Source organism: Sporosarcina quadrami (assembly GCF_014836615.1).
In the GTDB taxonomy this organism is placed as follows: domain Bacteria; phylum Bacillota; class Bacilli; order Bacillales_A; family Planococcaceae; genus Sporosarcina; species Sporosarcina quadrami.
Genome location: NZ_JACSQN010000012.1, coordinates 57,672 through 115,342, shown reverse-complemented (window position 1 = coordinate 115,342; position 57,671 = coordinate 57,672). Strand labels below are relative to the sequence as shown.

The 57,671-nt window shown below is 41.1% G+C and carries 60 protein-coding genes and 1 riboswitch (2 of these 61 cut by a window edge); of the genes, 23 read left to right on the top strand and 37 right to left on the bottom strand.

Annotated features, from left to right (window positions below; genetic code table 11):
- The 3 genes from H9649_RS13620 to pruA form a co-directional block, all read right to left on the bottom strand.
- Nucleotides 1-794 carry the 5' portion of a Glu/Leu/Phe/Val family dehydrogenase gene (locus tag H9649_RS13620; RefSeq protein ID WP_191695444.1) on the bottom strand. The gene continues 451 nt to the left of window position 1, outside the view, so the window shows 794 of its 1,245 coding nt (coding positions 1-794); it begins with the start codon at nt 792-794; its stop codon lies beyond the left edge, outside the window.
- 84 nt (nt 795-878) lie between these two features.
- Nucleotides 879-2,072 (bottom strand): ornithine--oxo-acid transaminase, encoded by a 1,194-nt coding sequence (locus H9649_RS13615; RefSeq protein ID WP_191695443.1) that lies wholly within the window; start codon nt 2,070-2,072, stop codon nt 879-881.
- 94 nt (nt 2,073-2,166) lie between these two features.
- The gene (gene pruA, locus H9649_RS13610) at nt 2,167-3,711 is read right to left on the bottom strand and encodes an L-glutamate gamma-semialdehyde dehydrogenase (RefSeq protein ID WP_191695442.1); all 1,545 of its coding nucleotides are present in this window, start codon (nt 3,709-3,711) and stop codon (nt 2,167-2,169) included.
- Between the two features lie 140 nt (nt 3,712-3,851).
- On the opposite strand from pruA, the gene H9649_RS13605 reads away from it, so the two are divergent.
- Nucleotides 3,852-5,168 (top strand): sigma 54-interacting transcriptional regulator, encoded by a 1,317-nt coding sequence (locus H9649_RS13605; RefSeq protein ID WP_191695441.1) that lies wholly within the window; start codon nt 3,852-3,854, stop codon nt 5,166-5,168.
- A gap of 25 nt (nt 5,169-5,193) precedes the next feature.
- On the opposite strand, the gene yugI is transcribed toward H9649_RS13605, so the two are convergent.
- The 4 genes from yugI to H9649_RS13585 all read right to left on the bottom strand — a co-directional run bounded on the left by yugI (nt 5,194) and on the right by H9649_RS13585 (nt 8,896).
- Nucleotides 5,194-5,568, bottom strand: coding sequence for a S1 domain-containing post-transcriptional regulator GSP13 (yugI, locus tag H9649_RS13600; RefSeq protein WP_191695440.1), 375 nt, complete (start codon nt 5,566-5,568; stop codon nt 5,194-5,196).
- 207 nt (nt 5,569-5,775) lie between these two features.
- On the bottom strand, nt 5,776-7,989 hold the full coding sequence (locus H9649_RS13595) for a hypothetical protein (protein ID WP_191695439.1): 2,214 nt from the start codon (nt 7,987-7,989) through the stop codon (nt 5,776-5,778).
- Nucleotides 7,979-8,533: an RNA polymerase sigma factor gene (locus H9649_RS13590; protein ID WP_191695438.1), complete on the bottom strand. Its 555-nt coding sequence runs from the start codon at nt 8,531-8,533 to the stop codon at nt 7,979-7,981. The genes H9649_RS13595 and H9649_RS13590 overlap by 11 nt, the downstream gene beginning before the upstream one ends.
- 111 nt (nt 8,534-8,644) lie before the next feature.
- Nucleotides 8,645-8,896, bottom strand: coding sequence for a DUF1871 family protein (locus tag H9649_RS13585; protein WP_225229896.1), 252 nt, complete (start codon nt 8,894-8,896; stop codon nt 8,645-8,647).
- Nucleotides 8,897-8,989: 93 nt separating this feature from the next.
- On the opposite strand from H9649_RS13585, the gene H9649_RS13580 reads away from it, so the two are divergent.
- The gene (locus tag H9649_RS13580) at nt 8,990-10,174 is read left to right on the top strand and encodes a MalY/PatB family protein (RefSeq protein ID WP_191695436.1); all 1,185 of its coding nucleotides are present in this window, start codon (nt 8,990-8,992) and stop codon (nt 10,172-10,174) included.
- A gap of 92 nt (nt 10,175-10,266) precedes the next feature.
- Here the strand turns inward: H9649_RS13580 and H9649_RS13575 are convergent, their stop codons facing one another.
- Together H9649_RS13575 and H9649_RS13570 are read right to left on the bottom strand one after the other, a co-directional pair.
- The gene (locus tag H9649_RS13575; RefSeq protein ID WP_191695435.1) at nt 10,267-10,488 is read right to left on the bottom strand and encodes a hypothetical protein; all 222 of its coding nucleotides are present in this window, start codon (nt 10,486-10,488) and stop codon (nt 10,267-10,269) included.
- A gap of 25 nt (nt 10,489-10,513) precedes the next feature.
- Nucleotides 10,514-11,254, bottom strand: a complete 741-nt coding sequence (locus tag H9649_RS13570; protein WP_318241694.1) for a peptidylprolyl isomerase — start codon at nt 11,252-11,254, stop codon at nt 10,514-10,516.
- 194 nt (nt 11,255-11,448) lie between these two features.
- Here H9649_RS13570 and H9649_RS13565 point away from each other — a divergent pair, with 194 nt between their 5' ends.
- Together H9649_RS13565 and H9649_RS13560 are read left to right on the top strand one after the other, a co-directional pair.
- Complete coding sequence (locus H9649_RS13565) at nt 11,449-12,681, top strand: MFS transporter (RefSeq protein WP_191695434.1); 1,233 nt, start codon at nt 11,449-11,451, stop codon at nt 12,679-12,681.
- 60 nt (nt 12,682-12,741) lie between these two features.
- A complete protein-coding gene (locus tag H9649_RS13560; RefSeq protein ID WP_225229889.1) occupies nt 12,742-14,595 on the top strand; it encodes a transglycosylase domain-containing protein in 1,854 nt (617 codons plus the stop codon).
- A 20-nt stretch (nt 14,596-14,615) separates the two neighbouring features.
- On the opposite strand, the gene H9649_RS13555 is transcribed toward H9649_RS13560, so the two are convergent.
- Nucleotides 14,616-15,176 carry a DUF5366 family protein gene (locus H9649_RS13555; RefSeq protein ID WP_191695433.1) on the bottom strand — a complete coding sequence of 187 codons (561 nt, stop codon included), beginning with the start codon at nt 15,174-15,176 and terminating at the stop codon, nt 14,616-14,618.
- Nucleotides 15,177-15,338: 162 nt separating this feature from the next.
- On the opposite strand from H9649_RS13555, the gene H9649_RS13550 reads away from it, so the two are divergent.
- Genes H9649_RS13550 through mnhG form a run of 7 tightly spaced genes read left to right on the top strand, consistent with a single transcriptional unit; the run spans nt 15,339 to nt 21,104 of the window.
- The gene (locus H9649_RS13550) at nt 15,339-17,747 is read left to right on the top strand and encodes a Na+/H+ antiporter subunit A (RefSeq protein ID WP_318241693.1); all 2,409 of its coding nucleotides are present in this window, start codon (nt 15,339-15,341) and stop codon (nt 17,745-17,747) included.
- Complete coding sequence (locus H9649_RS13545) at nt 17,734-18,156, top strand: Na(+)/H(+) antiporter subunit B (RefSeq protein WP_191695432.1); 423 nt, start codon at nt 17,734-17,736, stop codon at nt 18,154-18,156. The genes H9649_RS13550 and H9649_RS13545 overlap by 14 nt, the downstream gene beginning before the upstream one ends.
- Nucleotides 18,156-18,497, top strand: a complete 342-nt coding sequence (locus tag H9649_RS13540; RefSeq protein ID WP_191695431.1) for a Na(+)/H(+) antiporter subunit C — start codon at nt 18,156-18,158, stop codon at nt 18,495-18,497. The genes H9649_RS13545 and H9649_RS13540 overlap by 1 nt, the downstream gene beginning before the upstream one ends.
- Nucleotides 18,490-19,971 carry a Na+/H+ antiporter subunit D gene (locus H9649_RS13535; protein WP_191695430.1) on the top strand — a complete coding sequence of 494 codons (1,482 nt, stop codon included), beginning with the start codon at nt 18,490-18,492 and terminating at the stop codon, nt 19,969-19,971. Before H9649_RS13540 ends, H9649_RS13535 begins: the two co-directional genes overlap by 8 nt.
- A 14-nt stretch (nt 19,972-19,985) precedes the next feature.
- Nucleotides 19,986-20,465 (top strand): Na+/H+ antiporter subunit E, encoded by a 480-nt coding sequence (locus H9649_RS13530; RefSeq protein ID WP_191695429.1) that lies wholly within the window; start codon nt 19,986-19,988, stop codon nt 20,463-20,465.
- On the top strand, nt 20,462-20,743 hold the full coding sequence (locus H9649_RS13525) for a Na(+)/H(+) antiporter subunit F1 (RefSeq protein WP_191695428.1): 282 nt from the start codon (nt 20,462-20,464) through the stop codon (nt 20,741-20,743). The genes H9649_RS13530 and H9649_RS13525 overlap by 4 nt, the downstream gene beginning before the upstream one ends.
- Nucleotides 20,727-21,104 (top strand): monovalent cation/H(+) antiporter subunit G, encoded by a 378-nt coding sequence (gene mnhG / locus H9649_RS13520; protein WP_191695427.1) that lies wholly within the window; start codon nt 20,727-20,729, stop codon nt 21,102-21,104. The genes H9649_RS13525 and mnhG overlap by 17 nt, the downstream gene beginning before the upstream one ends.
- 44 nt (nt 21,105-21,148) lie before the next feature.
- Here the strand turns inward: mnhG and H9649_RS13515 are convergent, their stop codons facing one another.
- Both H9649_RS13515 and H9649_RS13510 read right to left on the bottom strand, forming a co-directional pair.
- Complete coding sequence (locus tag H9649_RS13515; RefSeq protein WP_191695426.1) at nt 21,149-21,406, bottom strand: hypothetical protein; 258 nt, start codon at nt 21,404-21,406, stop codon at nt 21,149-21,151.
- Between the two features lie 808 nt (nt 21,407-22,214).
- Nucleotides 22,215-23,717 (bottom strand): leucyl aminopeptidase, encoded by a 1,503-nt coding sequence (locus tag H9649_RS13510; RefSeq protein ID WP_191695425.1) that lies wholly within the window; start codon nt 23,715-23,717, stop codon nt 22,215-22,217.
- Nucleotides 23,718-23,872: 155 nt separating this feature from the next.
- Here H9649_RS13510 and H9649_RS13505 point away from each other — a divergent pair, with 155 nt between their 5' ends.
- Nucleotides 23,873-24,352, top strand: a complete 480-nt coding sequence (locus H9649_RS13505; protein WP_191695424.1) for a divergent PAP2 family protein — start codon at nt 23,873-23,875, stop codon at nt 24,350-24,352.
- Nucleotides 24,353-24,394: 42 nt separating this feature from the next.
- On the opposite strand, the gene H9649_RS13500 is transcribed toward H9649_RS13505, so the two are convergent.
- The 3 genes from H9649_RS13500 to H9649_RS13490 all read right to left on the bottom strand — a co-directional run bounded on the left by H9649_RS13500 (nt 24,395) and on the right by H9649_RS13490 (nt 26,775).
- Complete coding sequence (locus H9649_RS13500) at nt 24,395-24,721, bottom strand: YuiB family protein (protein ID WP_191695423.1); 327 nt, start codon at nt 24,719-24,721, stop codon at nt 24,395-24,397.
- 226 nt (nt 24,722-24,947) lie between these two features.
- The gene (locus tag H9649_RS13495) at nt 24,948-26,165 is read right to left on the bottom strand and encodes an NAD(P)/FAD-dependent oxidoreductase (RefSeq protein ID WP_191695422.1); all 1,218 of its coding nucleotides are present in this window, start codon (nt 26,163-26,165) and stop codon (nt 24,948-24,950) included.
- A gap of 244 nt (nt 26,166-26,409) precedes the next feature.
- Nucleotides 26,410-26,775 carry a HesB/IscA family protein gene (locus H9649_RS13490; protein ID WP_191695421.1) on the bottom strand — a complete coding sequence of 122 codons (366 nt, stop codon included), beginning with the start codon at nt 26,773-26,775 and terminating at the stop codon, nt 26,410-26,412.
- A gap of 123 nt (nt 26,776-26,898) precedes the next feature.
- Here H9649_RS13490 and H9649_RS13485 point away from each other — a divergent pair, with 123 nt between their 5' ends.
- Nucleotides 26,899-27,600 (top strand): DUF2225 domain-containing protein, encoded by a 702-nt coding sequence (locus tag H9649_RS13485; protein WP_191695420.1) that lies wholly within the window; start codon nt 26,899-26,901, stop codon nt 27,598-27,600.
- Nucleotides 27,601-27,623: 23 nt separating this feature from the next.
- Here the strand turns inward: H9649_RS13485 and H9649_RS13480 are convergent, their stop codons facing one another.
- Nucleotides 27,624-27,860: a NifU family protein gene (locus tag H9649_RS13480; RefSeq protein ID WP_191695419.1), complete on the bottom strand. Its 237-nt coding sequence runs from the start codon at nt 27,858-27,860 to the stop codon at nt 27,624-27,626.
- Nucleotides 27,861-27,945: 85 nt separating this feature from the next.
- On the opposite strand from H9649_RS13480, the gene H9649_RS13475 reads away from it, so the two are divergent.
- Nucleotides 27,946-28,275 (top strand): YuzD family protein, encoded by a 330-nt coding sequence (locus tag H9649_RS13475; RefSeq protein WP_404828760.1) that lies wholly within the window; start codon nt 27,946-27,948, stop codon nt 28,273-28,275.
- A gap of 78 nt (nt 28,276-28,353) precedes the next feature.
- Here the strand turns inward: H9649_RS13475 and H9649_RS13470 are convergent, their stop codons facing one another.
- Nucleotides 28,354-29,418 (bottom strand): NAD(P)/FAD-dependent oxidoreductase, encoded by a 1,065-nt coding sequence (locus tag H9649_RS13470; protein ID WP_191695417.1) that lies wholly within the window; start codon nt 29,416-29,418, stop codon nt 28,354-28,356.
- Between the two features lie 140 nt (nt 29,419-29,558).
- Between H9649_RS13470 and H9649_RS13465 the strand changes: the two genes are divergently transcribed.
- Nucleotides 29,559-29,795: a YuzB family protein gene (locus H9649_RS13465; RefSeq protein ID WP_191695416.1), complete on the top strand. Its 237-nt coding sequence runs from the start codon at nt 29,559-29,561 to the stop codon at nt 29,793-29,795.
- Nucleotides 29,796-29,861: 66 nt separating this feature from the next.
- Here the strand turns inward: H9649_RS13465 and H9649_RS13460 are convergent, their stop codons facing one another.
- The 11 genes from H9649_RS13460 to H9649_RS13410 form a co-directional block, all read right to left on the bottom strand.
- Nucleotides 29,862-30,623 (bottom strand): TIGR01457 family HAD-type hydrolase, encoded by a 762-nt coding sequence (locus H9649_RS13460; RefSeq protein WP_191695415.1) that lies wholly within the window; start codon nt 30,621-30,623, stop codon nt 29,862-29,864.
- 2 nt (nt 30,624-30,625) lie between these two features.
- Nucleotides 30,626-31,075, bottom strand: coding sequence for a DUF86 domain-containing protein (locus H9649_RS13455; protein WP_191695414.1), 450 nt, complete (start codon nt 31,073-31,075; stop codon nt 30,626-30,628).
- 106 nt (nt 31,076-31,181) lie between these two features.
- Nucleotides 31,182-31,493: a YutD family protein gene (locus tag H9649_RS13450; RefSeq protein ID WP_191695413.1), complete on the bottom strand. Its 312-nt coding sequence runs from the start codon at nt 31,491-31,493 to the stop codon at nt 31,182-31,184.
- 16 nt (nt 31,494-31,509) lie between these two features.
- Entirely contained in the window at nt 31,510-32,478 is a 969-nt protein-coding gene (lipA, locus tag H9649_RS13445; RefSeq protein ID WP_191695459.1) for a lipoyl synthase, read from the bottom strand.
- 151 nt (nt 32,479-32,629) lie between these two features.
- Nucleotides 32,630-32,737: a methionine/alanine import family NSS transporter small subunit gene (locus H9649_RS13440; RefSeq protein WP_191695412.1), complete on the bottom strand. Its 108-nt coding sequence runs from the start codon at nt 32,735-32,737 to the stop codon at nt 32,630-32,632.
- Nucleotides 32,738-32,749: 12 nt separating this feature from the next.
- Nucleotides 32,750-34,279 (bottom strand): sodium-dependent transporter, encoded by a 1,530-nt coding sequence (locus tag H9649_RS13435; protein ID WP_191695411.1) that lies wholly within the window; start codon nt 34,277-34,279, stop codon nt 32,750-32,752.
- A 280-nt stretch (nt 34,280-34,559) separates the two neighbouring features.
- Complete coding sequence (locus H9649_RS13430; protein WP_191695410.1) at nt 34,560-36,131, bottom strand: Na+/H+ antiporter NhaC family protein; 1,572 nt, start codon at nt 36,129-36,131, stop codon at nt 34,560-34,562.
- 147 nt (nt 36,132-36,278) lie between these two features.
- Nucleotides 36,279-36,455: riboswitch (Lysine riboswitch) on the bottom strand.
- A gap of 56 nt (nt 36,456-36,511) precedes the next feature.
- Nucleotides 36,512-37,324 (bottom strand): sporulation protein YunB, encoded by an 813-nt coding sequence (yunB, locus tag H9649_RS13425; RefSeq protein ID WP_225229888.1) that lies wholly within the window; start codon nt 37,322-37,324, stop codon nt 36,512-36,514.
- 55 nt (nt 37,325-37,379) lie between these two features.
- Nucleotides 37,380-38,783 (bottom strand): bifunctional metallophosphatase/5'-nucleotidase, encoded by a 1,404-nt coding sequence (locus H9649_RS13420; RefSeq protein ID WP_191695409.1) that lies wholly within the window; start codon nt 38,781-38,783, stop codon nt 37,380-37,382.
- 3 nt (nt 38,784-38,786) lie between these two features.
- Entirely contained in the window at nt 38,787-39,611 is an 825-nt protein-coding gene (locus H9649_RS13415) for a sulfite exporter TauE/SafE family protein (protein WP_191695408.1), read from the bottom strand.
- 3 nt (nt 39,612-39,614) lie between these two features.
- The gene (locus H9649_RS13410; protein WP_191695407.1) at nt 39,615-40,475 is read right to left on the bottom strand and encodes a DUF72 domain-containing protein; all 861 of its coding nucleotides are present in this window, start codon (nt 40,473-40,475) and stop codon (nt 39,615-39,617) included.
- Between the two features lie 97 nt (nt 40,476-40,572).
- Between H9649_RS13410 and H9649_RS13405 the strand changes: the two genes are divergently transcribed.
- Entirely contained in the window at nt 40,573-40,764 is a 192-nt protein-coding gene (locus H9649_RS13405; RefSeq protein WP_191695406.1) for a hypothetical protein, read from the top strand.
- Between the two features lie 28 nt (nt 40,765-40,792).
- Here H9649_RS13405 and H9649_RS13400 read toward each other — a convergent pair whose 3' ends face one another.
- The 3 genes from H9649_RS13400 to H9649_RS13390 all read right to left on the bottom strand — a co-directional run bounded on the left by H9649_RS13400 (nt 40,793) and on the right by H9649_RS13390 (nt 45,321).
- Nucleotides 40,793-42,199 carry a SpoVR family protein gene (locus H9649_RS13400; RefSeq protein WP_191695405.1) on the bottom strand — a complete coding sequence of 469 codons (1,407 nt, stop codon included), beginning with the start codon at nt 42,197-42,199 and terminating at the stop codon, nt 40,793-40,795.
- Complete coding sequence (yhbH, locus tag H9649_RS13395; protein ID WP_191695457.1) at nt 42,196-43,359, bottom strand: sporulation protein YhbH; 1,164 nt, start codon at nt 43,357-43,359, stop codon at nt 42,196-42,198. Before yhbH ends, H9649_RS13400 begins: the two co-directional genes overlap by 4 nt.
- A gap of 66 nt (nt 43,360-43,425) precedes the next feature.
- Nucleotides 43,426-45,321, bottom strand: coding sequence for a PrkA family serine protein kinase (locus H9649_RS13390; protein WP_191695404.1), 1,896 nt, complete (start codon nt 45,319-45,321; stop codon nt 43,426-43,428).
- 269 nt (nt 45,322-45,590) lie between these two features.
- On the opposite strand from H9649_RS13390, the gene speD reads away from it, so the two are divergent.
- From speD to nspC, 6 genes are read left to right on the top strand one after another with little or no spacing between them, the layout of a single operon-like run.
- Nucleotides 45,591-46,403: an adenosylmethionine decarboxylase gene (gene speD, locus H9649_RS13385; RefSeq protein ID WP_225229887.1), complete on the top strand. Its 813-nt coding sequence runs from the start codon at nt 45,591-45,593 to the stop codon at nt 46,401-46,403.
- A gap of 7 nt (nt 46,404-46,410) precedes the next feature.
- Nucleotides 46,411-47,871, top strand: coding sequence for an aminotransferase class I/II-fold pyridoxal phosphate-dependent enzyme (locus H9649_RS13380; RefSeq protein WP_318241692.1), 1,461 nt, complete (start codon nt 46,411-46,413; stop codon nt 47,869-47,871).
- The gene (speE, locus tag H9649_RS13375; protein ID WP_191695402.1) at nt 47,871-48,722 is read left to right on the top strand and encodes a polyamine aminopropyltransferase; all 852 of its coding nucleotides are present in this window, start codon (nt 47,871-47,873) and stop codon (nt 48,720-48,722) included. The genes H9649_RS13380 and speE overlap by 1 nt, the downstream gene beginning before the upstream one ends.
- The gene (gene speB / locus H9649_RS13370; protein WP_191695401.1) at nt 48,712-49,563 is read left to right on the top strand and encodes an agmatinase; all 852 of its coding nucleotides are present in this window, start codon (nt 48,712-48,714) and stop codon (nt 49,561-49,563) included. Before speE ends, speB begins: the two co-directional genes overlap by 11 nt.
- Nucleotides 49,564-49,588: 25 nt before the next feature.
- Nucleotides 49,589-50,788, top strand: a complete 1,200-nt coding sequence (locus H9649_RS13365; RefSeq protein ID WP_191695400.1) for a saccharopine dehydrogenase family protein — start codon at nt 49,589-49,591, stop codon at nt 50,786-50,788.
- Between the two features lie 14 nt (nt 50,789-50,802).
- Complete coding sequence (nspC, locus tag H9649_RS13360; protein WP_225229885.1) at nt 50,803-51,945, top strand: carboxynorspermidine decarboxylase; 1,143 nt, start codon at nt 50,803-50,805, stop codon at nt 51,943-51,945.
- Between the two features lie 166 nt (nt 51,946-52,111).
- Here the strand turns inward: nspC and H9649_RS13355 are convergent, their stop codons facing one another.
- On the bottom strand, nt 52,112-52,411 hold the full coding sequence (locus H9649_RS13355) for a hypothetical protein (RefSeq protein WP_191695398.1): 300 nt from the start codon (nt 52,409-52,411) through the stop codon (nt 52,112-52,114).
- A gap of 166 nt (nt 52,412-52,577) precedes the next feature.
- Here H9649_RS13355 and H9649_RS13350 point away from each other — a divergent pair, with 166 nt between their 5' ends.
- A complete protein-coding gene (locus H9649_RS13350) occupies nt 52,578-52,994 on the top strand; it encodes a lipoprotein (RefSeq protein ID WP_191695397.1) in 417 nt (138 codons plus the stop codon).
- Nucleotides 52,995-53,050: 56 nt separating this feature from the next.
- On the opposite strand, the gene H9649_RS13345 is transcribed toward H9649_RS13350, so the two are convergent.
- From H9649_RS13345 to argC, 5 genes are all read right to left on the bottom strand, one after another.
- Nucleotides 53,051-54,259, bottom strand: a complete 1,209-nt coding sequence (locus H9649_RS13345; RefSeq protein WP_191695396.1) for a CynX/NimT family MFS transporter — start codon at nt 54,257-54,259, stop codon at nt 53,051-53,053.
- Between the two features lie 217 nt (nt 54,260-54,476).
- Nucleotides 54,477-55,619 carry an acetylornithine transaminase gene (locus tag H9649_RS13340; RefSeq protein WP_191695395.1) on the bottom strand — a complete coding sequence of 381 codons (1,143 nt, stop codon included), beginning with the start codon at nt 55,617-55,619 and terminating at the stop codon, nt 54,477-54,479.
- Entirely contained in the window at nt 55,616-56,395 is a 780-nt protein-coding gene (gene argB, locus H9649_RS13335) for an acetylglutamate kinase (RefSeq protein ID WP_191695394.1), read from the bottom strand. Before argB ends, H9649_RS13340 begins: the two co-directional genes overlap by 4 nt.
- Complete coding sequence (argJ, locus tag H9649_RS13330) at nt 56,358-57,584, bottom strand: bifunctional ornithine acetyltransferase/N-acetylglutamate synthase (protein ID WP_191695393.1); 1,227 nt, start codon at nt 57,582-57,584, stop codon at nt 56,358-56,360. Before argJ ends, argB begins: the two co-directional genes overlap by 38 nt.
- Nucleotides 57,585-57,597: 13 nt before the next feature.
- Nucleotides 57,598-57,671, bottom strand: partial view of an N-acetyl-gamma-glutamyl-phosphate reductase gene (gene argC, locus H9649_RS13325; RefSeq protein ID WP_191695392.1) — the 3' end only. 961 nt of this gene lie beyond the right edge of the window; only the last 74 of its 1,035 coding nucleotides appear in the window; its start codon lies off the right edge, out of view; the stop codon is at nt 57,598-57,600.

Genomic DNA, 57,671 nt, shown 5'->3' with positions numbered 1-57,671 from the left:
AAGCTATCACGACGATCGAGAAGATAGTCGATATCCAAGCCATCAGGATCATGCAACGCGCCATAAGCATCAGAAATCCCGATAACTTTTGCACCTGCGTCATGAAGGAATTTAGATAGGAAACTACCTGCGTTTCCGAAGCCTTGGATAACAATGCGGGCACCCTTCATATCAATGTTACGCTTCTTCGCTGCTTCATTGATAATGATTGTAACGCCTTCTGCAGTTGCGCGGTCACGACCTTGTGATCCACCAAGTACAATCGGTTTTCCTGTAATGAAACCAGGCGAGTTGAATTCATCAATTCTGCTATACTCGTCCATCATCCACGCCATAATCTGTGCGTTTGTGAATACATCCGGTGCCGGGATATCCTTAGTCGGCCCCATTACCTGGCTCAATGCCCGTACATAGCCACGACTAAGACTTTCTAGTTCGTGCATGGACATTTCACGTGGATCACAAATGATTCCACCTTTACCCCCACCATAAGGAAGATCGACGATACCAGCTTTCAACGTCATCCACATGGATAGTGCACGTACTTCATCTGCACTTACTGCAGGGTGGAAACGAACTCCACCTTTTGTTGGTCCAACTGCATCGTTGTGTTGGCCACGGAATCCCGTGAATACCTTCACTTTCCCATCATCCATACGGACAGGAATTCTAACTTCAACCATTCTAATAGGTTCTTTCAGAAGTTCATACATTCCTTCATCATAGCCTAATTTGTCAAGCGCTTCCTTGATGACAACTTGTGTAGACGTAAACAGATTCAGGTTTTCAGTCATGTAAAAGTTCGCCTCTTTGATTTCATAATGTCTTTCTCCGCCAATATTGTACCACAGTACAAATGGGTTGTGTTGATTATTTCGTCAACTCGCAAAAACTTTCCTGATTTTTTCGAGTGCCCAGTCCAATTCTTCCTTAGTGATTACTAAAGGAGGAGCGAACCGGATAACAGTGTCATGCGTCTCTTTGCAAAGTAAACCGAGTTCTTTCAGCTCTTCACAGTACGGTCGAGCTGCTTCTGTTAATTCGACACCGATGAACAGACCACGGCCACGCACTTCTTTAATCGATGGGTTCGAAATTTTCTTTAATTCTTCAATGAAATAGTTTCCTAGCTCCAAAGACTTTTCTGCAAGCTTTTCGTCTTGTAAAACTTCAAGCGAAGCTATTGAAACTGCGCAAGCCATAGGGTTTCCACCGAAAGTGGATCCGTGTGAACCTGGGTTGAATACACCAAGGATATCATCGTTTGCAACGACACAAGAAATCGGGAATACGCCGCCACCCAATGCTTTTCCAAGGATGTACATATCCGGCTCAAAGCCTTCCCATTCAGTTGCAAACATTTTACCCGTTCTGCATAGCCCAGCTTGGATTTCATCTGCAATAAATAGGACATTATGTTTCTTACAAAGTTCGAAAGCCGCTTTCATATAACCCGCTGGTGGGATAATGATTCCTGCCTCACCTTGAATAGGTTCAATAATAAAAGCTGCAGTGTTTGGTGTAATTGCATTTTCCAACGCTTTCAAGTCACCGTATGGCACTAAGCTAATCCCTGGAAGCATCGGACCGAATCCACGCTTATATTCTTCTTCAGAAGATAAGGTAACTGCAGTCATTGTACGACCATGGAAGTTGTCTTTACATCCGATAATTTCTGCTTTGTTTTCTTCGACGCCTTTAACATCATATGCCCAGCGGCGAGCAGCTTTAATTGCTGTTTCAACTGCTTCAGCACCAGTATTCATAGGCAATGTCATATTTTTACCTGACAATTTGCAAATCATTTCATACCATGGTCCAAGTTGATCATTATGGAATGCACGTGAAGTCAATGTCACTTTGTCTGCTTGATCTTTAAGAGCTTTAATAATTTTCGGATGGCGATGCCCTTGGTTTACAGCTGAATAAGCAGATAGCATATCCATGTATTTATTGCCTTCAGGGTCCTTCACCCACACTCCTTCTGCTTCAGAAATGACGATTGGCAGTGGATTATAGTTGTTTGCACCAAATTTATTCGTTTGACTAATAATTTTTTCTGAGACTGTCATTATATTCCCTCCTCGTTTAAATATGTACATTGGAAGCAATACGCCTTATTGACGCATGCTTCCAACTTCCATTTATTGTTGTGAGATTTATTAATTAAAGTGTTTCTGAAGTCGTTTTACCTTGCATGTGAAGTTGCAAGTAGTCTGGTCCGCCTGCTTTGGAGTCTGTACCTGACATGTTGAATCCACCAAATGGTTGGTAGCCAACGATTGCACCTGTGCAACCACGGTTGAAGTATAAGTTACCTGCATGGAAATCTTCACGTGCCTGCTCGATATGCTCACGGTTTGTCGTGATGACAGCACCCGTTAAACCATAATCTGTATTGTTAGCAATTTCGATTGCTTCATCGAAGTTTTTCGCTTTTGTAATGCCTACAACTGGTCCGAAGATTTCGTCTTGCATAATTTTTGCATCAGGAGCAAGGTCAGCGATGACTGTAGGTGCTACAAAGAACCCTTTTGAGCTGTCGCCTTCTCCTCCAGCGATTAGACGGCCTTCTTCTTTACCGATTTCAATATAACTCATGATTTTGTCGAAAGAAGCTTGGTCAATTACTGGACCTGTGAAGTTTGCGTTGTCTGAAGGATCTCCGTATGTCAATTCCTTCGTCAACTCTTCTACACGAGCAACAACTTCGTCATAGACTTCTTCGTGAATAACTGCGCGTGAACAAGCTGAACATTTCTGTCCGCTGAAACCGAATGCTGATTTCACGATGGATTGTGCAGCCAATTCAAGGTCAGCTGTGTTATCTACTACGATTGTATCTTTTCCGCCCATTTCAGCGATGACACGCTTCAACCAAATTTGGCCTTCATTCACTTTACCAGCACGCTCATAAATGCGCGTTCCAATTTCACGTGATCCTGTGAATGAGATGAAACGTGTGCGTGGGTGATCGACTAGGTAGTCTCCTACTTCAGCGCCTGAACCAGGGATGAAGTTAACGACTCCTGCAGGCATCCCTGCTTCTTCCAATACTTCGATAAATTTATATGCAACAACAGGTGTTGTAGATGCTGGCTTCAATAGAACCGTATTACCAGTAACAAGTGCAGCTACAGTCGTACCGGCCATAATCGCAAATGCGAAGTTCCATGGAGAAATAACAACACCTACACCAAGTGGAATGTAATCGAAACGGTTATATTCACCAGGACGGCTCTCAACAGGCATGCCATCTTTCAATTTCAGCATTTGACGTGCATAGTACTCAAGGAAATCAATTCCTTCAGCAGTATCCGCATCCGCTTCGTTCCATGGCTTACCAGCTTCTTTAGTTAATAGCGCAGAGAACTCATGCTTACGGCGGCGAACAATTGCTGCCGCTTTAAAGAGAACATCCGCACGGAATTCAGGTTTTGCTTTTCTCCACGTATTGAACGTTTCATCAGCAACTTTCATCGCTTTTTCAGCAAGATCTCTGCTTGCTTTAGAAACGCGGCCGATAACTTCTTCTTTATTAGCAGGGTTAGTAGAGACAAGCTTGTCATCTGTCATAATACGCTCGCCACCGATAATTAGTGGGTAGTCTTGTCCAAGATAGCCTTCAACTTTCTTCAAAGCCTCTTCGTATGCTTTTTTATTCTCTTCAAGTGTGAAATCTGTAAATGGTTCGTGTTTGTATGGAATCATTTTACTCCTCCTCAATTATGCTTGCGCAAAAAATATTTGCATTTATTCACTAGCTACATTTATAATAATGCAAGAGATTGTTGCATATTTCAAGTGTTTTTAATTATTTTCCGAAAAAAAGTTTATGGAAGGTGTTTTTGATGAATACAATCGACCAATCCCTCTTTCCTTTATATGAATTTGCCGTTAATCGGGCAGGAGTAGGTATTCACGCTGTTGATCATACCGGACGTACTGTCATTTACAATAACAAAATGAAAGCAATTGAAGGTTTTGAGCTTGAAGAAGTAGCAGATCGATCAATTTTAGAACTATTTAATTTAAATCAAGAAGAGAGCACTTTGTTGAGAGTATTACAAAGTGGAATTGAACAATTGAATGTTAAACAGACATATTGGAATCGTAAAGGAAATGAAATAACGACGGTTAATGATACGTATCCTATTTTTCATGAAGAAGAGCTAATAGGTGCTGTAGAAATCGCCAGCGATGTCACTGCTCTTGAAAAATTCATATTACATCCATTGCGTAAAGACAGCGACCCTGTAACATTCAGTCAAGTAATCGCTAAATCAGAAGAAATGAAAGCTGTCGTAACTACTGCCATCAAAGCTGCCCAAACAAAATTGCCCGTTCTACTCATTGGTGAATCAGGCACAGGAAAAGACCTCATCGCAGAAAGCATCCATAACGAAATTTCGCCTGCCAACGGTTCATTTTACACACTTTCATGTCATCGTTCGGATAGTTCATTTATCGATCGACTGCATGAAGATTTGAATGTCAATGAAGTGTTCACGTTATTCTGTGACCGTATCGATTTATTATCCATCCCTCTTCAGCAAAAACTGTATTCATTTTTAAAAAGCATTGGACAATCTGGACATCAATTCATTGCGAGCATCGGGGATGATCCTGTTGAATTGATTGGAAACGGAACATTGCTGAAAGACTTATATTACTTTTTCACTTCGTTCGCAATAAGAATCTCTCCATTACGAAAGAGGAAAGAAGATATTTTACCGTTCGTTAACTCCTATTTGGAGAAGAGAAAGAAACGGTTTGGCACATCACTTGACGGAATTGCACCTGAAGTGGAAGAACTGTTTTTGCGTTATGATTGGCCTGGTAATATGCGAGAATTGGAGTTTTTGTTAGATGAAGTTTCTTCACTTGCTTCTACAGAGTCAATTATTTCTTACGGCATGTTGCCGCTACACTTCCGTCTAAAAACGGACGGTATGAATGACAATCCGATTCAAGCGGCGGATTTCATCGTCAAACCACAAAAAGAATTATTGCCTCTGGATCAGTATTTAAAAGATGCAGAAGCGTATTACCTTCAAAAGGCAATGAAGTTGCATGAAGACAATATTACAAAAACTGCTCAAGCACTCGGCATGAGCAGGCAAAATCTTCAATATCGATTACGGAAGTTAAAAAACGGGAGAGGCTAATTAGCCATCTCCCGTTTTTGTAGATTTAGTAACCCGATCGGTTGATCCAGTCTGTTAATTTGTCTTTTAACGAATTAAATCCGTCTGCATCATGTTCTTTAACTTTTTCTTGTAACGATTTGCGGGGACGTCCTGGTCTTTGCATTGAAGCTGGTGGCTCTTGAAGGGCGCGGATGGATAAGCTGATTTTCCCTGCCTGTTCATCCACTTCAAGCACTTTAACTTGAACTTCATCTCCAACTGTCAAATAATCATTAATGTCTCTGACGAAGCCATATGTGATTTCTGAAATATGGACAAGTCCCTGGGTTGCATCATCTAACGCTACAAATGCGCCATATGGTTGGATTCCCGTAACCTTGCCAGTCAGCTCTTCCCCCACTTCGTATTTTTTGCCCATGTGAAACAGCTCCCAATCTAATACTATCGAATTTGCCTATACGGCCATCAGCAATTATACCATAGTAAGCCCTTTCATAGCAAAAATAGCACTTATATACTTGAAGATTCCGCTTATTCATAACTGTAGTTTAAGACTAATACGACAAGCTGATCGTATATACCAAGTTCAATAGAAAAAGACTGCCAATTTGACAGTCCCTTTCATTTATTTGAATGGTTGGAATTTGACCCTCCAGCCGTCTTCGCTCCAAAACATCTGAAATTCCCGCTTCGCAGGGAGATTTGGATAAAGATCTGTATCGACAGTCAGCGTTGCAACGCCAGGCCAGTTCCCATCACTGTCCTGCTCCAAAGCTTGGAATGACATCGTCGTATACATATCTTCTGAATAAGGCGTGGAATAGTTGGCAGCATCTTTCAAGTATTTTTCTTTCTCAATAAGACCTGCACCCTTAAAATACAATTCATATTGCGTTTCATAGTCTTTTTCACCCGATGCTTGCAGGTAAGCCCCCATAACTGTAAGAGCCTGCTGTCCAAATAACTCGGCTTGGTTAAACTCTTTCTTGAAATACGTATATACTTCTTTGGCATGAGACTTGACTGATTCGTCAATCTCCATTTCAGGACTCCTATCAAGTGACGGTACTCTCTGAAGCCACACGTCTCTTATTTCCCAAACGTCATGGTCGCCGTAAATCATTGTTATATTCCGGATCATGCCCTTCTCATTATTCACATTCACATAATGAACTACTGAATCCTCATAGCGCTGACTAGTCTGTGCAGAAAATTCGACACTTGTTGCATTTCTAAACTGAGACAATGACTTTGTCCATAACGACTTGTAATGCTCCAACAGATCCTTTTCGTCTAACTTCGAATTTTTACCATCAATATTTACTGTATATATCCGAGCCATCGATTCAGGATTCGTTAGATAAAACATCGTATCAGGATCTTCCAGTGCATTCGCATAGTCAAATACACCTGCGACATAAATCGCCGAGACATCTGTAAGAACTGTTTTGTCATAGGATTTCTTAAAAGCTGTATAGAGTGATTTCACTTCTTTATCGAATGAAGGGTTTGGCAATGTCACCGTTTCATCTTCAAACACCGGTTGTTCGCCGTACATATACTCTTCAAGCACTCCCGCCTTGTATAAAGCTAAAGCATCTTTCACTCCGTCATAAGATAACCTGTTCCACTGTTCAGACGTACGCCATCCGGAAGCTCTCATTTCTTTGACGATTGGTTGCATGACGAATGATAAAGGCGTCGCCTCATAACTTAACGAAAGTTCCGTCCATGCCTCTTGGAATTCGGGCATTAATACACCATCTGCATCGAACAGCTTCGTCTGATTGCTTCCTTTTACGACTTCATTGAACAATGCCAGGAAATGAGATTCCAGTACAGGATATAATGAATGATCCTTTTCAACGTTCATAAGTGTGTTTTCCATCGTTTTAATCATGCCAGTCGTTTCGGCTACTGAATATTGAAGTATACCTGCATACATATACGGTTCATCGGCAATCATCCTTACGTATGAATACGTGTCATTATGAAGCTTTGCAGTTAGTGTTTCTGCTTCACGGGACATATAGAACTTCGACTTCACTTCTCCAGAATATTTTCCAGTATGTAGCTTAATCGATTGTTCTTTCATTGTATTAATAATGTTTTGAAGCGGTTCTGGAAAACTCTTCGTGCTTAACATCATCACTTCCGCTTTATCTGTAGATGCATCGACTTCATACGCATCTATTGCCGCTTTGTTTTCGTTAAGTATTTGGTCGTAAATGGCGGTGAGACGTTGAATCTTCTTACGATAAGCATCAATGAAACCGATACTGCCTGTTTGATCTTCCCTCAGAGAGTTCTTTTTCAAATCCTTGATCATTTCAGATGGTGTCTTCAATTCATCAATCGCTTGTTGATAGATTTCATCAACCCGTGTTGTGCCATTATCATATTGCTTAATCGTCTCTAGAAAGGTTTTATTAGTTAACATAGAAATATGGTCTACTGACAAATACATGTCAAAATGCTCTTCATCCAATTTCAATATTTCCATCCGTTTTTCTTTTTCCACTTCATATTGACGCTTCACGTTCTCTATATACTCATCCGTAACGGGACTTTCCAATTTCTGTTCTTCTGCTTGTTGCTTTTGATCATAAATAAGTACGGTCCCAATTACCGTGAGAATGAATACACTTGCGATGCTCGCTGCCCAGACAGTCACTTTTTTCCTGAATTCTCCGTTGTTCTTTTTCTTCTGATGGACTGGCCGCGGTATCTGCTCTTCATCAATTTTCTTAAAGATTTCTTCCGGATCGAATGAAGAAGGCACACGATCATATGATTTCTTCAAAAACTCCATCCGTTTCTCAAAATGATCATTGCTCATGCGTTACCCCTCCATTCGATTCGATCTCTTTTTTCAATATGTCTTTTGCTCTGAAAATGCGTGTTTTCACTGCCGCCATCGTAATGTTCATCACTTCCGAAATTTGCTGATACGTCAAATCCTGGAAATAAAACAAAATCAGAGGAATACGGTACTTCTCTTCCAGTTGCAGTATAGCGGTATGTAGTTCCTGGTCTTCTTCAAAAAGCAACACTTGCTTCTCAGCTGACTGATGATTGTCTTCGCCCGTTTCATTTTTTAACCGATCTTCTTTTGCATTCTCCCTGCTCGCCTTACGGTAATAGTCACGTGCTGCATTCAATGTGATTTTATAAAGCCACGTTGTAAAGCGTTGTTGATTGAACTGAGGTAGAAATCTATACAGTTTAATAAAAACTTCCTGCGTGACGTCAGGTATATCATCTATGCGAACGCCACATTGATAAGCAAATTTCTCTACAGTCCTGTAATGCAGCTCCATCAATTGTGCAAAAGCTGCACGATCTCCGGTCTGTGCCTTACTAATTAAATCCGCTTCGTTCATTGTGCCCCCTCACTCTCTAACCCTTCTGATGATGATACGAAGGATGTTTGCGCTATGTTTCAACAATCAATAAAAAAACCGCAACTACTCGTCGGTAGATGCGGTTTGGATTTAAACTATACATTTCGCTTCGTATTTAATCGCCAACAACTTATATGCTATTTGCATACACTTCTCTATTGGTATCCATAGTTCATAGGAATGCTCGTAAATTTCACGTATCCGCTTAGCAAGGTCAGTAGGATGATCAAGTACTTGAAGCTCAGAGATAACATCAGCAATCTCAAGCTCATACCCTTTTCGTCCAACATTGAAAGGATCCCAGTCTTCCAAAACTAGAATAGCCCTTTTATTCATATCCATTGTTTGCACGATAAGTCACCTTATTTTTTTCTATTGTTTCATGTATAATAACATAGTAATGTAAAAGAAAAAAGGAAATGAGGGGTTTTTGTCATGAATGCTTTTGAACAAGTAATTAGCCGTAAAGATACCCGATCGGTGAAATGGGGAAATATGGAGACTGTTTACGGTATTGAAGATGCTTCCGAAATCTTACCAATGTGGATTGCAGATATGGATTTCGCTGCACCCCAACCGATCATCGACGCAATGAAAGCGCGTTTGGATCATGGTATCTTCGGTTACTCATACATATGTGAAACGTGCAAGGATGCTGTAAGAACGTGGCTTTCTTCACGTCACGGATGGGAAACGAAAAACGAATGGATGCTGTTCCACCACGGAGTTGTGCCTGCGATAGCAACAGTTGTAGAGACATTCACTAAAAAAGGCGACAATGTCCTGATCACTACACCAGTCTATCCTCCATTCTTCAATGTACCAGGTCATCAAGACCGTAACATTATCGAATGCGAGCTGAAAGAAGAAAACGGTCAATACTCGATCGATTTTGATGCGTTCGAAAAATGCTTGCAACAGGATATTAAAGTGTTCATCCTCTGTAACCCACATAACCCAGGCGGCGTAGTATGGACAGAAGAAGAACTTCGAAAAGTATTGCAACTATGCAAACAGTACGATGTGCTCGTCTTATCTGATGAAATACATGCAGACCTTGTACTACCAGGTCATAAGCATATCCCGCTTGCGAAACTGGCAACCGAAGAAGGCGGTAAGGTCATCACTTGTGTCGCTCCTACTAAAACGTTTAACTTAGCAGGTGTTCAAGCTGCTATTATGATTACTGATGATGAAGAATTGCATGCGTCACTACAAAAAAGCGCTTTGGCTCATGGCCAAATGGAATTGAATGCTTTCGCAGCTTCTGCGTTAATGTCTGCTTTCACTGAATGTGACGAATGGCTAGATCAGTTATTAGAAATCATCACTTCAAATATTAATTATGTTATCGAAGAATTACCTACTGCAGTTCCAGGTATTAAAATTCACAAACCGCAAGCAACATATCTATTATGGGTGGACTATCGCGAAACAGGTCTGTCCGAAGAGGAAATAATGGATAAGTTATTGAACAAAGGTAAGCTCGCGCTTGAGCCGGGTACGAAGTACGGCGAAGCAGGAAGAGGCTTCCTACGCATGAATATTGCTACTCCTCGTTCGATCGTTGAAGACGGTGTTGAACGCTTTATTAAAGCGATGCAACCAGCAGTTGTTTGAAAGTGAAATTATAAATTTAGCAGTATTACTGATTAACTAATTCCATACGAAAAGGCATCATCCACAATGGATGATGCCTTTTCTCATTGAACTTATAGTTCGTGTGTGCGCTGCTGTTCTTTCGCTTCATGGCGCTCACGTAGAATTCGTTCTTCCAGTTCACGCGTTTCTTCTTCTTGCTTTTTTGAATTTCTCTTAATCCACATGAATGTGAGTACAAGGAGAACCATGAAAAAAGCAAAAGAAATCGCTGCTGGAATGTATTCGGATTTGTCTTCCGGAAAGTAAAGGAACGGCATTAACAAAACGTTCATTTACATACACTTCCTTACTTATCTATTATTTCTGAAGGATTTCAATTGACTCGATTGAAATTTCTTCAACCGGCTTATCAGAACGATCAGCTTTTGCATTAGCGATTTTGTCTACAACATCCATTCCTTCAATCACTTGTCCGAAGACTGTGTGCTTTTGGTCAAGATGCGGAGTTCCGCCCATTTTTTCGTAAGCTTGAGCAATTTCTTCTGGCCATCCACCGTCAGTTAACTGTTTAGCTGAACCGTTAGCGTTATTAGCTTGAACGATGAAGAACTGGCTGCCATTTGTGTTTGGACCAGCGTTTGCCATGGACAAAGCGCCACGAAGGTTGAATAGATCCATCGTAAACTCATCTTGGAATGAACCTCCAAAAATACTTTCTCCGCCCATACCTGTTCCTGTCGGGTCTCCACCTTGAATCATGAATTCAGGGATGACACGGTGGAAAATGATACCGTCATAATAGCCGTTTTCAGCATGCGTTAAAAAGTTCTCAACTGTTTTAGGCGCTTTTTCCGGGAAAAGTTTAATTTTGATAGGGCCCATCGTCGTATTCATGACGACAAGTGCTTCGTTAGCTGCTACTTCTGTTGATAATTGTGGATACATAATGTCGGCCTCCTCATTTGTCGCTCCATTTGTGGGCGATGAGTTATTTTCTGTTGCTGGTTTTTCTTGATCTTGCTTGCCTTCACTTTGGCCACAGGCAGCTAAAACTAACATACCAATAAGCGTAAGCGAAGTAAGAATCGCTTTTTTCATTATTTCTCACCCTGAAACAGTTTACCACATCATTTATCTTTTTTCGATTGATAAGCATGATACTTCCTTCGAGTGCCGAATTGTTTTATACTGTGATAGTGCAATAGAACGTTTACGGAACTGGCAGCAAGGGAATTCCTACTGTTACTAACCGATTACTCAAACGGCATTGCATATGAAAGCAGGGTTATGAAATGACTATACAAAAACGGAATTTCATTATCATATGGGTTGCAAATTTCTTGGTCGCAGGCACAATGACGATGATTATGCCATTCCTCTCCTTGTACATTGAGACTTTCGGAGATCATTCCGAAGCTTATGTACAAAAATGGGCTGGGCTGATTTTCGGAGCCACTTTCATCACCGCATTGCTCATGTCTCCTATTTGGGGCAGAGTTGCGGATAAATATGGTTTTAAACCAATCTTACTCATAAACGGTTTCGGAATAGCGACGTCCGTTTTCTTAATGGGTTTTGTCGACTCCGTTGAAACGTTTTTCTTATTACGGTTATTCAATGGTGTCGTAACTGGGTTCATCCCGACTTCGTTAGCTTTCGTCTCTTCTCAAACCGCACGTGAAGAAGCCGGTAAAAAACTGGGGACTTTACAGATGGGGAGTGTGACTGGGACATTATTCGGACCTGTACTCGGCGGATTGATGGCTGATGCTGTCGGTTTTCAATATACGTTTGTCATTACATCCATTTCGGTTGTCATTGCTGCATTAATCGTACTGTTTGGTATAAAGGAACAGAAGAAAGTGAAAAACGCAAAAGCGATTCACTACTCACGCAAAACGATTCTTTCCGGTCTTCTCCATCATCGTCTTATGCTAAATGTGATGATTGTCACCGCTTTAATTCAAATTGGCAATTTCAGCATCCAACCACTTCTTTCGTTATATGTTGCAGAATTGACTGATGCAAAGAACGTTGCATTGCTTGCTGGCATTACATTTAGTGCCGCAGGAGTCGGCAATCTCCTATTCGCCCGAAAATGGGGCAAAATGGGAGATGACATCGGATATGAAAAGGTGCTTGGTGGATTATTACTATTGTCCTTTCTTTTCATCGTTCCGCAAGCATTCGTGTCCTCCATTTGGCAACTGATGGTTTGGAGATTACTTTTCGGTATCGCGATTGGCGGGATGATTCCAATTACAACAGCATTAGTTCGACGTGAAGCTCCAATAGATATTCAAGGTGAAGTAATGGGGTATAATACTAGCTTCCGTTTCCTTGGTAATATTATCGGACCGATGTTCGGCGGTATCATTAGTGGATTTATTGGAATTTCTTCAGTGTTCATCTTGACAGGTATACTCTTCTTACTGGGTTTTGCCTTCCTTTATTACGCAACAAGGAAACCGGTTCAGGATTTTGAACATTTTCTCGCGGATGAAGAACGGCAATCACATATGTAACATTCAGCACATTTCCAAATCGGAAATGTGCTATATTTTTGTAGAGGCAGGTGAATTCGATTGAAAAAGGCTATGGGCATCATTTTCATATTTTGCATGTTGCCAGTTCTTTTCGGCATACAACAGGCAATTGCTACCGAATGGCATGAAAGTCGTCAGTTGAAAAGTAGAGTCGAACAATCGATTGACCTTTCCGAGCCATTTGTAAACATTCCAGTATCTATGACCGATCGCAATGGACGGCTGTTCGCAGAACAATACATAGAGTGGAGAAATCCGCTACCGCTGGAAGACATACCTGATTTTGTGCAAAGTGTCTTTTTGCTTAGTGAGGATAAGGAATTCTTTGACCACGTAGGGTATGACGTCGGAGCCATTTTCAGAGCTTTTGCCGTTAACACAGCGAGTGATGATATGCAGCAAGGTGCTTCAACGATCACCCAGCAAGTTGTGAGGATGCGTTTTCTAACAACAGAAAAAACGTATGAACGAAAATTCAAGGAACTTTTGTATGCAATCGCTATGGAAAAGCAATTATCAAAAGAACGCATTTTGGAAATTTACATGAATGAAATGTACTTTGGCAATCAAGTCTACGGTATTGGCGGGGCCGCCACTTATTATTTTAGTCGTCCCCTACACGATTTAACACAAGCTGAAATGGCGTTTCTCGCGGCAATTCCAAATAACCCATCTAAATATGATCCCATTCGCCACTATGACAGCACAAAGAAAAGACAGGAACTGTTATTAACTGTCCTCGCTAAAAATGAAGCCATTACTGAAACTGAAGCTGAGCTTCTCGCACAGGAACCGATTCGCATGAATGTAAAAGAAAAAAAGGATACATACGCGATGTACAGCTCCTATGTGCTTAAAGAACTCGAACAGCTTATTAGTCATACAGAGGGATTTGCTGCGAAAATCGCAAGTGCAAATAGTAGTGAGCAAAGGCAATTGCAAATGGAAGCTTTAAAACGAAGAACTGCTGAAGTAGTAGCTGGAGGCATCCATATTGAAACTGCACTGGATCCTAAAAAGCAACGACATGATGAAACTTCCCTCTCATCCCTATTGACCGTAAAAAATCTGCAAGCTGGAGCTGCCGTCATTGATAATGAAACAAGAGAAATCGTGAGTGTGTATGGAGGGAAAGGCTATCGTAAAGCTGATTTCAACCGTTCCTACCAAGCAATCCGGCAACCAGGATCCGCAATGAAACCTTTGCTTGTCTATGCCCCATATTTAGAGAGCGGTCCTTTTAAGGAAAGTACGCCAGTCGACAGCAGCAACGTATGTATCGGCAATTATTGCCCGAAAAACATCAACGGCTATTCATACGGTACGACAACACTGATGGAAGCGTTCCGTCATAGCTATAATACAACGGCGGTGAGAGTGTTTAGACAAGTTGGTATTGAAGAAGCTTTCAGCCACTTGGAACCATTTCATTTCAGCCAAATCACGAGTGATGATCATGTCTATCCTGCTGCTCTTGGCGGGTTAAATCGTGGAGTGACGCCACTCGAACTAGCTTCAGCATTTACAAGCTTCATAGACGGCAGTTATTCAACTCCTCACGCCATCAGACAGGTGAAAGACCGCAACGGCAAAACAGTATACAAATGGGAGTCAATACGCGAGGAAGTTTGGACTCCATCCACGACTGCCATCATCCGCAATCTCATGGAGGATGTTGTCTTAAATGGTACAGGGCGTGGCATCACGTACCGCACTAGTTATACGGGTGCCAAAACAGGTACGACAGACCAATACAAAGATTTGTGGGTCGCCGGCATGAACGACAACTATACGACTGCCGTTTGGGTCGGATATGACAAGCCTGCGTCCATTCAACGTTTAAGTGAAACGAAAATCCATTTACGATTGTTCAATGAATTATTAAAAGACTAGCGCATGCGTTAGTCTTTTGTTCATGTAACCGGCAAACTTGCAAGAATGCCATTATACAACTTTAATATTATATAAATGAAAACCGAAAGCATTACGCCCCATACAAGAATTTCAAATACTAATAGACCGACTGTACTTGCTACAGTTAAGTATTTGCTGAGCCTGAACACACTATAGACGAAATAGATGAATGTCGTTAACAGAAAGATTCCTATAAGTATATTAAAAGATTGGATACCTGCCACGGATGCAAGCGCACCAAAAAAGTATATTAGATTACCGCTTTTCGCTTCGTTGTATGATTCACCAACAGCATCTTTCGAGAAAAACAACATCGCCGTTTCGTGTATTGTCTCCGCAATGAGTTTCATTGCAGAAAACACCATGAAAAAAGCAAGTGAGTAGATGATTAGTAGAAAAAGACGGAGTTGTGTATCTGTCATAAACTCCCGCATGCCCGTATACAAGCCTATTTTAGAAAAGAATACGGTTGATGTGCCGACGAGATATACGCCGAATGTTAAACTGAACAGTGATATAGTTAAAAAAGGCAAATAGCCGAATAGATATGGATTCCTCATTTGACACCCCGCAAACAAATATTTTCCCTTTCCCTATAATATAGGAAGAGAAAGCAATTTAGCAATTAGACGGGCGTGTCTCCTATGCAAATGCCGTCATTTTACGTTATACTCGTTAACAATGTAAGGAATAAAGATTCACTCTTTGGAAGGAGGATTTACGTGGATTTTGTATTATTGATTTTCCTGCCTATTGTGGCGGCGCTTTTCGTTCCAATGCTATTCCGCAAATTGAAGGGCATACATACTGGTTGGTTTGTTCTCGTCGTACCCGTGTTGTTATTCGGTTACTATACGACATTTTTAAGTACTACGATGGATGGCGGACATGCAATATCCGAACTGCAATGGATTCCTTCACTCGGAATTTCATTTGTATCGTACATAGATGGATTGAGTATTCTGTTCTCACTGCTTATTACCGGAATTGGTGCACTCGTCGTTTTGTACTCCATCTTTTACCTTGATAAAAACAAGGAGAAGCTAGGCAATTTTTACGTCTATCTTCTTATTTTTATGACTGCGATGCTCGGTGTTGTCCAATCGGATAATGTCATTTCCCTATATTTATTTTGGGAATTGACGTCCATTTCTTCATTCCTTTTAATCGGTTATTGGTTCACACGTGACCGTTCGAGGTTTGGCGCATTGAAATCCATGATGATCACCGTATTTGGCGGACTTATGATGTTAGGAGGATTTATCCTTCTTGGTATTATGGGGGGCACATTCTCAATTCGGGAACTGATTGCTCAATCATCGACATTTATCAATCATGAGTTTTTCACTTTATCACTCATCCTCATTTTACTTGGAGCTTTTACAAAATCAGCACAATTCCCTTTTTACATCTGGTTGCCAGATGCAATGGAAGCACCTACTCCTGTAAGCGCCTATTTGCACTCTGCCACTATGGTAAAAGCGGGACTGTATTTAGTTGCAAGGTTTACGCCCATTTTTGCCGTATCTGAAGTTTGGATTTGGCTTGTGACAGGAATCGGACTTCTGACGTTGTTCTGGGGTTCCATCTTTGCTGTGAAGCAAACTGATTTAAAAGCCATTCTCGCTTTTTCAACCGTGAGTCAACTTGGTTTAATTATGTCACTTCTCGGTGCCGGGGCAATTACGTTCCATACAAATGAAGCCATATTCGCACTCGCGATGTTCGCTGCGCTGTTTCATTTGATAAATCATGCTACTTTTAAGGGCAGCCTTTTCATGATTGCAGGTATTGTAGATCATGAAACAGGGACACGCGATATACGAAAACTTGGTGGCTTAATGAGTATTATGCCGATAAGTTTCACAGTTGCTTTCATCGGATCGATGTCAATGGCTGGATTGCCGCCATTTAACGGCTTCCTAAGTAAAGAAATGTTCCTTGACTCGATGTTTGCCCTTCGTGATTTTAGTTTATTCAACTTCGATACATGGGGTATCGTGTTCCCTATCGTCGCGTGGATTGCAAGCGTATTCACATTCATCTACAGTTTCTACTTCGTGTTCAAGACATTTGCAGGCAAACGTAAGAAGGAAAAATTACCACTAGAGCCACATGAAGCACCTATCGGAATGTTACTATCTCCAATTATTCTTGCATCATTGGTCGTAGTTATTTTCTTCATTCCGAACGTTGTCGGTAAATGGCTTGTGAAACCTGCTGTGATGGCGGTACAACCATATGAGTACGCTCATCCTTCTGAGGTAGCGGTAACCGTGTCAGCATGGCATGGATTTGCTTCTCCTGCATTGTGGATGACTGTAGGTGTTATTATTATCGGTGCGCTACTTTATCTGTCACTTTCTAAATGGCAGAAAATCTATTCAATTCAACCGGATCACTTATCACTTAACGCGGTTTATGATGCAACAATGACGTTCAGTGAAAAAGGCATGAATCGACTATCTAGATTTTATATGAACGGGCTTATACGTACGTATTTAATTTATATTTTCGCGTTCGTTTCGGTCATCACGCTATCCGTTTTGTTCATTCAGGATGCGTTTGTCGTCGATATGTCGAGTTTTACCGAAGTAAATTCGTTCGGCATCATTAATGCGATAATCTTAGTGCTCGGAGTCATTTTCATCCTGTTTTCCAAAACGAGACTCGGTGCGATTATTGCACTTGGCGCAGTCGGCTATTCCGTCGCTTTGTTTTTCGTCATCTTTAAAGCACCTGACTTGGCTTTAACACAGTTAGTAATTGAGACCGTTTCTGTAGCCTTGTTCCTGTTAGCATTCCAACATTTACCGAAGCTTTCAGATCACGGTGAAACGAAGCGGAACAAGCTCGCAAACGCAATTATTGCACTTGGTGTCGGAGTGACTGTCACATTAGTGGCACTGTCTGCGCATTCGCAGAAACTTATCTCTTCCATTTCCCAGTACTATATAGATACTGTAAAAACAGAAGCTGGCGGAGGAAATATTGTTAACGTCATATTGGTGGACTATCGTGGTTTTGATACACTTTTCGAAATTGCAGTGTTATCCATTGCAGGAATCGGTGTACTTGGCATGATCAAACTCCGGTTGGCAAAGAAGGAGGATTCAAATGAAAACAAATGATGTCATTTTACAAACTACGACGAAATTGGTGTTTTTCATTATCTTCCTATTTTCCATCCATATCTTCTTTGCAGGTCACTATACACCTGGTGGAGGTTTTGTTGGAGGATTGTTGACAACAGGTGCGATCATTCTTCTGTTACTCGCTTTCGATTTGAAGACGGTCCAGAAAGCATTGCCTTTTAATTTTACAATCATGACAGGAATCGGCCTGTTGCTTGCTCTCGGTACAGCTTCAGGTTCCATATTCTTTAACGTACCATTCTTTACGCATGCGTTTGACGACTTCACACTTCCATTGTTCGGGGTCACTTCATTGCATACCGCAATGATTTTTGACGCCGGTGTATTCCTAGTCGTTGTCGGATCTGCTATTACAATCATCCAGTCAATTGGAGGGGATTCGTAATGGAATTGTTAATGGCTATTCTAATTGGTGTGCTGTTCACTGCAGCTGTCTACCTGATCCTATCTAGAAGTATTTTAAAGATTATTATTGGGACAGGTCTTTTAAGCCACGGTGCCCATCTTCTCATACTGACGATGGGCGGTCTAGGTGGTTCTGCGCCTCCTGTTCTATCTGATGGTGTAACGGATTTCGCAGACCCTTTACCACAAGCTTTAATTTTGACGGCAATCGTCATCAGTTTCGGAGTTACCGCCTTCATCCTTGTATTGGCCTACCGTGCTTACGCGGTCCACAAGACGGATGATATGAATCAATTGAAAGGAAATGACGAACATGATTAATCTACTTCTATTCCCAATCATTCTTCCTTTCTTTTTCGCAATCTTGTTGTTGTTCTTTAAAGAGAAAATCAGGACACAACGGATTTTAACACTCATTGGTGTTGTCGTAAGTCTAGCTTCATCACTTGTCCTCTTATGGACTGTGAAGACGGAAGGTATACAAGCGATCACTCTTGGAAGTTGGCCAGCGCCTTTTGGTATTTCAATGGTGTCTGATATGCTTTCTGCATTGCTTGTGACAACAACTTTACTACTCACTTTGTTCATCGTTATCTACAGTTTCACTTCTATTGGTGAAGAGCGTGAACGATACTTCTATTACCCAGCCATACTTTTCATGGTGACAGGCGTCAACGGAGCATTCACGACAGGTGATATTTTCAATATGTTCGTCTTTTTTGAAGTGTTACTCATCGCTTCCTATATATTGATTGTGCTAGGCGGAACGAAGAAACAATTGCGGGAATCACTCAAGTACATACTTGTAAATGTTATTTCATCTGCTTTGTTTGTCATTACAGTAGCCTATTTGTACTCAGTTGTTGGAACGCTTAACATGGCGGACATATCAGTGAAAATCAGTGAAGTTAATCAGCCAGGCATTATCACTGTCATAGCTGTGCTGTTTCTAATCGTTTTCGGAATTAAGGGATCGATTTTCCCGCTTTATTTCTGGCTACCTGGTTCCTATGCTGCTCCCCCAATACCGGTACTTGCATTATTCGGAGCGTTGCTGACAAAAGTAGGTATCTATGCAATTATGCGTACATACACGTTGTTCTTCATTCACAACACAGGCTTTACGCATGAAATTCTAATGATATTGTCCATTTTGACGATTATTGCGGGATGCATTGGTGCACTTGCCTATTTCGACCTGAAGCAGATCATCATTTACAATATCGTCATTGCGGTTGGTGTCATCCTCTTTGGAGCTTCGCAAATGAACGAAGCAGGTATGTCTGGTGCGGTTTTCTATCTTATTCACGACATGCTCATTAAAGGGGCGCTGTTCCTTCTTATCGGTGTAATCATTTACATTACCGGTACGTCCAACTTACGGAAGATGGGCGGATTAATGAAAACACATGCACCACTCGGATGGTTTTACTTAATCGCCGCGTTCGGGCTAGCAGGCATACCGCCGCTAAGTGGTTTTATCGGTAAACTTCTTATTGTACAAGGTGCTTTTGAAGCCGGAAATATTTGGAGCGGCATTATTGTTCTGGCATCCAGTCTCGTCGTCTTGCTCTCTGTCATGAGAATTTTCATTTATGCATTTTGGGGAGAGTCAAAAGTTGCTCTGCCAAAAACGAATCGGAAAACATATAATCGTCTGATGGCCCCTGCGCTTGTCCTAGTCGTCCTGACGATTGTTTATGGAATCGGTACGGAATGGCTGTTACCTTTCATGACAGACGCCACAGACGTATTACTACAACCATCCATCTATATTGATGCGGTGCTAAAGTAAAGGAGTAGATGTCGATGGCATTTCAAATACTATTAAACTTTTTCATCGCTGTCGTTTGGATGTTTATGAATTCCTCACTGACTGCGAGTACATTTATCGTCGGGTATTTAATTGGGTTAATCATGATAATTATTACAAGACGTTTTTTCAAAAGTCGGCTGTATGTATGGCGTTTATGGGCAATGATCAAGCTTATACTGTTATTTGCAAAAGAGCTTACACTATCCAACATTTCCGTGTTGCTGCTCATCATTCGGCCAAAACTTAACATTCAACCTTCCATTTTCGCATTACCGACAGAGTTGAAGGAAGACTGGGAGATCACATTATTATCAAGTCTGATTACGCTGACACCGGGGACAATCGTTCTCCATGTATCCAGTGATCAGCGCATGCTTTACATCCATGCAATTGATGTGGATGATGTTGATGAAGCAATCGATTCAATTAAAAACTCGTTTGAGAAAGCTATACTGGAGGTGAGCCGCGGATGATGATATTCATATGGGTATGTCTAATGCTCGTCTTCTTGACAATGCTAGGAACAATGTATCGTGTTTTCCGCGGCCCATCTGTTCCGGACCGCCTGATTGCGCTCGACGGGATAGGCGTTATGCTCATTTCAGCGATTGCGTTAATATCTATCTTATTTGACACTCGATTCTTTATAGATGTAATTCTTCTTATTGCGATTATGTCATTCATCGGCACAGTGTCATTCTCCAAGTTCATCGAGAGAGGAGAGATCATCGAACGTGACCATAATCGCTAATATTCTCATTGTCCTCACGATATCTGTCGGCACCATTTTCACGATTGTTACGATGATTGGAATCTTGCGGTTGCCTGATGTGTATACTCGTGCCCACGCTGCTTCAAAAAGTGCTACACTTGGCGTGCTTAGCATATTACTCGGCGTGTTTTTCCACTTTTGGTTGAATGAAGGACATTTCAGTATTCAACTATTACTCGGTATCGTTTTCCTATTCATCACTTCTCCAATTGGTGGCCATTTGATGGGCCGCGCCGCTTATATGTCAGGAGTAAAACCAACTGAACTGACTGTTGGCGATGATTTGAAGGAAGCTGTCGAAGAAGGTAAGAAAAAGTATAGATCCCGCTTAAAAGATTAATAAAAAACACACTCGGCAGATTTGTGCCGAGTGTGTTTTATTATTTAATAATAACCATACGGTGGGTATCCATAAGGCGGATAGCCATATGGATAATAACCATATGGATATGGCTGATAGCCGTATGGATAATAACCTTGATTACCGTATCCATAATTGTTAGGGAATATGGCATTTCCTAGAAAGCTGCCGAACAAACCTCCTAAAAAAGGTCCCCCGATTCCAAAACCAAATCCAGGTCCAAATCCACCGAATCCACTATTTCCACCATATCCACCATGTCTTCTTGAGTTTCTTGACATCGTTATCCCCCTCTCTCGCTTCTCACTTATCTTATTCGAGACGGGCGATGTGTGGAGGGATAGATGCCTATACAGGGTTTGATAAATAGGGTAACAGAAGTCAAACTAGTTGGAAAGTAGCTTTAGTAGCGAATCGTAACTTGCTTGCGCAACACAATGTAAACTCCGCGTATCGAAACGTAGAGTCGCCGTATCGAAATGTAGATGCCGCGTATCGAAACGTAGCATGCGTAACACAACGTAAGCTCCGCGTATCGAAATGTAGATTCTTCGTATCGAAACGTAGATGCTTCGTATCGAAACGTAGCATGCGCAACACAACGTAAGCTCCGCGTATCGAAACGTAGAGTCGTCGTATCGAAACGTAGATGCTTTGTATCGAAACGTAGCATGCGCAACACAACGTAAACTCCTCGTATCGAAACGTAGAGTCGCCGTATCGAAATGTAGATGCTTCGTATCGAAACGTAGCATGCGCAACACAACGTAAGCTCCTCGTATCGAAACGTAGAGTCGCCGTATCGAAATGTAGATGCTTCGTATCGAAACGAAGCATGCGCAACACAACGTAAGCTACGCGTATCGAAACGTAGAGTCGCCGTATCGAAACGTAACAGGCGCAACACAACGTAAACTTCTCGTATCGAAATGTAGATGCTTCGTATCGAAACGTAGCATGCGTAACACAACGTAAACTCTGCGTATCGAAACATATGGATAATAAATGATCTGCAACTAAAAAACACCCGGGAAGTCATGACAAGTGACCACCCGAGCTACTATTTAGACTTACAATTAACGAATCAGCTTAATCTTCCTGCGCCATCCGCTCGACGATTGTAGCAAGAGTACGCACCATAGCACCCGTTGCACCTTTAGGACCTAAATCATGAGGTGCTGATGCTTCAGACGTACCTGCGATATCCAAGTGAATCCACGGAGTATCTCCTGCAAATTCCCCTACAAATCCGCCGCCGAAAATCATATGGCCGTCACGTCCAGGTGAATTGTTCAAATCAGCAACATCACTCTTGCGAATACGCTTTTTGTCATTTTCCGTCAAAGGAAGTCTCCAAACAAATTCGCCTGTTTCCATAGACGCCTGCATGAATTCTTCGAAAAATTCTTCGTTATTCGTTAAGGCACCTGTTTTATCGTTACCTAGTGCTACAATTACTCCACCCGTCAATGTAGCTACATCGATTAAATAGTTTGCACCCGATTGCAATGCATACGTCACAGCATCCGCAAGGACAAGTCTGCCTTCCGCATCAGTGTTCAAGACTTCAATCGTTTTGCCACTTAATGATGTAATGACGTCATCCGGTTTAAATGCTTCACCGGAAATCATATTGTCCGTAGAACCGATAACGGCAATAACGTTTTTCGCAGGACGTAATTCACCGATGATACGCATCGCGCCAAGCACTGCAGCCGCGCCACCCATATCCCCTTTCATACCGACCATGCCTTCACGCGGCTTTAAAGAATATCCGCCAGTATCATACGTTACACCTTTACCGACTAAACCAACAACGTCTTCCCATTGATCCGTACCTGCATATTTCATGACGATGAGACGCGGCTCTTCGACAGAGCCTTTATTAACTGCTAAAATAGCGCCCATGCCGAGTTCTTCCATTTCTTTTTTACCAAGAACTTCGATTTCAAAATCATATTGCTCTGCAAGTTCTTTAGCGTAATCCGCCATTTTTGTCGCCGTTAATATATTCGGCGGCATATTGACCAATGTACGTGCCTCATTTACCGCATGGGCATATGTACTGCCGACTTCAAACGCCGCTTTAAGCTCTTCTTGGTCTGCATCTGATAAGAAACTGATGGATTCAAGTATTACATCTTTTTCGTTTGAATCAGTGCGGTAGCCTTCGAACTTATAACCGCCCATTCCGATTCCTTCTCCAGCTGCAAATACGACGTCCTCGCAAGTAAGTTCTTCGTTCTTAAACGGAGCTGTCCATATTGCAACTGATGTGACTTTTGACGAAGCCAATTCTCTTCCAACAGCTGCAAACGCTTGACGCAAACGATCTTCAGTTAGTTTTTTCGTCGTTCCAAGTCCGATAAATAGTACTCGTTCAAAGCTTCCCACTTCAAGTGCAGGCATTTTTACAATACTCTTAAATTCAGTTTTAATATCTCCTGATTTAATCCATTCCATAAGACGTGGACTGAAAGCTTTTGCAAATCCATCCCATCCATTTACATTCTCCGGATGTTCAGGAACACCGATTACAAGTGTTTCAGCATTTACATTATTAAATCCATTTTCATTAAATAAGGCTTTCATTTGACTGACTCCCCCTTTTCATTCATATTCTATTATATACTAACGATTGAACAAACTGAAAATATTAATTCGATTGTCGGACTATCCTCACTCACAAACGTTAATATGGTATACTACATTTATATTTTTCATTTTTTAGAAAAGGAGTGGACTTAATGGACCTCTTACAAAACACTCCGCTCCTTGCGGCTTTATTCGCTATATTTTTTGCGCAGTTTGTGAAGATCCCTATTCATTTTTTATTGACACGAGAATTGGATTGGAAATTGATGACGTCTACAGGTGGAATGCCAAGTTCCCATTCTGCAGCAGTTTCTGCGTTGACTACCGCCATCGCTTATGAGGTCGGACTTGATTCACCTATGTTTGCTGTTTCCGCTATTTTCGCTGTTATCGTCATGTTTGATGCGACAGGTATCCGGTATCAGGCAGGACAGCAAGCGCTAATTATTAATCAGATGCGCTTAGACATTCAAACATTCGTTACAGAAGTGAAAGGTTGGCCACAAAAAGATGGACAACAAAAGATTTTGGAGTTAAAAACGCTCCTTGGTCATAAACCGAGTGAAGTGTTTGCCGGTTCTGTCACGGGTATTCTCATTTCTATCATTACGTACACATTCATCGTAGCATAAAAAAAGCGTTCCCTTAAGGGAGCGCTTTTTGTTTCGTATCGATTAAAACATCTGATAACCTTGTTTACGCAATATCTTCATGACAAAACCTGAAATAATCGCTCCGACCAATCCGGCAGTTAAAATAATAATATCCGCAGCATGAAGGGAGAGTATTTTATCGCCAAGCATTCCAAAAGCATAGCCTGGTTTTGTAATATACTCATACACTCTAACTTCATCGATAATTAAAATGACGACAATCGGATAGATAATAGCCATTAACCATGTCATACGAAGTAACATGTTCAACAAGAAACCTATTCCAAAAAACATGACCATAAAAATAAGTATGGATAAGACGACATGCGTCAATGAAATTGTTCCCAATTTTTCTACCTCCGCTTTCCACTCACCATTTTACAACAATGGCTACAAGCTTTCAATCAAATGCCCCGTGACGGAATTATGTCCGTTTCACTAACTACTACCAATGCGTACTTTTTGATGACTAATGAGTTCAGTTGTCGCTCGATTTATTCCTCTATTTCCTTTCATCTTGAAAAAAACACCTGCCGTTTTACGGGCAGGTGTTTTGAGGCATAAACGATAACAATTATTTAAGTAGATTGAATTTACCTTTTTTAAGTGTAAGCCCAACTCCACCAATCAGATATAGAGCACGGTTATCAACCATCTTCTTCATGAAGGAAGCTTTTTTACCGAACAATTTCTTACCGAAAGCAACACCGATTGCATCGTCATCACCAAGGGAAGCAATACTTCCTTTTAGATCAGGCACGAACTCAGATGTTGGTTCGCCTTTCATCAGCGCGATGATGTTGTTTGCACACATATCACCTTGTTGCATAGCAATTTGTGCAGTTGGTGGATAAGGACGGTTCGTCTCTTCATTAATCATCAATGCGCAGTCACCGACGATGAATACGTCAGAATGTCCTGGAGCACGAAGATCTTTGTCGACTTTAACACGTGCACGCATGTTTTCGATACCTGTCTCTTCGATAAGACGGTTTCCTCGGACACCTGCTGCCCAAACGACAGTACCAGCTTTGATGAATTCAAATTCATCTTCGCCTTTTTTAATGTTAACGCCTTCAGGAGTCGCTTCAACAACTGGAGTTCCAATCGAGAATTCGATACCTTTAGATTTTAATTGTCTTACAGCATAATCTACAAGTTCAGGATCGAATCCTGGTAACACCATAGGCGCTGCTTCAACACAGATTACACGGACTTTTTCTTTCGGAACATCGAATTCTTCACAAAGTTCAGGTACACGGTTACCAAGTTCACCAAGGAATTCAATCCCTGTGAATCCAGCACCACCGACAACGATTGTCAAACGGCTATCGTCCTTCACTTCATCAAGTGACCATGTTGCGAATTGGTATTCTATATGCTCACGGATTTGGCGAGCAGCTTTTACGTTAGCAATAGACAATGCATACTTGTCAAGACCTGTAATGCCGAATGTTTCACCTTCGAATCCTAAACCGATGACAAGATAGTCATACGTATGCGTTCCGACATTAGTCGTAACGACTTTTCCAGGAATATCGATAGCCGTCACTTCAGCTTGAACAAATTTCACTTTGCCTTCGTTAATGACATTTTTGATGTCATAACGAACTTGTTCAGGTGACAAAGTTCCTGCAGCCGCTTCATGCAACCACGTGGATTCGTAATGGTACTCATTTTTATTGATCAGTACGATATTTGCATCGTCAGCACCAATGGATTTCTGCAAGTTGACGACTGTGGATAAACCGCCGTAACCCGCACCTAATACTAAGATTGTCGGTCTTTTCACGAAAATCGAAACCACCTTTTAATTTATTATGTGCCGGGTCCGTTGACAATCGGTTCATACGACGTTTTGCTCAGTCCTGGCATTTGTCTATATTCGACAAACTTCTACCTTACAATAGTAGCCCTTTTACTAGGGATTTTCAACCCTTTAATATTAAAATATATAATTTTAGATAATAATAAAGACCCTCCTTCAAATAAGTGATTCATCGAGAGAATCAGTCGATTGAAGAAAGGGTCTTTTTTTACTCACATACTTCTGGTGTTCCTACTTTTTTTGCTGTTCTAAATGAAGTTCCACAACCACATGAAGCGATGGCGTTTGGATTTTCGATGGTAAATCCGCCGCCCATTAACGACTCTTTGTAGTCCACTATCGTACCTTCAAGTATGTCTGCATCTTCTTTTGACAAAACAATATTTATACCATGCTGAGTTAGCATATAATCCTCATCAGATTTATTTTCCTCAAAACCTAAACCATATGTCAAACCGCTGCAACCACCGCCATTAACAGCGACGCGCAAAAATGAATTCTCTTCACCATTATGAGCCATCATTTCTTTCACATGATATGCAGCAGATTCAGTAATTTCAACGTATTGTGTCATTTACATCCACCTTCCCACTTTTCTTTATCATAACAATCTTTTTAGTCAATAAGCAATCATATTTACTCCAAACGAGCCGATATAATGTATAATAGAAATAATAGTACGAAAGGATGAATAGGAATGGAGATAAGTCCTGCATACATGAAGAAAATGGAGTGCATAAATTGCAAGGAGAAATTTACTACAACTAAGATTCGCTCACGGTTTGTGCGTGTTCAAAAACACGATACTGATTTTAAACCTGTTTATGCGGATATGGCGATCAATCCATTATTGTATAATGTCGCTGTTTGCCCACATTGCGGATTTTCATATACAGATGATTTTTCAACTTACTTTGCTCCAGGTGTTAAAAAGGAAATTACGGACACCATTACTTCCTTATGGAGTGGTCGATCGTTTGGAAATGGACGAACAATAGAGGAAGCAATCGAAGCGTATAAACTTGCTTACTTAAGTGCAAGTGTCAAAAAGGAAAAATCGTTGACGATGGCAGGAATTACATTAAGAATTGCTTGGCTGTACAATGATTTACAAGAATACGACACAGAGAAAAGATTCCGGTCGATTGCACGAGACTTATACACAGAAGCTTATTCTGAAGGCGATCATGTCGGTACGCAGATGTCTGAAACAAGGGTGCTCTATATGATAGCAGAGCTTTCCCATCAAATTGGTGATGCTGAAGGAGCAACACGTAATTTCTCCAAAGTGATAGAAGGTCAACGTACTTCAACCGAACCTCATATTATCGAAATGGCAAAAGAACGTTGGCAGGAAATTCGCGAAAAAAGAGAGCAAGTAATAGCAAAAGCGGACTGATTAGCAGTCCGCTTTTGTGATAATTAAAATACTTGTTCTACTTCTACTACGCCAGGCACTTCTTCAAGCAGTGCTCTTTCAATGCCGGCTTTCAATGTAATCGTTGAACTAGGGCATGTGCCGCAAGCGCCTAGTAGACGCAACTTTACAATCCCCTCTTCGATATCAACTAATTCACAGTCTCCACCATCTCTAAGTAGGAATGGACGTAATTTATTCAAAACTTCTTGTACTGGTTCCATCATTGCTGTATCTGTCATTGTTTTATGTCTCCCCTTTCATTATACTTATTATAAACTGGATTAAGAAAAAAATCCAATAGAGAAGATGGAAGGGGTTATTTCATTGAGTACAAACAAAGTGAAAATCGAAATTTATGGGGCGGATATCATCTGTGCAAGCTGTGTCAATTCGCCTTCGTCCAAGGATACGTACGAATGGCTACAAGCTGCTATCGGTCGAAAGTATCCTGAACAGCCTTTTGAAATCGAATACATTGATATCGAATCTGACCTTACAGATGCCAAACAGAAAGAGATTGCCGAGCAAGTATTGAATGATGAATTTTTCTATCCACTAGTTATTATTGCAGATGAAGTGATTGGTGAGGGACATATCCAACTGAAGCCTGTTTTTACTGCTCTTGAAAAACACGGTTACGTCGCCCAAAGCTGATTAACGAATGATAATTGAATTCGATAAATGAGAAAAATCCCTCCAGTATGCTTAAAAGCATGTGAGGGATTTTCTTCATTAACCATTATGCCATTTGTACATCCACAGAACGCCTGACTTTAACAGTCTCGCAATTCTTCCTGTAACAGTACGATCCGCTAGATAAGCGAAACCTTGTTTCTTTCCTAAAGAACCCATAAATCCTTTAAGCTTAATTTCAGGCATTTCAGCAGGTAATGCTTCGTTATTCCATACTAAACGTAGGACTTTCACGATTTGTTCAGCCTGCTCCTCCGCCAGTTGAGCACTTGGAGCGTGTGGTAAGGCTGCTATGTCACCTACAACATAAACTTCTTCAAAGTTTGGAATCTGATGATATTGATTAAGTATGACCCGTCCACGATCTTTCTCGACTTCTAAGTCCAATACGCTTTTTACAGGTTGGATACCCGCTGTCCAAACAACGACGTCAACCGGTATCTTCTCTTCATGATTGTAGAGGACTTTTTCGCCCACTTCCGTAATGTTGGAGTTTGAGATGACTTCGACTTCATGTTTATCGAACCAGCCTTTTACAAAGTTACTCAGCCTTTCCGGAAAATCTTTCATAATACGGGGACCACGGTCGAACAGTTTAATTTTAAGATCTGGACGACTCTCCCTAAGTTCACTTGCAAGTTCAATACCGCTTAATCCAGCTCCTACGATACCGACAGTTGCACCGCCACCGAGTCCTTGTAGTTTTTTGTACGTATTGCGCGATTTCCCTATCGTCTGGATACTATCTGTATACTCAGCCGCTCCAGGTACTTCATGATAATTATCTTCGCAACCGAGACCAATAACAAGTTCATCGTATCGGACAGCATCGCCATTTCCGAGGAGAACTGCTTTATCTTCCAAATCAATTTCGAGTATTTCCGCTTCAATAACAGTCAGTTTTTCATGTTTCGGCAACGCTACACGAATGTCGGAATCTGGCGACGTTCCTGCTGCTAGAGCATAGAATTCAGTCTTAAGGCTGTGGAATGGTGTTCTGTCAATAAGTGTAATGTCGAGATCAGCCGGCAATTCTTTATTGAGCAGACGAAGTAATATGCGCATATTACCGTAACCTGCACCTAATAATACTAGTTTTCTCATAGTTGTCTCCTTTATTTGTCGTTTTTCCGTATTGTTCACATTAGTGATTATAACAGTTTGTGAGATGTTTCACAATAAGACACGGAAATTGACGCGCACAGAAAAAAATAGTAGCATTTCAAATAGGTGAGGTGATCGTTTTGAATCCGATCGTAGAATTTTGTATAAGTAATCTTGCCAACGGTTCACAAAAAACGTTGGAAGCGTTGGAAAGAGATCCGAATATAGATGTTTTGGAATATGGTTGTTTGAGCTATTGTACGAAATGTGCCGATTCTCTCTATGCACTTGTGAATGGTGAAGTCGTACAAGCGGACACTGCTGAAGAACTGACGGAAGAAATCTATAAGTTCATTGAGGAAAATCCTCTTTTCTAAAGCGATAAAATATTTTTAAAAGTAAAAAAGTAGCGAATTGGCCAACTTGCCTACTCGCTACTTTTTTTATTTATGCCAGTCTAAAAGTGTCTTGTACATATATGTTGGTTGTTGCATCTTCTTCAAAACATCCTCAACAGATGTCACTCCACCACCTACATGGATTGTATCAATACCAAAACGTATTCCTGCTTGTATATCGGTATCATAATTATCACCAATCATAATCATTTCTTCTTTCCGATAGCCTTTTTGTTGGATGAAGTGCAACATATGAGATGCCGGTTTTCCAACTTCAAGCGCCTCAACACCTGTCGCCGTTTCCAACAGTTTCACAAAAGATCCGTTACCTGGTACGAGTCCCCTTTCAGTTGGCAAAGCCTTGTCTTTATTCGTTGCGATAAAGTGTGCACCACTTTGTATAGCCAAGCTCGCTTGCGTTAATTTTTCGTATGAAATATCATGATCGATACCTACAATAACAACATCTGGATTGGACTCCGTTATAATAATACCTTCAGCCTGCAATGCCGCTTTAAGACCTACTTCACCAATCATCATGACTGTTGCACCGTCATAATGCTCTTTACAATACTTCGCAGAAGCAAGAGACGACGTCATGATTTGGTTCGGATGAGTTGCTATACCCATTGCGGAAAGTTTTTGAGTGAACTGTTCAGCAGTCATCGAAGAGTTATTTGTAACAAAATATGGCTCAATTCCATCTTGTTGTAGTTTTTCAATGAAATGAAGAGCTTCTGGTATGACTTTTGCTCCCTTATAAACAGTGCCGTCAAGGTCCAGACAAACCGCTTTATATTGTTGCATATTTATTGCTCCAGCGGGCTAAATGCCGAAATAGGTCCAAGTTCATTTTCCAAGTAATATCGTACTTTGGAAGGAAACTCTTTTATCACTTCTTTTGTCTCAGTTAATACGGACTCGATTTCGTCGTTATCAACTTCTACAAATTCACGTACGATCATTTTGCGTAAGCCGATTACTCTTTTCAGGGGATCTGCCATATCTGTTGAAATGACTTTTTCATCTTCCATAATATCGATAATATCGTCGTAACTACCTGGATCACGCATAATGAACCCGTCAATCATGGAATTACCGACGTCTATAATTGACTCAACGATAGTATGGGCAATCCTTTCAAGTGCCAAAGAATGAATTTTATCTTCATTCCACTTTTGATGACCTTCAAATAATGCTAATAAACTTTCCATATAAGTAAGCGTTTCATTGATTTTAGTTCGATCTATAAAATACAAAATTGTCCCCTCCTGAATGTGTAAATGCACTTTTCATCATACCATATTCAACTAAAAAATGAACCGCCACGTAAGCAACTGTGTGCTTGCGGGGCGGTTATATAAATTACTCTTCTTCTACTTCTTCTGCTACTGTCGGTTTTACTTTACCTGTTTTCTGAAGAACAAAATAGGCACATCCGAAATTGCAGTATTCATAAATATAATCTTGCAATGTACTAATTTTTGTTTCGTACGTTGCTTTCGGATTTTTATCATCAAAAAATCCTTTTAGTCGAAGCTGGCTATAACCCCAGTCACCTAAAATATAATCATATTTTGAAAGGACATCACTGAACCTCGCATTCAGTGCCTCTTCATTGAATCCCTCACGGTAATTCGTTATGATTTCATATTCAAAATTGTTAATTGTCACCATGTGTCTCACCGCCATCTCAGCTTTTAACTGTGGACTTCAACATTTCGTCTCCGATTCGTTGTCTCTCTTTCGCTGCAGCATTGACCTGTTCGTCAGCATGGTAGCTTGAACGGACAAGTGGGCCTGCTTCACAATGTGAAAACCCTTTAGTCATCGCAATTTCGCGTAGTTCACCGAACTCTTGCGGTGTATAGTACTTTTGCACTTTTAGATGTTTTTTAGTAGGTTGTAAATATTGGCCAATTGTCATAATATCTACATTGTTAGCACGTAAATCATCCATTGTTTCAATAATCTCTTCCACCGTTTCACCTAATCCAAGCATTAACGACGATTTCGTAGGAATGTCTGGATACATATCCTTGGCACGTCGTAACAGTTCCAAAGAACGTTCGTAAGTAGCACGCGCACGGACTCTAGGAGTCAGCCTACGTACTGTTTCAATATTATGGTTAAGAATATCTGGTTTCGCATCCATAAGACGTTGAAGATTATCTTTGTCTCCTCCCATATCAGAAGGTAATACTTCTACCGTCGTAAATGGATTTTTACGTCTAATTGCACGAATTGTTTCAGCAAACACCGCTGAACCGCCATCTTTCAGATCATCTCTAGCAACAGCTGTCACTACAACGTGTTTCAAATTCATCAATGTGACAGATTCTGCTACACGTTCCGGTTCCGCAAGATCGAGTTCGTTAGGCAATCCAGTTTTCACTGCGCAAAAGCGGCATGCTCGCGTACAGATTGCACCAAGAATCATAAACGTCGCAGTACGTCTCTCTCCCCAACATTCATGGATGTTCGGGCAACGTGCTTCTTCGCAAACCGTATGTAAGTTTTTTTCGCGCATCAATTTTTTAAGGTCTGTATAGTTGTCATTTGTATTCAACTTGATTTTCAGCCAATCAGGCTTACGGACATGTTCTACTTTTTTTCCAATCTCTGGCCTACAAGACACTGCAACCGACTCCATTCCTACCATCTTTTTCAGCTTTCGCCTCTTCAGCCAATGTAACATAAATTCTGACTACGAACAACTATTGAATTCGTACTGAAAGCGAGTATTTATCAGCTGGAATGCACAAAAAAAAACGCCTTTTTCAAGACGCTTTCTTTCTGGTAACAATTTACGGTTACGCTCTGCCTTTTGATTTTGAGACTGCGTAGAAGATGCTTCCGGCAAGTCCTCCCCAAAGAACGAGGATCCCTAGAATCATCATGAATATAGCTGCACCACTCATTGCGAATCCTCCTTATCGATTATCATAGTCTGTGGAATCCGTCGTCTTCTTATTCCACTTCATCATTGTAAAGATAATTGCCATAACGATAGCAAACAGTGCAACTAGCCAACCACTCTGGAAGATGAATGCATCTGGATAGCCTTCGTAGTTACCATTATCCGTACCATGCAATTTCAATATATTCTTTCGGAATAAGTCAATCATCATATATCCGAGAACTAATGGCGTTATAACGCTTAGACATATTTTCCAAAGCATTCCGACTCGAATATCTGAAATTTCGTTAGCATGTGTTTCGAAAACGCCAAGCTTTCTAAACACCCAAGCAATCATTATCACTTCAATCAATCCAATAGCTGCAACTCCAAATTGGTTAATGAAGTAATCTGCAGCATCCAAGAAATATAATCCGCCGCGTGTAGCAAACAACATTGAAATAATTGCTGCAGATCCTACACCGAAGACGACTGCTTTTTTACGCGAAATATTGAATTTCTCAGAGAAACCGGCAATGTACGTCTCACAAATAGAGATGAGGGAAGTGATTCCGGCTAAGACAAGTGAGAGGAAGAACAAAGCTCCAAACAGTCCACTCATCCCTGGCATTTCATTTATAATTTTAGGGAATACAACGAAAGCCAAACCGACTCCAGCAGACGCAACCTCAGAAACGGGTACACCTGACTGAGATGCCATGAAACCTAGAGCAGCAAACACTCCAATTCCAGCCAACAATTCAAAACCGGAGTTCGCGAAGCCCGTAATAAATGCGTTATTTGTAATGTCGGATTTTTTAGGTAAATAACTTGAGTATGTGATCATAATTGCGAAAGCAATTGATAAACTAAAGAATATATGCCCATAAGCGGCTACCCAAACTGTAGAATCGGCAAGCTTACTAAGATCCGGCTTGAATAAAGCATCCAGCCCAAGTGCAGCACCGTCGAGCGTGACAGCCCTAATAACGACGAGGAGGAATACAACAATAAGTGTCGGAATGAAAATCCGATTTGCTAATTCAATACCTCTTTTAACGCCCGCTAATAGGATGACGAAAGCAATCGCCCATACGAGCAATAGCGGTAATGCAACTCCTGGTACAAGGCCTCCGACTTCTCCTGGATTATCCGCAAGATTTAATACGTCTCCAAAGAGGAAACCGCCTGTATCATCTCCCCACTTCAAATTAAAGGAGTAGATTGTGTACTTCATTGCCCAGGCAATAATTACAGCGTAATATGTCGAAATGACAAATGAAACGAATATTCCCCACCAGCCAATCCACTCCGCACCTTTTCCTTTCATACGGAAGAATGATAATGGAGCTGACCCACGATACTTATGACCAATAGTGAATTCCATAATTAAAATTGGAATTCCGGCAGTTAATAATGCAAATAAATAAGGTATGAAAAATGCCCCTCCGCCGTTTTCATAAGCAACATATGGAAAACGCCATATATTTCCTAAACCGACTGCCGAACCGACTGCTGCCATAATAAAACCGGCACGTGTCCCCCACTGCGAACGCTGTTCCATAATAACTCCCCTTTCCCTTAGATTCTGGTAATACATTAGTATTTTCAGATTATTATATAATCTTAAAGATAGTATATACGTCTTATGTGTTGTTGTCAAAATTATTTTTATAAAATAAATCTACGGAATAGTTAATGTCTCGTTAAGTAATTGGCTAACTTAAAGCTAAATCATAAACGAACTTCTTCTAAACTTATATGATATGGGAAAGCTATATATGTGTAGACAAAAAAATCTGCCATGGCTATAATGCTTAGCCATGACAGATATACGCTTAAAATCATGTAGTTACTTTTACAGTTCGCTTGCTTTTCGCTGTCCAAATTGTGAATAATACAACTATCGTCACAATTACTGCAACTAAACCTAACCAAACAGAACCTGTCAATCCTAGAACTATATAGCCGAACGAGGCGATTAAGGCTGCGATAAGTGCATATGGCAACTGAGTCGCAACGTGATCCATATGGTTTGAACCTGCTCCGGTAGAGGACAGAATTGTCGTATCCGAGATTGGTGAACAATGATCTCCAAAAACAGCACCAGCAAGAACAGCAGATAATGCAGGCAACAATAGTTCAGGCGCTGCATTCACCATGATTGTACCAGCAATCGGAAGCAATATTCCAAACGACCCCCATGATGTACCTGTTGAAAACGCCATCAACCCTGCTAAAATGAACATGATGACAGGAAGGAAGTTCACAGGTATATTCGATTTCTCGACGACTGTCGATAAGAAAGGTCCTGTTTCCAATATATCGATCAGATGTGTCAATCCCCATGCTAACAGCAAAATGAGGATGGCTGGCATCATCGCTTTCACTCCTGTAGTCAAGGCTTTCCCGACTAGCCGAAAAGAAGCCGTTTCATTGCGTTTCATTTGTGCAATATAAAGAATTGCTGCCAATGAAGTGCCTATGAGGCCACCTGTCACCAAAGATAATGGAACGTTCGTATTCTCGAAAATCGCCCAAATATCCCACGTCTGTGCCGCGCTATGTCCAGTCCAAACCATCATTCCTAGTGTCGCTGCAACTAACGTCAATATCGGTGCTATTAAATCCATGACACGTCCATAGTTATGTTCTGGAAAATCTTCTTTTAATTGACCTGGAATCTCTTTTTCAGGATCAAATAATTGGCCAGTTGCCTGAGCAGCTTCTTCATGCTTTTTCATCGCAAAGAAATCGATGTTCGTCCATGCGAAGAAAAATACCATAGCCAATGTTGCAACGACATAAAAGTTCATCGGTGCCATCATTAGGAACGCAGATAATGGTGAATAATTGACAGCGGCGGTAGCTCCTAAAATTAGTGCCAACTGTCCAATGAGGAAAGCCCCCCAACTTGAAATCGGTGAGATGACGCAAATTGGAGCTGATGTCGAATCAATGAAATAAGCGAGTTTAGCACGTGAAATTTTGTGCTTATCTGTAATCGGCCGAGATACTTGTCCAACTGCCAAAGCATTGAAATAGTCGTCTACAAAAATGAGTAACCCAAGAAGCACTGTTAATAATTTAGCACCACGTCGAGTTTTAATATGTCGAACAGCCCATTCTGCAAAAGCCCTACTTCCTCCTGATAAACTGACAAATGCCGTTATAACACCTAATAATAAGACGAATATCATGATGAATATATTATATGTATTCAACCCACCGTCTGCCCAAAAAGAGACTGTCAATGCTGTCAAAACATTTTTCACAGTTTCAACCGGTCCGAATGATGCAACTAATAAAGCCGCAGTTAAAATTCCTGATCCAAGAGATAAAAGAACCCTCTTTGTTGCTAGTACCATCACAATTGCAATCAGTGGTGGTAATATTGAAACCCAAGTGCCTATCATACTCTTTTCCTCCTTCAATCTTTATGTTATTTAAGAACAAATAGGAGATAGAAAAAACCGATGCCTATTACACACTTAATGTGTATCAGGCATCGGCTTTTTCTACATGTCGTTTGTTTGATAATCCAAAATAGCTTTATCCAACGTACGATCTGTAGCTCATCATGCACCTATGCATGACAGTGTCATTCCTATTCGAAATAACCCCAATATGAATGGATTGACAATCCAATTTCATACTTCGGCAAAACTTCCTTTCACGAACGATCAAAGATGTCAATCTAACGTCCAGTACTTATAAGTTCTGCAGCCTCTACCTAATCGGTGTTCCTCTTGTTTCACAACAATAACAGGTTTCATCTTACTTGACAACTAACAGATTATTCTTGCCCTTTTAGAGGTAATGGCACTTCAATCTGCGGCGGATTGCCATCCCCACGATTATAAATTTGTGGAATAGGGCTTTGGATAAGACCTATTGCTACCGGGATCTTTTGCTGGACGACACTTTTTTTTGTTGCTAATGGAACAATAATCTGCACATTAACTGTGACAATGACATTTACCGTAACAATAGCATTGTTAATGCCGAATTCTTCTATTTCATTCTCAATAGTTGTTTGAACATCTCCAATAACATGGAAACGTATAGGGATTTTGGGTCCTAAGTTTCCAAGCAAAGGTATATTTGTCGCCTGACCCATCGGTACGAAAAACACGACACCACCATACGTTTCCATCTCTTCGGGATCGTATTTAATATTTTCACTAAGCGGAAGCATTTCTAACTGTCCACGCTCTGCAAGCTCCAAGTGAGCTTCAATAAGGCTCTGTATTTCAGCCATTGTTTTACTGATGATTTCTGTATTGAGCGTATTCGTCACCATTCCTGGTGAGTCGGTTGGTACACTTTCAATAATTTTATTTTCATTATAAATCTCAGTGGAACGGGATTTTATCGCTTGTGTAATGACATGCGCTGCGATTTTTTCCGTTTGCACTTCTGCATAATTCATATAAATCGGCGTCAGCTTTGCATTAACACTGTATAAAAAAATGATGATTGTTAACACAAATGCGGGAAAGAGAATCGGTAACCAACGGCGTTTTCGCATCGGTCTGTGATTTGGATAGCGATAACTTTGTCTGTTTCTTTTGTTAAATTTACGGGGTGATTGCCCATGAAATCTCAAAACCACTCCTCCTGCATAATTATATGCAGACCAGAAGTGGTTCATTCAGGGATATTCATTCATTTCCGTCAAGGTAACCCATAGAATCCATGGCTAGTTTTTTGCCGTACCATGCGACGATATCACGGATTAATTCAGGCATGACGTACTCTTTTGGCGCATCTTTCAGTAGCGGAAAAAAATAACCGAATGTAAACATATCGAGTGTTGCCAGTGTGAAGGTCTTACCAGGTCTAACAATTCGTCCGCCTGCAATCAGCTCCCCCTCTTCATTCAGATAAAGAGCTTCATACATCATTGAGCCCATTATCGTTCCGCGAAAGCCAAGGCCTTTTATCTCTGTTTCTGGCCAATTAGGAGTAGTTGATAATGCATATACTTCTTGCAGTTCAGCACCGTCCAACGTAATGATACATGGGTTGATGGGATGGGGTAGCAAAGCGTGCAAATGACGTTTCGTGACCCATCCGGCTTCCAGGTTACCGAGAAAGATTCCCGCGTTAAACATGGCGCAATCAGTCTCTGTATAGGCAAGCAACGCAGCGCCGAAAAATGTGGCCAATGCGCTAGGTCCGAATAACTCCTGACGAAGCGCAGTATGATTGTAAAAAACTTTTTCATCCATCGCTTCATAGCCTGCCACCATCAATTTGTGAACTTCATTCCTATCTTCTTCATCGGTGGGTAACTGTTGAACATGTATGACAGACGCTTTCTTGCCAACCACTTTTTCAGCTTGATTATCAAATAGTATTTCAACATGCCCGACATATTCTCCGAACTTTCCAGTTGCCGCTAATAAGGTCTCATCCACCATTTCCCCTTCTGTGAAGAGGTGATGCGTATGAGCGCCTAAAATGACATCGATCGTTTCGCTTTCCTCAGCTAACAATCGGTCTTCGTGAATGCCCATATGTGATAAGCAGATAATAATGTCCACTTCTCCGCGAATCTCACGGGCGACTTTTATTAGCTCACTGCGTGGCTCAGTAATGACCCAACCAAGTTGCGAATAAAATTGTTCGTACATCGCAGTTGCACCAATTACACCGATTCGTATACCTTGCTCCGAATCATAGATTTTATAACGATTAATCCATTTCGGTGTGAACCGATCCGAGTCATTCAAATTACAAAGAACAACGTCAAAATCTGCTCCTATGTAAAGCTCATTCAATGCTTTTTTCGACAATGTGATCCCTTCGTTATTCCCAATCGTTATCGCATCATACTCCGCCTGATTGAGCAATGCAACATTTCCTTTTCCTGATGTCCCTTCCGTAAAAGGATGAAATCGGTCAACATGATCCCCGATATCAAAGCGGAAACTTGTTTCGTGCATTTCCGCATGTTTTTGCTTTTGAGAAATGAGATACTTACTAATTTGAGGCCAACTATCAAAGTGGCTATGGATATCATTTGTATGGTAGATATGGATTGTTTCTACTGAGTGTTTCATCGGTTAACCCCAAATCCCCTCATAGATTGATCTTAACCCGAATAGCAACAACATGAGACGCAAAACAAGCACTAACGTGTCTGAGTCCATTCTTCTATTCAGTAATGTACCAACCGTCCCACCAATGTATGCACCTGGAATAACTGCAAGCGCGTAAAGCCACGGCACATGTCCGAGTGAAATATGGGTAATCGAGTTAACGATTGCAGAAAGGAAGACAATGAACATGGACGTACCGACTGCGACATGAGGAGGAAATAAGAAAAGCAAGATAAGAGCAGGGACAATCATCGTTCCTCCCCCTATACCGAACAGTCCGGAAGTAAATCCGATGATGAACGTTAAAAGAAGAGCGAACCAAATCGGATATCCGTAAATATGCGTTTCACCATGCTGGTCAATAAACTCCATTTTTTTCCCTCGGTCGACAAACCAATGAATCGGTTTTAAATATTTTCTCGCCAACAATAATATTGACAAAACTAAGAGCAATATACCGAAATATAGATTGAACGAAGGGAGATCCAATCCTTTATTAACAAAAGCTCCGATCATTGTTCCTGGAATCGAACCCGCAAAGAAAATCCATCCAGTCCGATAATCAATCGTCTTCACTTTCATATGTGAAACTGTTGAAGAAAGACCATTGAAGATCATCATGATGACCGAAATCCCGACAACGCTTTGTGGTGTAATACCGGGTATCCATCCAAGATCGATACCAATCAGTAAAGTAAGTGGAACAAGAATAGTTCCACCCCCAAGACCGACAATCGATCCCATAATACCTGAAATTGCACCAATCAACGCCAATAATATATACGCCATACGTTATTCCTCCTCAAAAATGTCAAGTTGCTTAGGTGCGAGTGCTACAAAGTCAATACCCATCATTTTTTGAAGGCGTTTTGCATTTTCTGCTGCATGGCCACCTGAATTGTTATTGAAAATTACATATACTTGCTCCGTTGTTGAATGTAATTGTGTAATAGCGGACTTGATTTCTTGCAATTCTTCATCCGAATAATTGTATAAGTAACGAACTTTGCGCCATGCCTCATTGTCGCCTGTACGATTACGCCAACCATTTACGTTTCTGCCATGAAGTCGTAGAAACGCTTTATCTTTAGTTGTTGAAATCGCTACTAGGGGAACACTGCCCTCTCCGTCTTGAGGTTCGTCTGCAACAGCGTGAATGAAATTATTGCCGCTAAGAAAAGCTAACGTCTTCTCGCGAATATCTTCCTTGTACCAAGACTGATGACGGAACTCAATCGCCACGTCATATCCTTCTAATTGACGTCTTATAAATCTAAGCTCGTCCACGTTCTCTTTCGTACAATCAAACCAAGGTGGAAACTGCATTAGAATCATCGCAAGCTTCCCAGCCTCAAGCAATGGATCAATTGATAGTTTGAATTGTTCGAACATCTCTTCAGCGGACGCATAATGAGACTTGCCTCTTAAATGGCCAGTCATTCCTTGATAAGCTTTGACGACGAATTGAAATGCAGTAGGCGTCTCATTTATCCACTTGCGTATATTGCGCTCGGGCTGAATCGCATAAAATGATGCATCGAGTTCAACAATTGGAAAATGACTACTATAATCTTTTAGTTTCTCTTTCGTATTGGAAGAAGACTGATAGACATCAGGATGGTCACCCCATCCAGTTAAGCCGATATGAATCATGACAATTCCCCATTTCGTATATGAATGAATAGTGTCATCATATCATATGTATCCATCGTGATTCCGTTATTTTGCATAGGGAGGCGGGAGCGACGAGGTGGTTTACGAGCGCGGCATGACGGTTTACGAGCGCGGCGACGAGGTTTACGAGCGCGACTTGACGGTTTACGAGCGCGGCGACGAGGTTTACGAGCGCAGCTTGACGGTTTACGAGCGCGGCGACATTGAGCGGTTCCCCAATATGAATCGTTTTCATTACAAAACAAAGAAAAAACCGCTGCATCGATAATTTCCGATGCAGCGGTCACGAGAATCACTTACGCAAACCGTTTATGAATTTTTTTACCGTCAAATGAAAATACGACAAGTTTACTATCCACATATGTCTCCAAGTGAACGATACGACCCCATAATTGGTGGACATAAGGCAGTACACTTTCTAGATACGGCACGTCAAGTTCGGTCTCTTCAAACTTATGCACTAAGTACAGCTCACCATTACGGATATAGTCTCCGTCTTCCACTACGATATATGGAAACCCTCCGTTTACTCTTTGTGCAATAAGTCGATCTTGTACAACGCGGTACTCTTTATCCGAAATTTTGTATTGACTTCCTTTTTTCTCGAATACGTACATATCTTCTTGTTGAACAATCTCCTTCGTTAAGTAGTTTCGGACGAACGATATATCCGAATCCATCTCTCTCACTTCAAACATCTTCTTTCTGCCTGAACCTGGTACAGCTCCGAACCTCTTCATGTCTTCTGTTGGTTTGTCATATCTTCGTTCGATATCTTCAAAAATTTTGAGTCCTAAATAATAGGGATTAATGGATGTTTTTGAAGGTTGGATGACGTTTGCGTTTAGCGTTGCAAATTCAATTGTTTCATCTGTCGTCAAATCCATTTCCCTCATAATCCGTTGATGCCAATATGTCGCCCAACCTTCGTTCATGATCTTCGTTTCCATTTGCGGCCAAAAATAGAGCATTTCTTCGCGTATCATCGTTAAAATATCACGTTGCCACTCTTCTAATTCGCGACTATGTTCAAGGATGAATAACAAAAGATCCTTTTCAGGGGTGGCTGGAATTTTCTTACGCTTCGGTTCTAAAGCGTTAGACTCAATTCTCTTATGATCTAATTCCCAAAGATCATCATATGCAGTTTTCCTCATGACCGGTTCTGATTCTTCAGGCTCCACTTCTTCATTTCCATACCGCCATCTGACAAGAGAAGGATCGATATGCTCCTGAATCGCAAGTACCGCGTCTAAAAAGTATTCTACTTCGTCCTTGCCGTAAATCATTTCATAGTTGGCAATTCGTTCAGCTGTCGCTGTCATACTTTCGACCATATCGCGTCTCGTATTCGCAAAGCGCGCATTGTTTTTAAAGAAATCGCAATGCGCAAGCACATGGGCGATTATCAACTTGTTCTGTATAAGACTGTTGCTTTCCAGCAGAAATGCATAGCACGGGTTGGAATTGATGACGAGTTCGTAAATCTGGCTTAGTCCAAGATCATATTGCAACTTCATCTTATGAAACTGTTTCCCGAAGCTCCAATGACTGAACCGCGTCGGCATCCCGTACGCACCGAACGTGTAGATAATATCCGCTGGACAGATTTCATAGCGCATCGGATAAAAATCCAATCCGAACCCTTTAGCGATTTCCGTAATTTCAGCTGTAGCTTGTTGAAGAGCTTTATGGTTCGTCATACTGAATCCTCCATGCTTTTATAGAAGAATTTCTTCAAAGCGTGATAGACATCTTTATTCTCTTTAAGAACATAATGACGGAATTTCGGATGTTCAATTTTATTGTACGTCGTCATGAGGGTCGAATATCTGCTATGCGCATTCACTTCTCCGTACCCGAACATATTGCTCACTGCCATTAACTGTTCCACTAGCGTTAGACATTTCGGATTGTCAGAAGACATATTCTCCCCATCTGAAAAATGGAACGGGTAAATATTGTAGCGAGCGGGATTGTATTTTTTAGTAATTAAGTCAAGTGCCTTTTCATAAGCCGTTGAGCAAATCGTTCCACCACTTTCACCTTTTGAAAAGAAATCGGATTCAGACACAACTTTTGCAAGTGTATGATGAGCGATGAATTCTATTTCGACTTTCTCATATTTCGTTCGAAGGAACTTCACCATCCAGAAATAAAAACTTCTTGCCATATACTTCTCGAAGTTCCCCATTGAAGCACTCGTGTCCATCATCATCAGAACAACTGCACGGGATTGCGGCTTGACGATTGGATCCCACGTTTTAAAACGTAGATCGTCATTATAAATGGGCATTATATCCGCATTGCCTTCCATTGCATTGCGTTTAAACGCCGCAATGATCGTCCGCTTTTTATCGATATTACCTATAAGACCTTTTTTCCGGATATCATTAAATGCGATATCTTCATCTGTTATTTCAGCTTGCTCTCGTTGCTCCAAATTCGGCAATTCCAACTCTTTAAACAAGGTCTCTTCAATTTCCGCAATGGATACTTCCGCTTCGTAGTAATCACTGCCAGCCTGATCTCCTGCCTGTTTGCCCGTGCCTTGACCTGCACTTTTACTGCCATCATTTGCCACGACATCTCCGACTTGGCTTTTGCCATTGCCTTGCCCGACATGTTTAGATTTATCGTGATTATAACGAATTTTATACTCGTCTAGCGATCGGATCGGTATTTTAATGACATCTCTACCATCCGACATTACAATGCTTTCTTCACTAATAAGATCGGGTAAATTGTCTTCAATCGCTTTTTTCACTTTATCCACATGCCGCTTTTGGTCTTGGTATCCTTTTCGATGCAGCGTCCAGTTTTCCTGGGAAACAATAAAAGATTCACCTGTTTCATCTTTCATTTCCATTCACCTACCCCAGTCCACTCATTTTTTTAGTATATGCAACGAATGGCGGCTTATTGAGACTTATCTGTTTAGTAGACTTCCTACATATCGTAATAACTCATTTGCGGATATTGAGTTGTAGCCATGTTCATCAATGAGCCTAACAACGACTTCATTAATTTTTTTCAAATGTGTTTCGTCAGGAGTCGATGTAGAAGTTGTAATTTTAACGACATCTTTTAAATCTGCAAACAGTTTCTTCTGTATCGCTTCCCGCAAACGTTCATGCGATTGATAGTCAAATCGTTTACCTTTTCTCGCATAAGCAGAAATCCGTATGAGGATTTCTTCGCGGAATGCCCGTTTTGCGTTTTCTGAGATTCCGATCTGCTCTTCGATCGAGCGCATCAGCTTTTCATCCGGACTCATTTCCTCACCAGTGAGTGGGTCTTTCATTTTATGTTTATTGCAGAAAGCTTCTACGTTATCTAAATAGTTATCCATTAATGTTTTTGCCGATTCTTCATATGAATAGACAAATGCCTTTTGGACTTCTTTTTTTGCTATTTCATCGTATTCCTTCCGTGCAATGGAAATGTAATTCAAATACTCTTCTTTATCTTCTTTTGAAATGGAAGCATGCTGGTCGAGTCCTTCTTTTAATGAACGTAATACGTCCAGAGCATTTATAGCATCCACTTCTTTTCGGATCATAGCTGAGGAAATCCGGTTAATGACATATCGCGGATCGATTCCGTCCATACCTTCTGTCTGGAACTCCTTCTTCAACTCTTCCAAATCTGCCGAGTTAAATCCCTCGACATTCTCTCCGTCATATAAACGCATTTTCTTTAATATATCAATGCCTTGTTTCTTCGATATTTTCAATCTAGTCAACACGGAGAATATCGCAGCTACCCGTAGCGCATGTGGTGCGATATGCACGTGAGCCATGTCACTTTCACGAATCATTTTTTCATAAATCTTCTCTTCCTGACTCACTTTCAAATTATAAGGAATTGGCATGACAATAATTCTTGAATGCAATGCTTCGTTCTTTTTATTAGATATGAAGGCTCGATACTCCGTTTCGTTTGTATGTGCGACAATCAGTTCATCAGCACTGATTAAAGCAAAACGCCCTGCTTTGAAATTGCCTTCTTGTGTCAACGAGAGTAAATGCCACAAAAACTTTTCATCCAGTTTCAACATCTCTTGAAACTCCATCATTCCTCGATTGGCCTTATTCAGTTCACCGTCAAACCGATATGCACGCGGATCAGATTCTGAACCATACTGAGCAATCGTCGAGAAGTCAATGCTGCCTGTCAAATCAGCAATATCTTGTGATTTAGGATCAGACGGTGTGAATGTTCCAATGCCTACACGTTTGTCTTCTGAGAAAAACATTCTTTCTATTAATACATCTTCTATACGTCCATCGTATTCTGTTTCAAGCCGCATTGTATTTAAGGGGGAAAGACTGCCTTCAATCCGAATACCGAACTCTTCAAAAAAATCATCTCTCAAATACTCTGGGATTAAATGCAACGGATCTTCGTGCATTGGGCAGCCTTTAATGGCATAAACCGCACCTTTGTCTGTTTTGGAATATTGCTCGAGACCTCGTTTTAATAGCGTAACAATCGTTGACTTACCACCACTGACTGGGCCCATTAATAATAAAATCCTTTTTCGGACATCCAATCGTTTTGCTGCAGGATGGAAATATTCATTTACAAGACGTTCTACTGTATCCTCAAGACCATAAATTTCATTTTCAAAGAAATGATAAATCGTGTTTTCGTTTTTCTTTGTTTCACCGTGGCTCTTGATCATTTCATATACTCTTGAGTGAGCAGTTTGCGCAACTTCTTTCCGTTCTCGAAGAATGTCCAAATACTGTGCGAAAGTACCTTCCCATTTCAATTTGTTCTCTTCTTCACGATACTGTTCAACCTTCTGTAAAATATCCATTCATGTCCCTCCATTCAGGAGCTTGGTTTCAACCAGTGTATGCAAGTGTGGCTTGTAAAATGAAGCATTGACTGAATAATGCTATCACTTGTATTTCAGAACAATGTACTATAACGTTAATAGTCATAAAACATTCTACTTGGAAGGATTGTACGAATTAGATTGCGATTTAGACTTTCACAATAAAAGTGCTTGTAAATAGTATTGACTCACCATTATTTTACTTTATAATTAGATTGATTTTAACAACTTAAGGAGTGATAGTCGGGTTGGAAAATAAGCTGAAGCTGTACGGCTTTAACAACCTCACAAAAACACTTAGCTTTAACATCTATGATGTAAGCTATGCAAAAAGTGAGCGGGAACAAAAAGATTATATCGCCTATGTCGACGAGCAGTATAACTCTGAACGTTTGACAAATATTCTTTACGACGTCACAGAAATTATTGGCGCAACTGTATTGAATGTCAGTAAACAAGATTACGATCCGCAAGGCGCCAGTGTGACAATCCTCATCACAGAGGAATCTTTGCCAGTCGCATTGATAGATGAATCTTGTAACTTAGGGGCAATAGAAATTCTGAAAACCCGAGATTCAGTTGTTAGTCATTTAGACAAAAGCCATGTTACCGTCCATACGTACCCTGAATACCATCCGGATAATTCGATTGCTACATTCCGTGTCGATATTGAAGTATCCACTTGTGGAGAAATCTCTCCCTTAAATGCTCTCGACTATCTCATTGGCAGCTTCGATTCGGATATAATTACGACCGATTATCGAGTTCGTGGATTTACACGGGATGATAGAGGGAAAAAGTTATTCATGGACCATAAAATGACTTCGATACAGGATTACATTGATAGCGAAACATTACAAAAGTATGATGCTATTGATGTAAATGTGTATCAGTCAAATATTTTCCACACAAAACTGCTTGTAAAAGATATCAATCTCCAGAATTACCTATTTAACACGGATGTATATGAAATACCGCCTAAAGAAAGGCTGTATATTACAAACAATTTGCGTAAAGAGATGATTGAAATTTTCAGTGGTTCCAATATATATGATGAGTGAGAGGAGTGTGAATAGTATTCTTTCACAAGATAAAGCGCCAATTATGGAGGCGCTAAATAAATACAAAAAGATGAGAGTTGTTCCATTTGACGTTCCAGGTCATAAACGCGGCCGTGGAAACGCGGAACTGACTGCTTTTTTAGGTGAGAATTGCATGACGGTCGATGTCAATTCCATGAAACCGCTCGATAATCTCATTCATCCCGTTTCGGTCATCCGTGAAGCTGAGAATCTTGCAGCTGAAGCATTCGGTGCAAAGCATGCATTCTTCATGGTCAATGGAACGACGTCTGCGGTTCAAGCGATGGTCATGACTGCTTGTAAAGCTGGTGAAAAAATCATCATGCCGAGGAACGTCCATCGTAGCGCCATCAATGCATTAATATTGAGCGGCGCTATTCCAGTATATGTGAATCCCGGCGTTAATAAGGAATTGGGTATTCCACTTGGAATGGCAGTTGAAGAAGTTAAACAGGCAATCATTGAACACCCTGATGCGAAGGCGATACTTATTAATAATCCGACCTATTATGGCATTTGCTCCAACATGGAAGCAATTACGGACCTGGCACATCAGCACGGCATGCTCGTTTTGGTTGATGAAGCGCATGGTACACACTTTTACTTTAACGATAATCTGCCTGCATCTGCCATGTCCGTTGGTGCGGATATGGCGGCTGTCAGCATGCACAAATCGGGTGGTTCACTAACACAAAGTTCTCTGCTGCTCATTAATAATGACGTGAGCGAAGGATATGTCCGTCAAATTATCAACTTGACCCAAACAACGAGCGGCTCCTATCTACTAATGTCTTCTCTTGATATTTCAAGAAAAAACTTAGCACTCAACGGTCAAGACATCTTTAACAAAGTCATTGGAATGGCCCAGTATACCCGTGAGGAAATTAATAAAATCGGTGGATACTATGCTTTTTCCGAAGAACTTAAAAATGGCGATACGATTTTCGATTTTGATACGACTAAGCTTTCCGTACATACACTCGATATCGGTCTTCCAGGAATTGAAGTGTATGACATTTTACGCGACGAATATGATATTCAAATCGAATTCGGTGATATCGGTAATATTCTCGCCTATATTTCAGTAGGCGATCGTCATCTAGATTTAGAGCGACTTGTTGCTGCCCTAGCGGAGATTAAAAGAAGATATAGCACCGATAAAAGCGGGCTGTTCGATCATGAATACATTAAGCCACAAGTCGTACTTACTCCACAGGAAGCATTTTACGCATCAAAAGAAAAACTGGCGATGGATAGAAGTGCTGGAAGGGTTTCGAGCGAGTTTGTCATGGCCTATCCCCCTGGCATACCGATTTTAGCACCTGGCGAGCGTATAACAGAAGAAATTCTTAACTATATCCAGTATTGCAAAGACAAAGGCAGTTTCATGACGGGTACTGAAGATCTGAAAATCGAAAATATTAACGTAGTGAAGGAGTTTGAGTGATGGAACTATGGTTTACAGAAAATCATTCACCCAATGCACGTTTTTCGATGAAAGTGATCGAGCATCTTTATACGGGCAAAAGTGAATTTCAGAAGATTGATGTTTTACAAACAGCAGAATTCGGCAAAATACTGACACTGGATGGCTTAATCATGGTCACAGAGAAGGATGAATTCATTTATCACGAAATGATTACACATGTTGCGATGGCTACGAACCCTGACATAAAAAAAGTGCTTGTCATTGGTGCAGGAGACGGCGGAACGGTCAGGGAGCTTACAAAGTACAACTCCATAGAGCATATCGATATGGTCGAAATCGATAAATTAGTCGTGGACGTGTGCAAAGAGTATATCCCTCAAACCGCTTCTAAACTGGACGACCCTAGAGTTCATCTGTACTTTGAAGACGGCTTGAAGTTTGTCCGTTCAAAAGAAGATGAGTATGACTTGATCATCGTTGATTCGACCGATCCGTTTGGTCCGGGAGAAGGGTTATTCACGAAAGAGTTTTACGGCAACTGCTATAAGGCGCTCAATGAGGAAGGGATTCTCGTGAATCAACATGAAAGTCCATTTTACGAAGAAGACGCCCTAGGTATGCAGCGTGCCCACCAAAGGATTATCGGGTTCTTTCCTATATGTAAAGTTTTTCAATTACATATCCCTACTTATCCTTCCGGTCATTGGCTGTTCGGCTTTGCATCCAAGAAATTCGATCCTTTAACAGATCTGGATGCTGCACGTTGGAACAATCTCGGATTGCAAACACACTATTATAATACCGATATCCATGTCGGTTCGTTCGCATTGCCGAACTATGTAAAGGAGCAATTGGAAGATGTTGAATAGGAATATTGAAACATTCATCGGCTGTGATAACGATTACGAAGAATCTAACATTGTCGTGTTCGGTGCCCCATTCGATTCGACGACATCATTTCGTCCTGGAACACGTTTCGCAAGCAAAGTGATGCGCAGTGAATCATTTGGCATCGAGACATACAGTCCTTATCAAGATAAAGACCTTGAGGATATTAATGTGTTCGATGGCGGCGATTTGGAACTAAGTTTCGGTAATACCGAACGAGCGCTTGGGCAAATTAAAGATTTTACTAGCAAAGTACTAGCAGATGGCAAGATTCCATGCATGATCGGTGGAGAACATCTTGTTACCCTTGGATCTGTACGAGCTGTAGCAGAGAAATATCCTGATCTGCACGTCATCCAATTTGATGCTCATGCCGATTTACGTGATGATTATCTTGAAGAAAAACTATCACATGCAACAGTCATTCATAGAGTGTGGGATATTCTCGGTGATGGACGAATTTTCCAATTTGGTATTCGCTCCGGCGATCGCAGCGAGATCCAGTGGGGAAAAGATCATGTATACACAAATCAATTCAATTTCGATACATTGCAAGAAATTACAGAGAAACTACAAGGAAAGCCTGTCTATTTGACAATCGACTTGGATGTTTTAGACCCTTCCGTATTCCCAGGTACCGGAACTCCGGAAGCTGGCGGAGTGAGCTTCATGGATTTACTTCAAGCAATATTGACGGTCAGCGGACTAAACATTGTAGCGTGTGATGTGAATGAATTGTCCCCTGTCTACGACCAAAGTGGTGTATCGACTGCAGTCGCTTGTAAAGTACTGCGTGAATTGCTATTAGCAATTACTAACTAAAATATAATTATAGGCGGTGTTTGGATTGGCAAAAGCGTTAATTATCGGTGCAGGTGGAGTAGCAAGCGTTGTCGTTCATAAATGTTGTGAAGTTCCGGATGTGTTCGAAGAAATTTGTATCGCAAGTAGAACAAAATCGAAATGTGATGCATTGAAAGAGAAGCTTGACGGAGGGCAAACAAAAATCCAGACTGCACAAGTAGATGCAGATAATGTGGACGAGCTAGTTGAATTGATCAACTCCTTCCAACCGGACATCGTTATAAACGTCGCACTTCCCTATCAGGATTTGACGATTATGGATGCGTGTCTAGCAACTGGCGTTGACTATTTGGATACAGCTAACTACGAGCCACTTGATACAGCTAAGTTCGAATACAAATGGCAATGGGCTTACAAAGAAAAGTTTGAAAAAGCTGGACTTACTGCTCTTCTCGGAAGTGGATTTGACCCTGGTGTTACAGGTGTATTTTCCGCTTATGCACAAAAGCACTATTTTGATGAAATTCATACAATCGATATCGTTGACGCGAACGCAGGCGATCACGGCTATCCGTTCGCTACGAACTTCAACCCAGAGATCAATATCCGTGAGATTACGGCGAATGGCCGTTACTGGGAAAATGGCGAGTTCATTGAAACGCCTCCGCTTTCAGAAAAACGTGTATATGATTTGCCGGAAATTGGACCGAAAGATGTCTACCTTCTCTACCATGAGGAATTGGAATCACTCGCTGTCAATATCAAAGGCATTAAGAAAATCCGTTTCTGGATGACATTCTCACAAAATTATCTTACACACTTAAAAGTGCTTGAAAACGTCGGTATGACGTCCATAGAACCGATCATGTTCGAAGGTAAAGAAATTGTTCCCCTTCAATTCTTAAAAGAAATATTACCTGACCCGGCTTCTCTAGGACCACGTACAAAAGGGAAAACGAATATCGGCTGTATTTTCCAAGGTACTAAAGACGGCGAAGAAAAGACGTATTATGTATATAATGTATCCGACCACGAAGAGTGCTACAAAGAAGTCGGTTCACAAGCAATCTCATATACGACTGGTGTCCCAGCAATGATCGGAGCAATGCTGATGCTTACTGGCAAATGGAAGAAGCCGGGCGTCTTTAACGTAGAGGAATTTGATCCAGATCCGTTCATGGACGCATTGAACAAGTATGGCCTGCCTTGGCAAGAAAACTTCAACCCTGAGCTGATTGATTGATAGGAGGAATGAACATGCACTTGAACTTTGATCCAAAAGCTGTGCCCTCCCCTTCTTATGTTGTCGATGAAAAGCTGTTAATCAAAAATCTTGAATTGCTGAAATCGATTATTGATCGCACAGGTTGCAAAATTCTACTTGCTCAAAAAGGATTTTCGATGTTTTCGGTCTATCCACTTATCGGCCAATATTTAAATGGTGTCACTTCAAGTGGTGTTTTTGAGGCAAAGCTCGGATATGAAGAAATGGGTAAAGAAGTACATTCCTATGCACCAGCTTTTTCGGAATCGGATTTCGATGAAATACTAAAATACTCGGACCATATCGTGTTCAACACGTTCGACCAATGGAGACGTTTCAAAGATAAAGTGAAAAGTGATCCTAAACCGATTGAATGCGGTATCCGCATCAATCCCGAATACTCGGAGATTGAAGTCGACATGTACAATCCTTGTTTCACACATTCTCGATTTGGTGTCACGCTTGAAAACTTTGAACCCGATGAGTTGGATGGTATAAGCGGCTTGCATTTCCATACGATGTGTGAACAGAATTCGGATACACTTGCTCGTACAATCAAAGTGGTGGACGAAAAGTTTGGCAAGTATTTGACTGGCATGAAATGGATCAATTTCGGCGGAGGACATCATATTACAAGACCTGATTATGATGTCGAATCGCTCATAGAGTCCATTCTTTTCATGAAGAACAAATACGGACTTGACGTTTATTTGGAACCTGGCGAAGCGATTGCACTGAATACTGGCTTCCTCGTCACGACTGTACTCGATACGATGCAGAACGACATGCCAATTGCAATAGTCGATACATCGGCATCCTGTCATATGCCTGATGTTCTGGAAATGCCTTATCGTCCTGAAATCGTCGGTTCGGGTAAAGCGAACGAAAAGATGATTACTTACCGATTAGGCGGACCTACTTGTCTAGCAGGCGATGTCATTGGTGACTATTCGTTTGATGAGCCTTTAAAACCTGGTGACAAGTTGGTCTTCACGGATATGGGACATTACACAATGGTCAAAAACAATACATTCAATGGCATGAATCTGCCGTCCATTGTTCTTAGCACAAAAGATGGCGACATTAAAGTCATACAAGAATTTGGGTATGAAGATTTTAAAATGAGGTTGTCCTAAATCATTTTTGCTGCATGTCTCCCTATAGGAGGCGTGCAGCATTTTTACACACTAGAAAAGTCTTCAAGTTTTGTTGAACCAAAGACTAGCAGCAGTAAAAACAATACTAAGATGACAGCGTTTATGAAGCTGACTCCGTCGAAATCCTTCTTACCGGACAAAACACTTACCTCCTATCGCTCCCATTCATCGTTTCTCTCAGTCGATCAAGCATTTCATTCGCTTCTAGGTCTCCAGTGCGTCCAAGAAAATCTGCCATTGTGTCTTTCTTTTCTTCCTTCTTAGAATCAAATGACCCGACGAGTGTCACAAAAATAATCGGCTGACTTCTGTAAAGCTGTACAGCATCTACTTTTAATTTACCCGACAATAATAAAGCCGCCGCAATTATTTCAAGCTCTTTCCCACTCAATAGATCACTTACTGTAAATGGTGTCTTACCTTGTTGCTCAGACTTGTCATACATCGGCTTACACACCTTTGGTTTGCTTTTTATACTATATGGGTATTAAGATTGTTATGTTCACTATTTGATGGCTTGCGCTCATCGAATAATACATATGACTTTTCACTTGCTTGTACTCGCATGTCAATGAAGTGAAAAATACTACAAAAAAGGAGTGTTTAACATCATGAAAAAGTATTTGTTCATTTTACTAGGTCTACTAGTACTTGCAGGTTGTTCTGACGACAAAGCAAAGGATTCGGTAGATGTAGACGTGGATACGACTCCAGAAGTTGAAGTGGATGATAGTGATTCAGCTGAAGTCGTAGAAGAAGACGATGCAACAGAAGTTGAAGATGAGCAGGCAGATGTTGTAGGCGACGATCTTACAACGTTTGAAGAATATGCTATTATCGACGACAATATTGACTTGGCTGCACATACTTCTAAAGTGGAAGAAGACAATCCAGGTACACGTGTCATTCTCTTTGAAGATGAAAGCGGTAAAAAAGTATATAAGAGTGTTTATGTGAAAAATGATAAGCACTTGAAAATCATTAAATTGGACGACGAAGGTCTCCTGTATAATGACTTTATCCAATAAAAGAAAAAGAAGTGTCCGACGGAACATGCAACTGCATTTCCATCGGGCACTTCTTTTTATATTACTACTTTTTTATTTTTTCCCGCAACCAATCCACTAAACATCAATAGAAATGCGACTACAATGAAAATAATCATCGGACTAGTCCACGAGTCCGTCAAATCATGCAAATACCCGAACAAGACAGGACCTCCTGCTGCAAGCAGGTAGCCATATGATTGTGCCATACCTGATAACTGTGCAGCATCCATATGTGTATCTGTCCGCAGAGTAAAGAACATCATGGAAAGTCCAAAAGCTGATCCGCCTGCGATACCGATTGCAATCATCCAAAGAGGAGTCAATGCGAAACTTCCTACTAATACTCCACCATATCCAATCATGAATAAGGCAGCTACACCAAGAACAATACTTCTTTGATCTTTTACTCTTCCTGCAATAATAGGAATGATGAATGTCATAGGTAGTTGCGAAAACTGTAGCAATGACAGCATCCAACCCGCTTGAGCAGCTTCCATGCCACGCGATGTAAGCATTTCAGGCATCCAGGCTGAAGTGGAGTAGAACAACAATGATTGCAATCCCATAAACAATGTAACGGCCCATGCAGTAGGCGATTTCCAAAGCGGAGTTTTATTGACATCTTCCAGCTGCTTCGTTTTAGCCGGCAGTTTCACTCGACCTTTCAATTGCGGAAGCCACAAGAACAATGCTATTACGGATAAAATCGCCCAAATCCCTAAAGCACCTTGCCAACCAAAAGTGGTTTTTTCGACAATCGGGACACTAATGCCTGAAGCAATTGTTGCTGAAATATTCATAGCTACAGAATAGATTCCAGTCATCAAACCGATATGTAATGGAAAACTAAGTTTTAATAAGCCTGGCAATAACACATTTCCAAATGCGATTGCGACACCTATTAAAAAAGTACCGATTAATAATAGAGGCACGGATCCGATCGAACGGATGACAATACCTAATGTAATGAGACATAATGAGAGAAATAATGTGATTTCCATACCAAAACGATTGGCTAGCTTCGGAGCAAACGGTGAAATGATTGCAAAAGCCAAGAGTGGTATCGTTGTTAAAAACCCTGCCAATACATTGGACATTCCTAAACTATCACGAATAGGTGCGATAATCGGTCCAACAGATGTTAAAGGAGATCGAAGTGTGGAGGCAATAAAGATAATGCCGATAATTAATAACAATGTCTGTTTAGTAAATAATATTTTTTTTGAACGATACTCTGGATCCATCTAATCGCCTCCTTTATGTTTAAATGCTATATGAGCATATCATATCTAATATTCACGTGAAAGGCGTCTAGCTCTTTCAATCGGATATAATGCAATTCAGAAGATAATTGCTCATGCAAAAACGGATCTCCCCAGTCCGTGAGATCCGTTTTTGCAAGGGCTATAATAGCCTGTTTGAATGGTGTTTCACTGAACACATTAATTCAAGCATACTTCTTTACTGACTCGGCACGCGCATCGATGTCGTGAGTAATGCAATGGCTTCGTCAATCTCCTGTTCTGACACAGTTAATGGTGGTAATAAGCGAATGACATTCGGACCTGCCTGTACGAGCAAAAGCCCTTCCTCTTCCGCTATGCTAATAATAGGGGTAACTTCATCTGTGCACCTTATACCGATAAGTAAACCTTTACCTAAAATTTCAATATGATTGTTAGCCAAAGAATCTTTAAGTTTTTCCATTAAGTAAGTGGACTTCCGTTCAACTTCACTTAGAAACTCTTCTTCAAACACATAATCGACAACTGTTTGCGCCACTGCCACTGCGAGCGGATTACCACCGAATGTCGTTCCATGTGTCCCAGGTCCAAATGATTCGGCAAGTTTTTCATGCCCGAGCATTGCACCGATTGGAAAACCACCTCCCAATCCTTTTGCCAGTGTCATAATATCCGGTTGTAACACGGTATGTTCATAAGCATATTTAGAACCCGTTCGACCAATTCCAGTTTGCACTTCATCAACAATACAAAGGATTCCATTGGCCATACAAATCTCTTGTATTTTGGAAGCGAATTCCGGTGTGATTGTATTCACTCCACCTTCACCTTGGATCACTTCAAGCATGATGGCAGCCACATCTTCGTCAACTGCCGCTTCAAGAGCACGACTATCATTAAAAGGAATTGTCCGGAAGGTTTCCAACATCGGACCAAATCCGAATTTCACTTTTTCTTGACCTGTCGCCGACATGGCACCGAACGTCCGGCCGTGGAACGATTGCTCGAAAGTGATGATGACTTGCTTTCCGGTATGTTTGCGTGCAAGCTTAATGGCCGCTTCGTTTGCTTCAGCCCCGCTGTTACAAAAGAACGCACGAGAAAAAGGTGTACCTTTCATTAGGGTTTTTGCCAGCATCTCTTGTTCGGGGCTTTCAAACAGATTTGATGTATGCCATAATTTTTCACTCTGCTTTTTTACCGCATCTACAATTGATGGATGCGCATGACCAAGACTAACGACTGCAATGCCACTAGTGAAATCGAGATATGCTTTATTATTATCATCGTACACACGTGTCCCCTCTCCTCTTACGAGATGAACGGATCGACGTGCGTAGTTAGTAAATAGTGTACTCAAATAAGCGCCTCCTCGAACCCGATAACTGTTCCATTTAAATGTTGATCAGCGATATGGACTTGCGGAATACCTGCATGTAAACACGCAAGCGCAGCATTCACTTTCGGAATCATGCCTCCGTATATTTCTCCTTCTACTATCCACTGTTCAATTGAAGCCGGAGACGCATTCTGCTGCATTTCATTACCAACTTGGATACCTGGCGTATCTGTCACGAGTATCAGGCTGTTTGCGCGAAGTGCCAATGCAATTTCACTTGCTACGGTGTCTGCATTTATATTGAGCGCTGTGCCACATTGAGTTGAACCGATGCATGAAACGACGGGCACTAGTCCTGCTTCGAGTAGACTGACTAACACTTCTTCATTTACTTTCGTAATTTTTCCAACGAAGCCAAACCGCTCCTCATTTAGCACCGTACAAGGTAATAAATTCCCGTCAAATCCATTCAGGCCAATCGCCTTGATTCCTTTATCATTTAATTGATGGACGAGAGACGTATTCACTTTACCAATTAACACACTCTTCACGATTTCCATCGATTTCTCACAGGTGACCCGGATACCTTCGTCAATATGTGATTTGATACCTTTTTCAATTAGCGCACTATTTATGAACGGCCCTCCGCCATGGACGATGACAAGCTCATGACCTTCCTTTTGCAATTGGACGAATTTCGAAAAAAACACATCGCTCAAACCTGACAGCATACTGCCGCCCAATTTGATGACGGTCCGTTTATGATCGATATGTTGCATTGATTTGGACATAGTCATATGTCAGATCACACCCCCATGCTAATCCTTGGCCACTTCCTACGTTCAGATGCACATGGATTCTCACTTCGGGCTGCTTTAAATACTGCATGAGGAGGTCTTCGGAAAATTGTGCAGGTTCTCCGTTCGTTACAACGACTGTTTCACCTATTTTTATTGTTATTCCATTTGGGTCAACAGATGCTCCGCTATATCCAACAGCCGCAATGACACGGCCCCAGTTTGCATCACAACCGAAAACAGCCGTTTTCACTAATGGCGATCCCACAACTGTTTTGGCGATTTTCCGTGCTTCACTGTCAGACAACGCTCCGTCCACTTCTACTTCTATAAGTTTTGTCGCCCCTTCTCCGTCTTTAGCAATCATTTTCGCCAAATCTTGCGCAACTGTATGAAGTGCTTTGACAAATGTAGCCCAGTCGGGATGAGAGGGTGTTAATGGTTCATTGCCGGCAAGCCCGTTAGCCAGCACAAGCACCATATCATTCGTCGATGTATCACCGTCAACTGTGATCGAATTGAATGTGACTTCTGTCACTTCTTTCAACGCTTGCTGCAAGTGAGCAGATTCAATGTGAGCATCTGTCGTGATAAAACCGAGCATCGTTGCCATATTCGGTTCAATCATTCCTGATCCTTTCGCGGTGCCAGCAATAATTACTTCCTTGCTATCAACTACAGTTTTATAGGCAGTATTTTTCGTAACTGTATCCGTCGTTAAAATCGCTTGTGAAAACTGAATTGAACCTTCAAGACTTGCTTCTGGCTTCAACTTTTCAATTCCATTAAGTATTGGCACCATCTTCATCTTCTCACCAATGACTCCAGTAGAGGCAACCCCGACTAACTCTTGTGCGAGTCCGAATTTCTCTGCCGTTTTCTGTTGCATCATTAAAGCATCCGCCATGCCTTGTGCCCCTGTACAAGCATTAGCATTTCCTGAGTTGATAATAATTGCCTGCATTTTCCCGTTCTCTTTCACAACTTCTTTCGTTACAAGTAACGGAGCCGCCTGAATGGCATTTGTCGTAAAGACACCCGCAACACTTGCCGGCACTTCACTAATTAATACCGCGAGATCATATTTTTTATGTTTCAGTCCGCAATGGATGCCAACAGCTTTATACCCTTTTGGTGTCACAATATTATTTCCTGAAATACGTTTGAGTTGCTGAACAGCGACTGCCATATTTTTTCCCCCTTTATATGAATAACGGAACTTGTGTTAGACCTGTTGTTTCATCGAGTCCAAATTGCACGTTCATGTTTTGAATCG

Bases quoted from the DNA above. Each gene is read 5' to 3' on its own strand.
- H9649_RS13615 (WP_191695443.1), bottom strand. From the start codon at position 2,072: ATGACAGTCTCAGAAAAAATTATTAGTCAAACGAATAAATTTGGTGCA.
- pruA (WP_191695442.1), bottom strand. From the start codon at position 3,711: ATGATTCCATACAAACACGAACCATTTACAGATTTCACACTTGAAGAG.
- H9649_RS13605 (WP_191695441.1), top strand. From the start codon at position 3,852: ATGAATACAATCGACCAATCCCTCTTTCCTTTATATGAATTTGCCGTT.
- yugI (WP_191695440.1), bottom strand. From the start codon at position 5,568: ATGGGCAAAAAATACGAAGTGGGGGAAGAGCTGACTGGCAAGGTTACG.
- H9649_RS13595 (WP_191695439.1), bottom strand. From the start codon at position 7,989: ATGAGCAATGATCATTTTGAGAAACGGATGGAGTTTTTGAAGAAATCA.
- H9649_RS13590 (WP_191695438.1), bottom strand. From the start codon at position 8,533: ATGAACGAAGCGGATTTAATTAGTAAGGCACAGACCGGAGATCGTGCA.
- H9649_RS13585 (WP_225229896.1), bottom strand. From the start codon at position 8,896: ATGGATATGAATAAAAGGGCTATTCTAGTTTTGGAAGACTGGGATCCT.
- H9649_RS13580 (WP_191695436.1), top strand. From the start codon at position 8,990: ATGAATGCTTTTGAACAAGTAATTAGCCGTAAAGATACCCGATCGGTG.
- H9649_RS13575 (WP_191695435.1), bottom strand. From the start codon at position 10,488: ATGAACGTTTTGTTAATGCCGTTCCTTTACTTTCCGGAAGACAAATCC.
- H9649_RS13570 (WP_318241694.1), bottom strand. From the start codon at position 11,254: ATGAAAAAAGCGATTCTTACTTCGCTTACGCTTATTGGTATGTTAGTT.
- H9649_RS13565 (WP_191695434.1), top strand. From the start codon at position 11,449: ATGACTATACAAAAACGGAATTTCATTATCATATGGGTTGCAAATTTC.
- H9649_RS13555 (WP_191695433.1), bottom strand. From the start codon at position 15,176: ATGAGGAATCCATATCTATTCGGCTATTTGCCTTTTTTAACTATATCA.
- H9649_RS13545 (WP_191695432.1), top strand. From the start codon at position 17,734: ATGAAAACAAATGATGTCATTTTACAAACTACGACGAAATTGGTGTTT.
- H9649_RS13540 (WP_191695431.1), top strand. From the start codon at position 18,156: ATGGAATTGTTAATGGCTATTCTAATTGGTGTGCTGTTCACTGCAGCT.
- H9649_RS13535 (WP_191695430.1), top strand. From the start codon at position 18,490: ATGATTAATCTACTTCTATTCCCAATCATTCTTCCTTTCTTTTTCGCA.
- H9649_RS13530 (WP_191695429.1), top strand. From the start codon at position 19,986: ATGGCATTTCAAATACTATTAAACTTTTTCATCGCTGTCGTTTGGATG.
- H9649_RS13525 (WP_191695428.1), top strand. From the start codon at position 20,462: ATGATGATATTCATATGGGTATGTCTAATGCTCGTCTTCTTGACAATG.
- H9649_RS13515 (WP_191695426.1), bottom strand. From the start codon at position 21,406: ATGTCAAGAAACTCAAGAAGACATGGTGGATATGGTGGAAATAGTGGA.
- H9649_RS13510 (WP_191695425.1), bottom strand. From the start codon at position 23,717: ATGAAAGCCTTATTTAATGAAAATGGATTTAATAATGTAAATGCTGAA.
- H9649_RS13505 (WP_191695424.1), top strand. From the start codon at position 23,873: ATGGACCTCTTACAAAACACTCCGCTCCTTGCGGCTTTATTCGCTATA.
- H9649_RS13490 (WP_191695421.1), bottom strand. From the start codon at position 26,775: ATGACACAATACGTTGAAATTACTGAATCTGCTGCATATCATGTGAAA.
- H9649_RS13485 (WP_191695420.1), top strand. From the start codon at position 26,899: ATGGAGATAAGTCCTGCATACATGAAGAAAATGGAGTGCATAAATTGC.
- H9649_RS13480 (WP_191695419.1), bottom strand. From the start codon at position 27,860: ATGACAGATACAGCAATGATGGAACCAGTACAAGAAGTTTTGAATAAA.
- H9649_RS13470 (WP_191695417.1), bottom strand. From the start codon at position 29,418: ATGAGAAAACTAGTATTATTAGGTGCAGGTTACGGTAATATGCGCATA.
- H9649_RS13460 (WP_191695415.1), bottom strand. From the start codon at position 30,623: ATGCAACAATATAAAGCGGTTTGTCTGGACCTTGACGGCACTGTTTAT.
- H9649_RS13450 (WP_191695413.1), bottom strand. From the start codon at position 31,493: ATGGTGACAATTAACAATTTTGAATATGAAATCATAACGAATTACCGT.
- lipA (WP_191695459.1), bottom strand. From the start codon at position 32,478: ATGGTAGGAATGGAGTCGGTTGCAGTGTCTTGTAGGCCAGAGATTGGA.
- H9649_RS13440 (WP_191695412.1), bottom strand. From the start codon at position 32,737: ATGAGTGGTGCAGCTATATTCATGATGATTCTAGGGATCCTCGTTCTT.
- H9649_RS13435 (WP_191695411.1), bottom strand. From the start codon at position 34,279: ATGGAACAGCGTTCGCAGTGGGGGACACGTGCCGGTTTTATTATGGCA.
- H9649_RS13430 (WP_191695410.1), bottom strand. From the start codon at position 36,131: ATGATAGGCACTTGGGTTTCAATATTACCACCACTGATTGCAATTGTG.
- H9649_RS13420 (WP_191695409.1), bottom strand. From the start codon at position 38,783: ATGAAACACTCAGTAGAAACAATCCATATCTACCATACAAATGATATC.
- H9649_RS13415 (WP_191695408.1), bottom strand. From the start codon at position 39,611: ATGGCGTATATATTATTGGCGTTGATTGGTGCAATTTCAGGTATTATG.
- H9649_RS13410 (WP_191695407.1), bottom strand. From the start codon at position 40,475: ATGATTCATATCGGCTTAACTGGATGGGGTGACCATCCTGATGTCTAT.
- H9649_RS13400 (WP_191695405.1), bottom strand. From the start codon at position 42,199: ATGACGAACCATAAAGCTCTTCAACAAGCTACAGCTGAAATTACGGAA.
- yhbH (WP_191695457.1), bottom strand. From the start codon at position 43,359: ATGAAAGATGAAACAGGTGAATCTTTTATTGTTTCCCAGGAAAACTGG.
- H9649_RS13390 (WP_191695404.1), bottom strand. From the start codon at position 45,321: ATGGATATTTTACAGAAGGTTGAACAGTATCGTGAAGAAGAGAACAAA.
- speE (WP_191695402.1), top strand. From the start codon at position 47,871: ATGGAACTATGGTTTACAGAAAATCATTCACCCAATGCACGTTTTTCG.
- speB (WP_191695401.1), top strand. From the start codon at position 48,712: ATGTTGAATAGGAATATTGAAACATTCATCGGCTGTGATAACGATTAC.
- nspC (WP_225229885.1), top strand. From the start codon at position 50,803: ATGCACTTGAACTTTGATCCAAAAGCTGTGCCCTCCCCTTCTTATGTT.
- H9649_RS13355 (WP_191695398.1), bottom strand. From the start codon at position 52,411: ATGTATGACAAGTCTGAGCAACAAGGTAAGACACCATTTACAGTAAGT.
- H9649_RS13350 (WP_191695397.1), top strand. From the start codon at position 52,578: ATGAAAAAGTATTTGTTCATTTTACTAGGTCTACTAGTACTTGCAGGT.
- H9649_RS13345 (WP_191695396.1), bottom strand. From the start codon at position 54,259: ATGGATCCAGAGTATCGTTCAAAAAAAATATTATTTACTAAACAGACA.
- argB (WP_191695394.1), bottom strand. From the start codon at position 56,395: ATGACTATGTCCAAATCAATGCAACATATCGATCATAAACGGACCGTC.
- argJ (WP_191695393.1), bottom strand. From the start codon at position 57,584: ATGGCAGTCGCTGTTCAGCAACTCAAACGTATTTCAGGAAATAATATT.